This window comes from Streptomyces sp. NPDC092369 (assembly GCF_044755245.1).
GTDB lineage: Bacteria > Actinomycetota > Actinomycetes > Streptomycetales > Streptomycetaceae > Streptomyces.
In genome coordinates, this window is sequence record NZ_JBIVQP010000009.1 from 1 (window position 1) to 53,681 (window position 53,681).

The window sequence follows — 53,681 nt, forward strand, 5'->3', positions numbered from 1 at the left end:
GCCGGTGACCACGGTCAGGGACATCTGGTTGCTCTGCCCGGACTCCACCGTGGTGGCGACATCAACGAGCAGCTCGTCAGGCTTCGACATGGCGAAGATTGTATTTGCTGACTCCCGGCCGCTCGCCGGTGACGCTTCCGGTGTCGCTGTCAGGTCGGGGGTGCGCGTGCGCGGCGCCTGTGGGCTGCGGTCATGCACGGACATCTCGATGCTGTCGGGGTGTGCGGTCACGGGCTTGGGTGCGGGTGCCGCCGCCGTGACGCAGGGCGTTGGTGGCGAGTTCCGAGACGAACAGGACCACTGTGTCGGCATCCTCGGCCGCGATCGGACGTCGGGGACCTCCGAGGCAGTCCCGGGGCGATTAACTCCTTGTCGAACGCGCGAAAATCTGTGTTTGTCAGAGTAGACATCCTTGCGGGGATGGGGTTATGGTTCTCTCGTAACTCAGAGAGACAGCAGGGCCTGGCAGACACGAACTGCCGGGCAGTAGTACATGCAAGTGCAGTTCGCGGTATCCAGCAGTGCGCAGTACCCCACTTGTAAGCAGTTGATCCCAGAGGGAAGAACGGAGGAACCGAGCGCCATCAGGATCGCCCGGGCCGACATTTTGAACCCGGGTACCGCAGGACATCGATAGTGAGGTGGTCTCCGGTCAAGCAACCGCGATCCCCGCACCCCCGGCAGCAAGCCGGTCGGGTCTGCGGAAACAGAGGGTCGGCGCAGTACGAGGGCCGACAGATGGTGTAGGAGTTCCTTCGGGGCCCTGGTGCGATGAGCACCAGGGCCCCTCGACACGTTCCGCAGAGAGGTGCAGATGACAGCAGATGATTCGTTCGGCCGTATCGACGACGAGGACTACCCCGCCTACACGATGGGCCGGGCCGCCGAACTCCTCGGTACCACCCAGGGCTTCCTCCGCGCCATCGGCGAAGCCCGCCTGATCACCCCGCTCCGCTCCGAGGGCGGCCACCGCCGCTACTCCCGCTACCAGCTGCGCATCGCCGCCCGCGCGCGGGAACTCGTCGACCACGGCACCTCCGTGGAGGCTGCCTGCCGCATCATCGTCCTCGAAGACCAGCTCGAAGAAGCCCAGCGCATCAACGCCGAATACCGCCGCGCCGCAGAATCGGCGAACCCGACGACCACCGCCGGCGGCTGAGTGGGTCGAACAGCTTTGGTGAGGTCCAGGGTGAGGTGGGCGTACGTCACGCCCGCCGCGCGCAGATCGCGGTAACCCACCCAGACCGCCCGCGGACCTTCCTGGCCTGCTACGGCCGGGTGTGGTGACCGCTGCCGGCCCCGGCGAAGCGGCCACCATTGCGCCCGGATGACTGTCGGTTCCAGGACGCTGGGCAAGGGAAGCGCACCTGGGACCACACCCTCGTCACCCGTACCCATGCCGGGTCGGTGGTGCTGAGCGACACCTCCGTCGAGAAGGTCGTGGTCTGCGAGGCAGACCGGCTCGATATCAGCACCCGTACTCCCTGAAGCGGCTTGACCGCCGGCGGGCCACGTGGATCACCGCACATCTGGACGTGGCCCGCTACAACGTTGCCGTGCGTCAGGCCGCTTGCGTGAGTTCGGCGCGGCCGAACAACAGTGCATATCCGGCGGGGAGTTGGGCCAGGATACGGCTGAGCAGTTCCTCGTCGACGAGCTGGGCCACGACGTGCAGGACGGTACCGGTGTCCCAGCGGGCGGTGGCCATCGTCCCGCCGGTGCGGGATGTCAGGTCCTTGACGAAGCACCAGCCGGTGAGGGGATCGGTGGTGGGGGGCTCGGAGGTGAAAGCGGCGGCGGCCTCGTACGGCAGCCTGGCCGCGAGCTCCACGCGCTCATCGCCCATGAGCTGGCGACCGAGGGCGGCCAGCACGGCGCGCACGGACTGTTCCGCACGTGCGCGGGTGGGGTAGGCGCCTTCGTAGCGCACTCTTTCCAGCATCTGCTCGAACGTCATGCCCACGGGGGTCCGGCACAGTTCCTGTGGGGGAATCATGGGTAACGCCGTTGCCTTTCTTGTCTGTTGTCGTCGCGAGGCGATGGCTGTGGGGCTCGCCGGCCACCGCCGCTGTCGGTCGGGGCCCGGGGGAAGCTGCCGTTCCCAGTGGGCTAGCCGGGGCGGGGCCGAACCATCAGCAGGTCGTAGCCCGCCGGGAGTTGCAGCAGGATGCGACCGGTGAGCCCTTCGCCCGCGGTGTGCGTGGCCGCCCTGAGCGCGGCGCTCACGTCCCAGGCCGCTGTCTGCTCGGTGGCTTCCTCGATGCTCTCGTACTCACCGCGTTCCTTGGCCAGGTCCGGGAACGCCTCCCACCGGATGCTCATTGCTGTTCTCTCGCATGTGCATTGAGGGGGAGCGGAGGACGGGGACGACCGGAGAGGAGGCGTTCCCCGTCCTCCGTGCCGCTGTGAGGGGACTCAGCCCCTGATCTCCTTGTGTGCGGAACCGCCACCGATGGCGATCTTGCGGGGCTTGGCGCGCTCGGCGATCGGGATACGCAGGGTCAGGACACCCGCGTCGTAGTCAGCCTTGATGTGCTCGGTGTCCAGGGTGTCGGCCAGCACGAGCTGGCGGGAGAAGACGCCCAGCGGCCGCTCGGAGAGCTCCATCTGCACGTCGTCCGCCTTGGTGACGGGCCGGCGCTCTGCCTTGACGGTCAGCATGTTCCGCTCGACGTCGATGTCGATCGCGTCTGCGGAGACGCCGGGCAGGTCGAGGGCGATCACGTAGTCCTCGCCCTCCCGGTACGCGTCCATGGGCATCGTCGACGGACGCGACCAGGTTCCGGTCGTGTTCAGGAGCTGCTGGGTGAGCCGGTCGAGCTCACGGAAGGGGTCGGTGCGCATCAACATCGTGAAATCTCCTCCAAGGTTCAGGTCAGCGCGTCGCTGCCAATGCGGTTCACCTGCCATCGTTGTAACATGTCATCGAAGTGATGACAAGTAGAACGTCGTCGCCGCGACGACACCGATGTTGGAGGCCAACGGACATGGACGATCAGCCCACCCCCACGTCCTTTCTCGCCGCCGCGGCGGCTTTGAACGCGATCAACGAGACCCTGCGCACCGCCCGGACGTCACAGGACGGCGAGAACACCGAGCGCGTCCACGCAAGCTCGGAAGAGGCGTGCGCCGCCCTCCTGCTGCTTCGCCAAGTGCGCAGTCAGCTCGCCGAATGGGAACCGGGTCTGATCGAAGAGGCACGGGATGCGGGCGCCAGCTGGGCCGACCTCGCTCACCCCCTCGGCGTCTCCAGCCGCCAGGCCGCCGAACGCCGGTACCTGCGCGTTCACCCCGGAAACCCGGGCTCCACGGGCGAGCAGCGGGTACGGGCCACCCGCGACCGCCGCGCCGCGGACCGCACCGTCGCTGCCTGGGCCCGCGCCAATGCCGCGGACCTGCGCCAGCTCGCCGGCCAGATCACAGCCCTCGCCGATCTTCCGGCCGCGGCCCGCACCCCGCTCGCCGAGCTCACCGCCGCCCTCGCCGACAACGACGCCGCCGCCCTCGTCGGTCCCCTGGCGCTCACGCACTCATATTTGGCGCCCGGCCACCCCGATCTCGCGGCGCGCGTCGACGACGTCACCCGGCACACCGACCAACTCCGCGACCGCAGCGGCAGCCAACGCCAGGGCCGGGCCTGATTTCCCGCTTGGTGAATGTCTTGACCATCGCTGACAAGAGATCCGGACTCGCCGCAGCGAGGTGGTCGCAACCACGAGCCGGAGGACTCCTGACGCAAGCCAGCCGCGCTGCCCTGACCTGGTAAGACGGGTTGACGGGGTGACATTGCGAGGATGTGGGGCAGAAGTGGTGGCAGCCGATAGGAGGTTGTCGTGGAGGGTGGAGATCTGGAACTGGGCGAGGTGCTGGCCGCCGCCGAAGCGGCTCCGCCCGGTGAATCTGTCGATGTGGTGGCACGAGACCTGCAGAAGCGGCTCGGTGCGGAGCATGTGTCCTTCCTGTTCGTCGATCTCATCGGGCAGCGGCTGGTCCGCCTCGCCGCGACCGGCGGTGAGGTCGAGAATTCCGGTGAGTCGCTCGACCTGCGGGGCAGCGTGTACGACGGCGTTCTGCGGAGCCAGCGCCAGCAGGTGGAGGCAGACGGCCAGGACGGGCGACGTGTCATCACGCCGGTCACCAACCGCGGCGACTGCATCGGCGTCCTTGAAGTGACCTTGCAGTGCGTGGATGACACCGTGCTGCGACAGGTTCGAGAAGCGGCGCACGCGCTGGCCTACATCATCGTCACGGATCGCCGTTTCACCGACCTGTACCACTTGGGCCGGCGCACCACCCACACCAGCCTGGCCGCGGAGATCCAGCACCAGTTGCTTCCCTCGGCGCCCTGCTGCGAGGCGGAGCAGTTCACCCTCGCCGCCGGTCTGGTGCCGGCCGACGACATCGGGGGCGACACCTACGACTACTCCCTTGACCATGACACCCTGCACCTGTCCATCACCGACGCCATGGGCCACGACACGAACTCAGCTCTGCTGGCCACTCTGTTGGTGAGCGCACTGCGCAGATCGCGCCGCAGCGGCTGTGACGCCCTCAAGCAGGCCCACCACGCCCACCAGGCCCTGCTGAGCCACAGTCGGGGCCTGGCCACCGGTCAGTTGCTGTGCGTCGACCTCGACACCGGCCGCTGCGACCTGGTCAACGCCGGCCATCCCCGGCCGCTGCTGCTGCGTGACGACGCCGTCGAAGAGGTGGAACTCGCCGCCAACCTGCCCTTCGGTGTGGCCGCACCCGCCCCCTACCGCCTCCAGGAACTGCACCTGCGTCCCGGAGACCGCCTCGTCCTGCTCACCGACGGAATGCAGGAGCGCCGTGCCGCCGCCGTCGACCTGGCCTCACTCATCCATGACACCCGCGCGCTGCACCCGCGAGAAGCCGTCCGGAGCCTGACGGCCGCGGTGCTCGCCGCCTGCCAGGGCAACCTCAAGGACGATGCCACGGTTTTGATACTGGACTGGCACGGTGATCGCCGCAGACCGTGACCGGGGATATGAGGGGGACTCAGCCGCAAAGGGAGGTCGGGAAGACCCCCCCACGCAGGAGTGCTCTTCACGTCGTGCGGAGGGGTGTCTCGCTGTTGCACTGCGGCCGACGGCGCAGGTGTCCTGGACGGCCGCAGGGTTCGTAGGGGTTTGCGTGCACCTCGGCGGGCAACTCGACCACCAGGACATCGCGCCGTAGGTCTCTGTCCCGCTTCGAGGAGTCAGGGCGCCGCGGCACAGAAGGAAGATGACGACCGTGACCACACAACTCCCGCGCACCACGCCGAAACCGTCGATCCGCGTCGCCGAGACGGGCTGGTCGAAGGCCCGTCACTGCCGAGGGAAAGGCGTGCGTACCTGCGTCGCCGCCGTCGAGGACGAGAGCACGCCGGCGGTGGCGCAGTCGGGTACCGAGGTGAACATCATCAGGAGCACGGACTGACCGTCCGGATGACTTCATGTCTTCTCCCTGGGTACCCAATGCGATCCGGACCCGCGCCGGTCCGCCGGAGCGGCGCGGACAACCCCCCATCGAAGGAGGAGCGAATGAGCACGAGCACCGTCAAGGAAGCCGTGGACGTCGAGGTTCCTGTCCACACGGCCTACAACCAGTGGACCCAGTTCGAGCACTTCCCCCACTTCATGGAAGGCGTCGAGGAAGTGAGGCAGCTCGACGACCGGCACAACCACTGGATCACCAAGATCGGCGGCGTGCGGCGCGAGTTCGACACCGAGATCGTCGACCAGCTGCCGGACGAGCGGATCACCTGGCGCTCCGTGGACGGTGACACGCGGCAGCGAGGCTCGGTACGTTTCGAGCCCCTGGACGCAGCACACACCCGGGTGGAGCTCACCATGGAGGTCGAGCCGACCGGCGTCGCCGAGAAGAGCGCGGACGCTCTGGGCGTGATCGACCGGCGGGTCAAGGGGGACCTGCGGCGATTCAAGGACTACATCGAGGATCGCGGTGGCGAGACCGGCGGATGGCGCGGGCGTATCCGGCCCGAGGACCCCGGCACGACCCACTGACGCTCTGGCGCTCTGGCGCGCGCAATGGCGAGCGGACCGTGAAGTTCCCTGTGAGTCATGAACTCGTCCGATCAAGGAGCGGTATTCGTGAGTGCGGATATGTGGGGCTACCAGCCGGCGGTCGGTTACACCGCGGCCACCAGCCTGATCGGCTATCAGGTCGAGGCGACGGACGGCCCCATCGGCAAGGTGGACAAGCACTCCGACGACGTCGGGGCGTCTCACTTCGTGGTCGACACGGCGGGGTGGAGCTCCGGCAGGCGCCTCCTGATCCCCGCCGGCCTTGTCATCGGCATCGACGCGGCGGAGGAGAGGATCCACGTCGACCGGACGAGGGAGGAGCTCAAGAACGCTCCCGAGTTCGACAAGGACAAGCACACCGGTGAGGCGGGCTATCACGAGCAGCTGGGTAGCTACTACCAGGGCCACCGTGCGTGAGACCTGAGCCGGGGTGTGCGGCGAGGTGTGGGTCGGAGCCTCCGCTCCGACCCACACCCATATCTACCTGTCGCCCGAGCAACGTCGAGCCCGCTCAGCCGTGGGCGGCTTCCCGGAGGGTCTGTGAGGCCTTCTTGTCGAGGGCGACGCGGACCAAGGCCGCGGCCAGGACGGCCGGTTCGGCGCCGTCCGCCAGGCGGAGCAGGGCGGCGGGTTCGGTGGGCAGCTCCAGGGCGCGGGCGCCTTGGAGGGCTTTGGCGTCGAGGTAGGGCGCCGTCCGGGGCCAGACGGCCTGCGCCTCGCGCAGGAAGATGTCAGCGCCGGCCGGTCCCACTCCGGGGAATTCCTGGAGCGAGCGCCGTATCGTGGCCGTGTCGCCGTCGGCCTGATCCCGCATTTTCCGCAGGTCGCCTCCGTAGCGATCGGTGGCCAGCTTCGCGCCGTCGCCGAGTTGGGTGGCCGTGCGTTCGTCGTAGCGGCGGTAGCCGCCCCGGCCGAGTGCGTCGACCCGCTGCTGCCAGGTGGCCTCGGCCATCCGGCGCGGATCACGCATCCCGGCGGCGCTCAGCTCTTTGGCCGTGGCGACCGCGATGTCGGCGCGGATACGGGCACTGAGCAGGCAGGCGAGAACGAGCAGTCGGTACAACGGCTGAGGGGTGTCTTTGAGGCGGATGCCCGCCTCGGCGGCGTAGGTGCGGCCGTGGGTTTCCAACAGCGCCCGCATCAGCTCGCGTTGGCTGGCCGAGGCCATTCGATCTCCCCTCCGAAGACTGCGTAGGACATTTCACGTACCCGTATGGATCTCCATAAAGAGGATCGAAAGGCAGCCGCGCGTCACCGGTGCGGAAAGTGTCACCGCCTACGTTCCGTTCGTGATCGTGGAGAGTTCCCTGTCGAGCGCCCGATCGATTCCTTGGGCGTCGAGGCCGGCCCTCCTGCGGACCATCTGCACGAACGCCGCGACGCAGTCTGCGGACAGCCACACTCGTGCGATGGACCGGGCGACGAGACTCACCTCGATGCCCTCGATCAGGCCCGGTGCGGGTCGCACGGTGATGTCTCCGTCGCCGGCGGGGGACATCATGCCCCTCGCGAGCAGCTCCCAGGCGAAGGCCCAGGCGACACGCATTCTGTCGGGTCCCAGCAGTACCAGACGCGCAGCGAGGCAGTCGTCGGGCCGGTATACCAACTGCGCGGCGACGATGGCTCCTTCGGTGTCCGCGACCACCACGCATGCGGTCGTGTCGACCTTCAGTTGCGGGCAGTCCGGGCGCTGAGTCACGTCAGGGCCCCGGTCCGCCCCGAGCTGTGCTGGGTCGTGCGGACCCTCAACGTCCGCGATGGCGAGCGGCTGGGCGTCATGGATCCCGAGCGCGGTGCACGGATTGGAGACAGGGCGTCTTCCACGGTGCGGGTGCCGGTCAGGGCACACAGGGTGGAGGAGGCGTTCTGCGCGGTGGCGGCGGGGGCCGGGTCCCCGTCGGTCGTGAGTGCCGGGTGGTGGTCCAGTGCCCGTTGCGGCACTGCCGGGTCCGGATCGAGGCGGGATGGGGAGGGCACGATGACACTCCTCGAAGGGGGAAGAAGGGTGCCTGCCGGCCCAAGCACTTGACTCCGCTCCCGTGTGCCCCGCCCGTACGAGCCGAAACGGACCGGACCGCGGCGGAATGGGTTGCTCGCGCGTCACCGGAGCCTCCGCTTCGGCCTCCGTAGGCGGTCGGCGCGAGGGAGGGCGGTTCTTCGGAGGCCGGGCGAGGCGTCGCTGTTCAGAACCGGACGTCGTCCGCGGTCACGATGCGCGCTCCCATGTTGCGTTCCATCATCTGCAGGGCGGCTTCTGCCAGGTCCGCGTGGATGTGGGCCACCGCGTCTCGGGCCACCGTCACTCGTAGATGTCGGATGTGGGCGTCGAGCGCCGAGTACAACACGCACTGCTCGGTGACCTGGCCGCACAGCACAAGGTGGTCGACGCCCTGCTCGGCCAGCAGATAGCTGAGTGGGGTCTCGTAGAAGGCGGAGTGCCGTGCCTTGACGACGAAGAACGACTCGTCGTCGGGTGCGACGGGCTCTACGAGGTCGGCGTGCGGTCCCCGCAGGGCGGTCTCCACGAGTTCGCCGTGGTGGGACCGCCACTGCCCGAAGTTGTCGTTGACGTAGATGACGGGCACGTCGAGCCGACGTGCTCGGTGCAGCAGCCCGGTCACCGCGGGCAGGGATGCCTTCACCGACGGGGTCAGCAGGACGGCGTCGTCATGGTCGTACGTGTTGATCATGTCGATGACGATGAGTGCGGTCTTTGCCATGCCTTCCACCCTGCACCCGCGGGGACTTCCCCGCGTCCTGGTCAGCGGCCGAGAGCCTTTTGCAGTTGGCTCTTGTTCATGGAGGATCGGCCCTGGATATTGCGCTTCTTCGCCTCGGCGTAGAGCTGGTCCCTCGTGGGGCCCTCGGCGCCGCTGTGCGAGCGCTGTCCGCCGCGTTGGGAGGCGGACTTCGGGTCGCGTGTGGAGGTCTTGCTGGAGGTCTTCGCCTCGCCGGCGCGGGCGCGTTCCTTGTTCACCGTGCGGGATGCGATCTCCTTCGCCCGGCGCGTGGACTCGCCTCGCTTCTCGGCGCTCTCCTTCACGTGTTCGTACTGTCGTTCCCTCTTCTTGTTCGATCCTGCCGGCATCGTATTGCTCCTCTCTGCTCCGTAATGGATCCACGGGTTCCCCTCCCGTGGGGTGGCGTAAACGTGCTCGTAAGGAGCTCGTCAGTCTCCGAGGTGGGGCAGCACCTTGGTGCGGTAGAAGTCGAAGAAGCCTTGCTGGTCCGGTCCGATCTGGTTGACGTAGACGGTGTCGAAGCCGGCGTCGATGTACTCCTTGACCGCCTCCACGTGCGCGTCCGGATCGTCGCCGCAGGCGAGATTCGCTTCGATGCGGTCGGGGCCGACGAGTTCCGAGGCCTGCTCGAAGTGGCTTGGGGTGGGCAGGAGTTGGGCGAGTTCGCCGGGGAGCTGTTCGTTGGCCCAGAGGCGGTGTGCCGTACGGACGGCTTCGTCCTTGTCGGTTGCCCAGCAGACCTTGAGTCCGGCGGCGACAGGCTTGGTGCCGCCGCCGCTGCGTCGGAAGCGTTCGATGGCGGTGGCGTCCGGTGCCATGGTGATGAATCCGTCCCCGATGCGGCCGGCGACTTCGGCGGCGTGCGGGCCGAAGGCGGAGACGTCGATGGGTACCGGCTCGTCGGGGACCGTGTAGAGGCGGGCGTTCTCCACGGTGTAGTGCTTGCCCCGGTGACTGATCTGCTCCCCGGTGAACAGCTGGCGCATCACGTGGACGGCTTCCTCCAGCATGTCCAGGCGTACGTCTGCCTCGGGCCAGGCGTCGCCGAGGATGTGCTCGTTGAGCGCCTCGCCGCTGCCGATGCCGAGCCGGAAGCGGCCGTTCAGCTGTACGGCGCTGGTGGCTGCCGCCTGGGCGACGACGGCGGGGTGCATACGGATGAGGGGGCAGGTCACGGCCGTCTGTACGGGCAGGGAGACGGCTTGTGAGAGGGCGCCGATCACGGACCAGACGAAGGGGCTCTGGCCCTGGTTGTCGTTCCAGGGGTGGTAGTGGTCCGAGATCCACAGCGATGTGAATCCGGCCTGTTCCGCCATCCTGGCCTGCTCCACCAAGTCGGCGGGACCGTGTTCCTCACAGGACAGGAAGTATCCGAAGTCCGTCATGGCGCTCTCCTCGGGGCAGTGGACCGTCAGCCCTCCGAGTGGCCGTGGAGCGCAGTGGGAAACGTCCGCTGCTCAGGCGTCCTCGTCGCTGAGGAGCCGGGTGCATCACGATCTCCAGAAAAGCTGACGAGGCAACCGTCGGCATCGAGGGCACCGCCTCGTATCCGGGCGCCGGGGCAGGCGACGCCCGGAGCGATCCTCAGGCTCCGGGAGCAGTTCGAACATGAAGGGCAGACGCATGGGTACTCCGTCTCTTCCCTCTTGAGGAGGACGGTCGTGACTTTCAATCTGCTCGAGCATCGCGGTATCCCGCCGGACCGGAAGGTCGGCAACTGGCGTGAGTTGGAGACCGCTTGATCGATCCCGATCACACCTGGCCCCCAGCCGCGGAGCGAGGTGGACAAAGGCGTCCGGCCTGCCGCCGGACTTCCGTGCAGATCCTCCTCAAGGCCCGGACACGGACCTTTCAGCGGGGCGGTTCCGGGTGCGGAGAGAACCCCCTGGTCTGTCCCGGCCAGACCCTGCCGCATGCGGCGGCAGGCACATCCACATCGATCGATTTTGGAGGAGCCTTGAGTGACTTCGATCAACCGCAGGCGCGCGACACGAGCCGCGCGGCGGAGGTAGCGAGTACCGCGCAGGACAAAGCGGCTGAGGGTGCCGGACTGGTCGGCGGGAAGACGGCCGAGGTGGCCCACACGGCCAAGGATCAGGCCGCGAACACTGTCCATGAGGCCACGGCCCAGGCGCGCAACGTGATCGGGGAGCTGCGCGAGCAGCTGCAGGGTCAGTCCCGCGCGCAGGCCCGGCAGTTGGCCGGCAACGTGCGCCGACTGGCCGACGAACTGCACGAGATGAGCGAGAACGGCAAGCCGGACTCGACAGCTGCCGCCGTGGTGCGGCAGGTGGCGGACAGCGGCCGGCAGGTGGCGTCCCATCTGGAGAGCCGCGGCCCCGAAGGCGTCGTCGAGGACCTGCGCGACTTCGCCCGCCGCAAGCCCGGCCTGTTCCTGGCGGGTGCGGCGGTCGCCGGTTTCGCCGCGGCACGTCTCGGCAAGGGGATGTCCGCCGCCGGATCGTCGGGTGGCCACGACTCGGACGTCGGTGCGACCGGCCGCCCCCAGGCCACGGGGACGTTGCCGCAGATCGAACCGGAGGTCCCGGTTGCTCCCGCGGTCCCGGCGTACCAGCCTGCCGCGGTACCGGATCAAGGGCACATCGCGCGGCCCGAGGGGAACTGAGCGATGGCACTGTCCCCCTCGGAACAGCAGCAGCCCTCGGCAGGTTCCGACGCCGGCGCGCCGGCGGCCGAGCCGTCGCTGGGCGATCTCATCAGTGACATCAGCAACGACCTGTCGCAACTGGTACGCAGTGAGATCGATCTGGCGAAAGCCGAGCTCAAGCAGGAGTCGATGAAGGCCGGGAAGGCGGGCGGCATGCTCGCCGGGGCCGGATACGCGGTTCACCTCGTCATCCTGCTCGCCAGCCTGACCGTGGTCTTCGCGCTCGACAACGTCATGGACCTCGCGTGGGCGGCGCTGATCGTCACCGCGGTCTGGGCGGTCGCGGCCGCGATCTTGTACGTCAACGGCCGAAAGCGCCTGCGCGCGGTCAATCTGAAGCCGGATCAAACGGTGGAAACACTGAAGGAGGATGCCCGATGGGCACGGAACCCGACGAGCTGAGGCGCGACGTCGACCACACACGGGCGCATCTGGCCCGCAACGTAGACCTGCTCGCGGACCGCGTGGTGCCCGGCCGAGTGGCCCGCCGCAAGATCGACGCGACCCAGAGCCGGCTGAGCGGATTGAAGGAGCGCGTCATGGGAACAGCGCACGGCAGCGGCAGCACGGTGAGCGACACCGCGCACGGTGTCGCCGACCACGCGGGGCAGGCCGTCGGACGGGTCGGTGATGCCGTGTCCGACACGGCATCCACCATCGGCGACGCCGCCCAGCAGGCGCCCGCGCGGATCAAGCAGCAGACCCAGGGCAGCCCCCTGGCCGCCGGTGTCATCGCCTTCGGCGCGGGCATGCTGGCCGCCGCGCTCCTTCCCACCACGAAGGCGGAGGAGCACGTCGCCGGTCAACTGCGCGAGCATGCCGACGACATCGTCGAGCCGGCCAAGCAAACCGCGTTGGAGGCGGCCAAGGACGTGCGGGAGGAACTGCGCGAGCCGGCGGCCCAGGCCGTGCAGGCGGTGAAGGACACCGCCACGGAATCCGCCCGCACCACCGGTGAGCACGCACGGCAGGCGGGAGCCGAGACCGCGGAAGGGCTGCGCTCGACGGCACAGGACGGTGCCGACGAGGTCCGCGACTCCGGGCAGCGCACCACCTGACGCGACCCACCCGAACGACCCCGCCCAACCAACGATGATGAGGAGGCGAACATGAGCGGACTGGGAGACCTCGCCGGCAAGGCGAAGAAGGCCGCGGAAGAGCACTCGGACAAGGTCGACGACGCGGCCGACAAGGGCCAGGACCTCGCGGCGGACCACACCGACCACCAGCACGACGAGCAGATCGACCGCGGCGTCGATGCCGTGCAGAAGTCCTACGGCGGTGACGCCGACGATCCCGAGAGGGGTGCGTGAGCATCTGCGACACGAGGGGGTCCGGAACCGTTGGCGGTTCCGGACCCCCTGTGCTTTGTGGCCTTGGCTTCCCGGCGGGTGGGCAGTTGTCGCAGGTGTGTGCCCTTCGTTCTACGACCGGTCGCTCTCGTGTCCTTCGGCGTCCACGACGTCCCGCTTGCCGTCGTGTTCACGCTGGTCCAGTTCCGCGATCCGTGGGTGGTGCAGGTCGAAGGCGGGGGACTCGGAGCGGATACGCGGCAGGGTGGCGAAGTTGTGGCGCGGAGGCGGGCAGGAAGTTGCCCATTCCAGGGAACGTCCGTAGCCCCATGGGTCGTCGACCTCGATCTTCTCGCCGTACTTGGCGGTCTTCCACACGTTGTAGAGGAACGGCAGCGTGGACAGGCCCAGCAGAAAGGCGCCGATGGAGGAGATGGTGTTGAGGGCGGTGAAGCCGTCGACGGCCAGGTAGTCGGCGTAACGGCGGGGCATGCCCTCGGCGCCCAGCCAGTGCTGGACCAGGAACGTGGTGTGGAAGCCGATGAACAGCGTCCAGAAGTGGATCTTCTCGAGCCTGTGGTCGAGCATCGTGCCTGTCATCTTCGGCCACCAGAAGCTGAACCCGCCGAACATGGCGAAGACGATCGTGCCGAAGAGGACGTAGTGGAAGTGGGCGACCACGAAGTAGCTGTCGGTGACATGGAAGTCCATCGGCGGCGAGGCGAGGATCACGCCGGTCAGGCCGCCGAAGAGGAACGTGACCAGGAAGCCCGCCGCCCACAGCATCGGTGGCTCGAAGGAGATCGATCCCTTCCACATCGTGCCGATCCAGTTGAAGAATTTCACGCCCGTCGGTACGGCGATCATGAAGCTCATGAAGGAGAAGAACGGCAGCAGCACCGCCCCGGTGGCGAACATGTGGTGCGCCCATACGGTCACCGACAGACCGGTGATGGCGATCGTGGCGCCGATCAGCCCGACATATCCGAAGATCGGTTTGCGTGAGAACACCGGGATGATCTCGCTGATCACTCCGAAGAACGGCAGGGCCAGAATGTAGACCTCGGGATGGCCGAAGAACCAGAACAGGTGTTGCCACAGCAGCGGTCCGCCGTACTGGGCATCGAAGACGCGGGAGCCGAAACGCCTGTCCGCCTCCAAGGCGAGCAGGGCTGCCGCCAGGACGGGAAAGGCCAGCAGCACCAGTACCGAGGTGAGCAGCACGTTCCAGGTGAAGATCGGCATGCGGAACATGGTCATGCCGGGGGCGCGCATGCAGATGATGGTGGTGATGAAGTTGACCGCGCCCAGAATCGTGCCGAACCCGGCCAGCGCCAGCCCCATGATCCACAGGTCCGCGCCGATGTAGCCGCTGCGGATGGGGCCGCTGAGCGGGGTGTAGGCGGTCCAGCCGAAGTCGGCGGCGCCTTGCGGGGTGAGGAAGCTGCCCAGCACGATCAGACCGCCGAACAGGAACAGCCAGTACGAGAACATGTTCAGTCGGGGGAAGGCGACGTCGGGGGAGCCGATCTGCAGCGGCATGACCGCGTTGGCGAAGCCGGCGAACGTCGGGGTGGCGAACAGCAGCAGCATGAGCGTTCCGTGCATGGTGAACGCCTGGTTGTACTGCTCGGTGGACAGGAACTGCAGCCCCGGCCGGGCCAGTTCCGCCCGCATGACCATCGCCAGCGCGCCGCCGATCAGAAAGAAGCAGAACGAGGTGATGAGGTAGAGATGACCGATCTTCTTGTGGTCGGTCGTGGTCAGCCAGGAAACGATCACCTGCCCCTTGCCCCGGCGTTCCACCGCGGGGATCGGAGCAACCGGTTCTGTGTGTGTCGCCATCGGGTTCCTCGATCGGCAGGAGTCGGTGCGCGGAACGGGACGAGGCGAAGATGACGAAAGCCGCGCGTCCGCCCTCTTCTCCCGTCTTCGGGATGAGCAGCGTGTAACCAACCGAGCAGATGTCAATCCTCCCCGGTTGGGCGGAAAGGCGGCGGGTACTCGACGCCGACCTCGCACACCAGGCTCCTCGAGGAGGCCCGGATGACCTTCAATCCCCTGCAACAGCAAGGCATTCCGCTGGACCGACAGATCCGCAACTGGCGCGAGCTCGATGTCGAGCCGATCGACCCGGACCACTGTGACCCGTACACGCGCTGCCGGATCATCACGATGAACGGCATCGAGGTCGAAGCCATTCTCTTCAGCCACCAGTTCGCCCGCCATTGCCCGGACCCGGAGGTCAAACGGCAACTGGCGGAAGTCCGCTACATCGAGGCGCAGCAGCAGAAGGCCGTCAACTGGCTGCTGCCCGGGCTGGCTTCGGTCCTGGAGACGACGATCGCCTACGAGCAGGTGGCCGTCGACCTCACCGGCTGGATCGCCAGGTCCGAACCCGACCCGTACCTCAAGCAGGCCTACCAGTTCGGCGTCCTGGAGGACTTCGACCACCTGTACCGCTACGCCAACCTCTACGAGATGATCGAGCACCGCAAAGCGGACGCGATCGTCGAAGGCCTGACCGAGGTGATGCCGGGACGGCCGACGAAGTTCCACCACCGCCACCCCGCCGACAACGTCCGCGAGCCCTACGACCGTACGACGGTCGACCCGCTCTCCCGGCTGCACGCGCTGACGGTCATGTCGACGGAGCAGCAGACCATGAACTTCTACATGAACGTCGGCCCGCAGTACATGGAGCCGATCGCCCGCCAGCTCTATCAGGAGATCGCCCTCATCGAGGAGGAGCACGTCACTCACTACGAGTCGCTCGTCGACCCGGGTGAGAGCTGGTGGGAGCAACTGGTCCACCACGAGTACAACGAGTGCTACCTCTACCACTCCTTCATGGAGCAGGAGTCCGACCCGAAGGTGAAGGCGATCTGGGAGCTGCATCTGAACATGGAGCTCGAACACCTGCGGATCGCCTGCGATCTGATGCGCACGCACGACGGTCGTGAGCCGCAGGAGGTCCTCGCTCCGGAGTTGCCGAACGTGCTCACCTTCGAGCCCAACAAGACCTATCTGCGTGAACTCCTGGACACCCAGATGGATTTGACCACGCTCGGCACGGGCTACGTGCAGGACGCACACGAACGGTTCGAACGGATGCAGGAGCAGATCCACGGCGGTGAGGAGCCGCCCAGCGAGCGGGTGATGGTCCAGCACCGGGAGCTGTTCGGCCGCGAGTACCGCTCGCAGACCGAGGGGGAACACCCCGATGCCGCCTCCCGCGAGAGGAACTGACATGGCCGGGATAGCGGCGAGCGACGCCGATGTCGTGGCCCTGCTGATGCGGCAGCACGGCGACATCCGCAACCTCTTCGACGAGGTCGAGCAGACCACCGGCGACGAACGCCGGGACGCTTTCCGGCGACTGGTGCGGCTGCTCGCCGTGCACGAGACCGCCGAGGAAGAGGTCGTGCACCCCTTCACCCGGACGTCCGTGACCGGCGGCGAAGAGGTGGTCAAGGACCGACTCGCGGAGGAGAGGGCGGCCAAGGAGACCCTTGCCCGGCTGGACGGTGCGGACACCGACGACCCCAAGTTCCTCGCCGAACTCACCGCTCTGCGCGGGGAGGTGATGGCGCACGCTCGGGCGGAGGAGCGGTATGAGTTCATCCACATTCGCCGCTGCGCCGATGCCGCGTGCCTGTCCTCCTTGGCTGCCGGCATCAAGGCGGCCGAGGCGATGGCGCCCACCCACCCCCACCCGGGCACCGAGTCCGCGGCGAAGAACATCGCGCTCGGGCCGGTCGCCGCGCTGATCGACCGCACCCGGGACGCCGTGCGCAAGGCCATGGGCAAGGACGGGTGAAAGGGCGTTCCCTGCTCGCCGGGCTGCTCGCCGGAGTCGGGATCGCAGCGTTCGTGGACGAGACCGTCTTCCACCAGTTGCTGCACTGGCATCACTTCTACGACAGATCCACTCGGGATGCGGGTCTGGTGTCCGACGGTCTCTTCCATGCCGGCGGCTGGCTCGCCATGGTGGCGGCCCTCTTCCTGTACGCCGATCTCAGGCGCCGGGAGGGCCTGCTGGCGACGGCCTGGTGGTCGGGGATCTGCCTGGGAATCGGCGGGTTCCAGCTGTACGACGGCACGATCCAGCACAAGGTGTTACGGCTCCACCAGATCCGTTACGACGTTGATCCGGCGCCCTACGACTGGACGTGGGACGTGATCGCCGGACTGTTCCTGGTGGCCGGCCTGCTGCTGTGGCGCCGGTCGCGACGTGCTGCGACAAGCCGCGAGCAAGGGCTTGTCGCCGGGCGCGCGGACGACGGCCGCGGCGAGGGGGAGCGGAGGCCGTGATGCGCGAGAACCGCCCATGACCGGTGCCCTGGCAGTCGTGGTGCTCATGGGCGGTGTGCTCTACACCGGCGCGGCCAGGCAACTGCGGAGGCGGGGCGACGCCTGGCCGCGCAGTCGGGACGGGGTCCTGTGGCTCGGCGGGCTCCTGCTGATGAGTTCGGTCGCTCTGCCGTGGGAGGTGTGGCTCAGGCCCTTCACCGGGCACATGGCCTCACATGTGGTGGCGGGCATGGCCGCACCGGTGCTCGTGGTGCTGGCCAGGCCCCTCACTCTGGCCTTACGCGTCCTGCCGGTACCCGCCCGCCGGTTCCTGGTGAGCACGACGCGATCGGCGCCGGCGGCCGTACTCTTCCACCCCGCGGTCGCCGCGGCTGTCGACCTCGGCGGATTGTGGGCGCTCTACCGCGCCCCCTTGCCCGCGCAAGCACTCCACAGCCCGTTGCTGTCCGTCCACCTCTTTGTGTCCGGGACGCTGTTCACCTTCACGCTCTTGGCACTCGATCCCCTACGCCACCGGGTCGGTCTCGCGCTGCGCGGGGGAACACTGCTGGTGGTATCGGCGGCGCATGCCGTGCTCGCGAAGAGTCTGTGGGTGTCGGGACCGCCGGGCACTGCGTACGCGTCGGCCGATCTGCACCTCGCGTCCCAGGTGATGTACTACGGCGGAGACCTGGTGGAGATCGCGCTGGCTGTCGTGCTGGCCGGCCAGTGGTACCGGGCGCAAGGGCGGGCGCTCGTCCGTGAAAGGGCGGCCGTCCAGGGGCTCCCCAGGGGGCCCTGAGTTCGGTCCGCGCCGCCTGCGAGGACGGGATGACAGTCGATGGCCTTGTCGAGGCCGACATCCTGGCCTCGTGGTCGATCTCCTCATGCACCGCGACAATACGGACGCCGTCCACCAGGCGGAGCTCGACAGACAGCCTCTGCGGCCGACCTGCTTGCTTGATGACGGTCACCGCTTCTGCGGCTGCGCTTACGCTGTCCCGGGGCGGGGCGTGCGCAGATGACTCTGCCCACCTCCCCAGCCGGGTGCACTCGTCGGTTGTAACCAACACATACCATTGCCATTGTCTGTCCGGAGGCTGGGTACTCGCGTGCCCATGGACGCGAAATGAGGAGGACGTCGGGAGTGGGATCCGAGGTCGACGGTGACGACTGTCCTGAGAGGGATGCGCACCTGATGCGCGCCGGCTATGCCTTGGACGGAGAAGACGGCTGCATCGCCGACGCCCGCCATCACGCTGTCGCTTTCCTCGACCGGGCGCACGCCGACCATCAACTGCCCGTGCCCGCACGTGCCAGAGACCTCACCCAGCTTGTGGTGAGCGAGCTGGTCACCAACGTCCTCAAGTACGCCCCGGGCCCCGTCCTGATGGAACTGCGCATCGACGCCCACGCCGTGGACATCGTCGTATGGGACAGCGACCCCACCGTTCCCACGGCCCGGGCCACCGATCCCGGCCGGATCGGCCAGCACGGCCTGGAGATCGTCAAGGCCGTGACCGAATCGCTCTTCATCGAGCAGGAGCCGGTCGGTAAGCGCATCACGGCCCGCCTCGCCCTGTCCGACCCGCCTTCTGTACGAGGCGGCCGGAGTTGATGGGGCGGGATCAGGAGCACGCACGCCTGTGGTGTGTCCCTTCCGTAGCCAGCACACCCGGCGGCGTTTCACCGGGTGCGCCGATTGCGCCCGCGCGAACGCACCTCCCGGATCACCTCCGCGAAACGGTCAACAGGGCGTCCCTGAGAACCCATTGGTTCCAGGTGGGTTGAGCATTCGCCGTCCTCGTGCGCGGTCAGCGGCCCAGATAGGCGGTCAGGGCCTGCTCCTGGCCGGGGTATACGGCGAACAGAGCATGATCTCCGGTGGTGAGTGCCAGCAAGCGGCCCACTTGCGGAGGGGGTCCCGCCAGCGCGAGCCAGCCGTCGGCCTCCGTCGTCCGCCGTCGGATCCGCAGCAGCGCGTTGAAGCCGGAGGAGTCGCAGAACGCCACACCCGACATGTCGAGCACCAGGTCGGGATGGGTCTCCAGCAGTTGTACGACCTCGGTGTGCAGACCGCCGGCGGTTCCCGCGTCCAGTTCCCCCGAGATGCTCATCACCGCGAGCCGGCCTTCTTCCCGCACGGTGACGCGCAGATTGTCGCTCATCGTCGCTTCCCTTCAGTTGCTGCCGCTGTCGGCGTTGTGGTGGTGGTGCCGATGCGGCGAGGCGGGGACAGGATGCCGAACGTCTCTTCGCCCGGGCGGCACCGCTGTCCCGTGATCAAGGCCGAAGGGCGTCAGCAGACGGGTGAGTTCGGACGCCCGTGGACGTCGGCGCGGATGGCCGGGCGGCCCTTACGCCAGGCGTCGAGCAGGTAGGTGCCCAGTCGGGTTTCCAGGAAGACGGTGGCGTCCGCGCCGAACGCGACATCCGGCTCCAAATGCGGCTCGTCGGCAAGGAGTCCACCGATGACCTCGCGGCGTACGACCTGTTCGTGCACGGCATCTGCCTCGACGTGCTCGTCGTAGAACCGCTCGGCTGCGGGGCCGGCCCCGGTGCGGCGCATCGCTGCCGCGAGGCGGCGGGAGCCGGGGGAGGAGGTGACCTCGACGCACGCGAAGTGGCCCACCAGCGCGCCGCGCAGGGAACGGCGCAGCCCGAAGAGCGTCATGACATTGACGGTCGCCAGCAGGGGGGCCGGGGCCGCGGGGAGGTAATGGCCGTAGTCGGTGCGGAGGTCCAGGTCCGTCATGAGGTCGGCGAAGAGCTGGGCGTGGATGTTCTGGGCGCGGCCGGCGCCGAACTCGTCGTACTCGATGGCGACCATGCCTGCCTTGGCTCGGCCGCGCAGCCTGGGGATCACCCAGGCGTGCGGGTCGGCCTCCTTGAGGTGGTACAGCGAGCGCAGAGCCACGTACTCGCGCAACTGCCCGATGTCGCCGTGGTGTTGGAGGTGGTGAGCGACGCTGTCGCTGTGGTCGGTCGACTCCACCAGCAGGTCGCCGAACGCTTCGTCGACGTCGCGGTCCGTGGGTACGTCGGCGCGCAGAGCGGTCAGGAAGCGGTCCTCCAGCGCTTGGCGCAGGGGCATCAACGCGGGGTCCCATTCACGGTCGTCGGCGACGCCGGCGAAGCCTCGGTAGTGCAGTTCGTAGAGGAGATAGAGGGCGAGTTGCAGGTCCTCGCCGTAGGGGTCAGCACGCTGGGCGCCCTCGGGGTCCGGTGCGGGCTGCCTCGGGTCGGTGAGTGCGGCCAGCAGGCCTGCCGACAGCGGTCCTCGGGGCCCGGGCAGCGTCGGGGTCGTGATGGGGACACCGGGAGTGTCGGTCGCGGTCGCCGTCATGGCTTCTTCCTCGGGTCAGGGCGAGGGTCGTGGTGCTGGGACCCGGGCTCCGGTCGGTCATCGGCCCGGCTCCGGTCGTGCCCGTCGGGGCGGTCGTGAGTCTGCCGACCGGTTCCGGCGTCGGCGCGTTCGGTCTGGTCGCCGTCGGTGGCCTGCGGGCGCTTGTGGCGGCGGTGGCTGGTGTCGCACCAGGGATAGATACGGCTGCGGCGGCAGGTGCAGACGGCGACGAGGAAGCGGTCGGAGGTCACCACGGTGCCGTCGTCGGTGACCAGCTCGACCGGCCCTTCGATCAGGACGGGCCCGTCGCGGTCGACGCTGACGCGTCGGGGTCGTTCAGCTTCGTTCGGCACGGACGACCACCAGCTCCTCCATGTCCTCGTCGGCCCGCACGATTCCCTGTGCGCGGAGCCAGGGCAGCCGCTCGGTCAGCACGGGCCCGAACGGCACCCGCGTCCGCTGGGCCACCTCGCACCGCATACCGGCCTCGCGCAGTCTGCCAAGCGTTACCGCGGCGTCGCACAGGCCGGAGTGGACCATGAGCAGCACGCCGCGCGGCCGCAGGAGCCGCGGAGCGTGGGCGCAGATCCGGTCGACGACGTGGCGACCGTCCGGGCCCGCGTCCCACGCCCTGCTCGCGCCGCGCAGCGGCAGCCGGGCGCTCGGAGCGGGAACGTAGGGCGGATTGCTCACGACCAGGTCGAAGGTCCGTCCGAACCACGGCATCGACAGGTCGCCACGGCGCACCTCCACCCGCTGTCCCGCACGGGCCGCGTTGAGCCTGGCGGTCACTGTCGCGCGCCAGGATATGTCGGTGGCCGCCACTCGCGCGCCCGCCCGGGCCGCCTGCACGGCCAGTGCGCCGCTGCCCGTGCACACGTCGAGGACGTCGGTGTCCGCCGTGATGTTCTCCGCGTGCAGGGCGCGGGCGAGGAGACGCGTGTCGGCCTGGGGCGCGTACACCCCGGGCAGTGTCCATAGATCCCCGAGTCTGTCGAACTCAAAGGGGCGTGCGGCAGTGGTCGTCATCGAGTACCTCCGGGGCAGCGCGGGTCAGCGGTGTCGTATGCATCGCCAGGCGCTGGACCGGTTCCTTTCACACTTGGCGCACCTGGAGCCCGCCGCCACCGGGCGACGGTCGCAGCACTGAGTACCCCTCGCGCACCACCACAACCACGCTGCTCGTCTCGCGCCGCGGTGACGTCCCTGGCCAGGCCGCCGGAGAGGAGGGTGCCGAGGGAGCCGTACGCCCAGAGCACGGGTGGCTCGAAGAACAGCGAACCGTGCCACATGGCGCTGATCAGTCCGCCGCATCCGCGTAGACTGGAGCTACGTGCCGTTAGGACCCAGCGGCTGCTGTCCGACCGACCCCATGTTCCGGGGCGGTCGTGTACAAGCCTGCGCGCGGTGCGCGAGAACGCGATTTCTCGGCCGGAGTCGGCAGGTGCCGGACTTCGATCAGAGAGGACATCGTGCTCCCAGACAGCGGTGCGTCGCCACAGCACCTCAGCGTCCACACGGCCGACCATGACGGCGTCAGCGTCGTGACTCCGGTCGGAGAGATCGACAGCGACAGTTGCGGGGCTCTGCGCGCGGTCCTCCAGAACTGTGTGGAGGGCACCGGACGTATCGCGATCGACTTCTCCGGGGTCTCCTTCATGGACTCCAGCGGCATAAACGTCCTGCTGAGCGCGGCGATGTCACTCAGGGACCGGCCCGGCGCGTGGCTACGGGTCGTGGCCCCCTCCCAGCCGGTTCTGCGGGTCCTGCAGCTCGTCGGGGTCGAGGCCGTTCTCCCGGTTCGCGATTCCCTCGCCGATGCCCTCGCCGACTGAGGATGCCGGGCGGCCCGGGCGGATCGGAGGAATACCGACGCCACCGTCCGCCTCGCTGCTCGCACACCCGCTCCTGCGGGGTGACTCCAGCGGGTGAGGAGAGATTCAGTGACGGTCTTGACGATCTCCAAGCCGCGACACCGACCCGGTCGGGATCGGTGTCGCGGGCTTACGCGAGGCACAAGGAGTGTCAGGTCAGGGTGCTGTCGTCGACTCAGCCAGCTTCTGGAATTCGCCCAGGTCATAGTTGGCGAGTGTGGAATCCAGATTGGTGAGCGCGCCGAGGTGTTCGATGAACCCCTTCGGGTCGTACTCGATCTGCAGGGTGACTCGGCTGGTTGTGTCGCTGAGGTGGTGGAACGTGACCACTCCGGCGTGATCGACGCCGTCGACGGTGTGCCAGGCGATCCGGTCCTCGGGGATTACTTCTGTGAGTTCCGCGACGAAGTTCTTCTCGGCGCCGGGGAGTTTCAGTTGCCAGGCGAAACGTTGTTCGTCCAGCCTGTCGACTCGACGCACGTGGCTCAGAAAGGTGGGCCACCTGGTGACGTCGCTCCAGAGTTCCCATGCGACGGACACAGGGGCCTGGATATCGACAGTCTCGACTAGAGAGGCGGACACTTGACGACTCCTTACATCGGGGGCTTCATCCGGAAGGGCAGTGAATGCCTGCTACCCGCGTTGCGACTGCGCATGCGCCGTTGTTGTGCGTCGGCGGCGTGAGCCGGGAACCCCGGGCGTTTGGGCCCTCGGCCCACATCTGGTGATCAGCAGATCTACCGCTGTTGTCTGCTCGCCTTTATTCGGGTCGCGATGACAACGAAGGCGGTATAGACGACGGCAAGAGCTATGCAGATTCCATCCTTTTGTGTTGCGCCGTAGGTTGCTTTACCGAATCCGCTCACGGTTGCCGCCTTTGGCGGTTCGGCATCTCTAACGGGATGTCAGCTGACCGCTTTACCCACGGTGTAACTCCAGCCTCCCGGCGGCGGCGACGTCGGTTTCCCGATGCGGGACGGTCGGTCGCGTGAGCGTGAGGGCGTGCAGCGAGGTCACACGGTTCTCCTCGGTTTCGGAGCTGTCGACCAGGAGCCCGTCGCGTACCCGAAGACCGGACACCGACGCGGGGAGCTGTCCCCGTCCCGTCCCGGTGTTTGCCCCAGCTGGATGCGGGCACCCGGGCAGGCAGTGCTTCAGACAGCAGGCACGTCCGCGCGAGCGACGCCGTCGATTCCGGTGCACTCGTCCACGCGGCGGCCGCGCTTTCCATGGTGACCGTCCACCCCAGCCTTAGGGGAGTTGTGACGCATCATGCCTGCTCAAGCGAGTTCGAAGCATCATCCCCACCACGACGCCCCCGACACCGCCGAGTCGTTCCGCGAACTGGCCCTGTTGGCGCCCGGCCCGCGGCATGACGCTGTGCGCGACCAGATCGTGGTGGCGTGGCTGCCCATGGCCGACCGGCTCGCGGGCCGGTTCAGGAACCGCGGCGAAAGCACTGAGGATCTGCGCCAGGTCGCGGCCCTCGGCCTGGTCAAGGCCGTCGACAGGTACGACCCCGCCCTTGGAAACGCCTTCGAGAGCTATGCCGTACCGACCATCACGGGCGAGATCAAGAGGCACTTCCGGGACTACATGTGGACCGTGCACGTGCCGCGCCGCGTCCAGGAGTTGCGCAACCGGGTGCGGGCGGCCATGCAGGATCTGTCCCAGACCATCCCGGGACGTCGTCCCACCACGGCGGAGATCGCCACGGAGGCCGGCGTGAGCGAGGAGGACGTCCTGGTGGGTCTGGAGGCGCTGGAGACATTCACCGCCCTCTCGCTGGACGCCGAACTGTCCGACCACGCGGACGGATACTGCCTCGGTGACACGCTTGGAGAACCGGACGCGGCGCTCGACACCGTCGTCGACCGCGAGGCCGTCAAACCCGGTCTCCGGGCATTGCCGGAGCGGGACCAGACCATCATCTACCTGCGGTTCTTCGGTGGGATGTCGCAGTCGGCGATCGCCGAGCAGCTCGGCATCTCGCAGATGCACGTCTCGCGTCTGATCACCCTCTGCTGCCACCGGCTGCGAGAGCAGGCGATGTGTGAACGGGCCATACGGGACTAGGTGGTTCGGGGCGCAGCCTGTGAATCCGCCGTGCGGCGGTTCGAGGTGCCCCCGGAGTCGCCCGGCGGGGCGATGGACCCCCTGCCGTTGCTGCGGATGTTGGACAAGCAGCTTCCAGGCCAAGGAGCACGGCATGATCAAGACTGTGCTGCGAGCCAGGGCCGTGGAGTCTCTCGGGGACGCTGACGGCTCCCGTCCTGTGAGCCAGGGGGAGCCGTCCAGTGGGCGAGTCGTATGCCTTGAGCGCGGTCAGGCGTGGCGGTGCGAGCGCCGGTTGCCGGTGACCACGCGGTAGAGGAGGAGCAGGATGAGCGAACCCACGATCGCGGCGATCCAGGTGGAGAGGTCGAAGAAGCCGTCGATGGAGTCGACGCCGAAGATCACCTTGCCGAGCCAGCCACCGAGCAGGCCTCCGACGATGCCGATGAGCATGGTGACGATGATGCCGCCGGGGTCCTTGCCCGGCATCAGGAGCTTGGCGATGGCACCGGCGAGTAGGCCGATGATGATCCAGGCGATGATGCCCATGGTGTGCCTCCGTCTTCTGGGAAATGCGGTGTCAGCTCAGCGTGTGCGCCGATCGGGCTCGAACAAACGTCTCAACTGAGGCGCCTTCACGTGGTCGTGGACCGGGCCTGGTTCGCCCGCCGGTCAGACCTTGCGCCAGCGTGCGTTGGCCCAGGAGAAGATCCCGAAGGCGATGAGACCGACGGCGATCAGGGCCAGCAGCCAGGGGCCCGCAGGGGTGTCGGCGAAAGTGCGCAGGGTGTTGTCCATGCCCTTGGCCTTGCCGGGCTTGTGCTGGACGGCGGCGGCGATGGCGAAGCCGCCCGCCGTGGCGAAGACGATGCCGCGAGCCGTACCGCCGAACACGCCGAGGAAGGCGACGACTTGGCGCGTCTTCTTGGACATCTCCGCCATCTTGAGGTGTTTCTCGAACTTGCGCATCAGGGCCCGGACGGCGATCCATATCCCGGCGGCGGCCACCGCGGCGCCCGCGACACCGACGATCCACTGGCCGCCGGGCCAGTCCAGCGCCTTCGCGGTGACGTCCTGAGAATTCTTGTCGGAACTGCCGCTGCCGCTGCTCTTGTCGCCGGCTGCGTAGGACAGCACGGAGTAGGCGACGAATCCGTAGAAGACGGAACGGCCCGCGGCCATGGCCCTCTTGCCGGGCTTGTCACCGTCGGGACCTGCCTGTCCGAAGACGGCCTCGGACAGCCGCCACAGGGACATCCCGGCCAGAGCGATGCCGAGAAGCCACAACAGCACGGTGCCGAAGGGCTTTTGGGCGATCTCGGCGACAGCTCCGCCCCGGTCGGCCTGCTCGCCTTCGCCGGAGAAGGCGATCCGCAGGGAGAGGACGCCGATCAGTGCGTAGAGGACTCCGCGGGCGATGAAGCCCGCCCGGGCCGCTGCCGCGACCGCTTTGCTGTTCGCCGCCCGTCGGGCCTGTTCGTGTCCGCGGGCTGTTGCCGATCCAGTAGCCATGTCTTCCCGGATGCCCCCGAAGGGCGCGACCATCCCAAGTCGTACTCCCCGAGCGGCACAGATGTCAGAGGTTGCTCGGCGTGCGGCAGGTCGGCACAGGGTCCCACGTCGTCCTGGGCCGTCAGTGCTGTCCTTTGCGGTCGCGGTGGGTCAGCAGACTCTGGAGGTGGGCGAGGGTGCCGGTGCGATGGGGGTGCAGGGCGGCGCGGGCGGCGTTTGCCCCCGGAGCTCCGTGGACGCCTCCGCCCGGATGCGCGGAGGCGGAGGCGAGGTAGAGGCCGGGCACGGGTGTCTCGGGCCGGCCGGTGCCGGGGGTGGGGCGGAAGACCAACTGCTGGTGCAGAGCTGTGGTGCCGCCATTGATGGCGCCGCCTCGAAGGTTGGCGTCCATGCTCTCCAGCGTGGGTGGGGCGAGGATGCGCCGGGCCCTGATGAGGCCGCGGAAGCCGGGAGCGTAGCGTTCGACCTGCGCTTCGACGCGGTCCGCCATGGTCTCCTGTTCCCGGGCGTCCCAGGAGCCGGTCAGCTTGTCGTCGCCGGCGTCGCCCCGCACCTGGTGCGGTACGTGGGTGTAGGCCCAGGCGGACTCGGTGCCCCGGGGCGAGCGGCTGGCGTCGGCGGTGGTCATCTGGCCGAAGAGGACGAAGGGTTCGTCGGGCACGCGGCCCGTGGCGATCTGCGCGGCGAAGCGGGTCAGGGCGTCAACGCCCTCGGCGAGGTGGACGGTCCCGGCCTGTGCCGCCTCCGGGCAGGTCCAGGGCACCGGACCGTTCAGTGCCCAGTCGACCTTGAACGTGGCGAAGTCCCAGTGGAAGCGTTTCAGGTCGGCGAGCAGCCGCCCGGGAAGGTGTTCCTCCGCGACCAGCGAGCCGTAGAGCGCGGGCGCGGATACGTCGGCCAGAACCGCCTTGTGAGCCACTACCGCGTCGCCGTTCGCGGTACGGACCCCGACGGCGCGGCCGCCTCGGACGACTACCTCGGTGACCCGTTCCCCGCAGCGGACTCTTCCGCCGAGCCGTGTCAGGCGGCGGACGAGAGCGGAGGTGAGTGCTCCGGCACCGCCGACGGGGACGGGGAAGCCGTAAGTCTGGCCGAGCATGGACATGAGCCAGCCGAAGCCACCGCTGCCCGCCGCCTCCGGCGCGAGGTCGGCGTGCAGCGCGTTGCCCGCGAGCAGGAGCCTGCCGCCTTCGCCGCGGAACTCCTCCTCGCCCATGCGCCGGACCGGCAGCAGCATCGTCCTGGCCAGTCGCAGCCCACCCGCTGTCCGCAGCCGCAGCGCCAGCCGGGCCCCGGCACGGACCGGCGGGAAGGGTGTGAACAGGGCGTCGAGGATTCCGGGCCGCAGCGACTCCCAGACGTCCCGCAGCTCCTTCCAGGCGGCTCCGTCGCCGGGCGCGAACGCCTCCAGGCTCGCGGCCGTCTCCTCCAGGTCTCGGCTGAGGACCGCGCAGCGGCCGTCTCGCAACGGGTGGGCGAGTACTTTCGGAGCGTGGCTCCAGCTCAGGCCCTCCCGCTCCAGATGCAGGCCGGCCAGCACCGGGGAAGCGGCAGCGAGCGGATAGAAGGCGCTGAAGAGGTCGTTGGCGAACTCGGGGTCGACCCCGTGGTCGTGCCGGACCGCACCGCCGGGCTCGTCCTGGGCTTCCAGGACTTCCACCATCCAGCCGGCGTCGGCCAGGAGGTTGGCGGCGACCAGCCCGTTGGGGCCGGCCCCGATCACTACTGCGTCCGGCATGACACGCTCCCGGCTCGTTGGGTGGCGCCGCACTGGGGGGCGCGGCCTTCTCCAGCGCCTTTTGAGCGCTCGGTGCGGCTCAGGCCGTGTGCGGTCGAGGTCGCCGTGGATCGGGGGTGATCCCGGACGGACCTTCGTCCTGCTCGCACAGCCGGGCCAGCCGGGCCAGCATCGCGCGGCTGCGTATCTGCTGCGCCGCGTCCAGCAACGGGTTGTGCAGGACGCCACCGGCGCCGCGCAGCGGATGTTCGTCGAGGATGATCAGTGTGTGCTCGCCCCACGACCGCAGTTCCATCGCGATCCTCGCGGTCCCCAACGGTCCGCTGTCCGCCTCCAGTTCGAGGATGGTGGGCGGTTCGCTGCGGCGTACGACGGTCTGGTTGTGCAGGGTGATCGGCCCGATCCTGATTTCGTAGCGGAGAGCCGCCCCCACCTCGGGCCACAGGCCCTCGTCCAGTTCGGCCTGTGAGGTACCGACGACCCAGTCCCCGTACCGTTCTGCGTCGGCGAGGATCTTCCAGACCACCTCGGGAGACCTCCTGATCAAACGGTGCCGTACGGCCATGGGTTCCTCCGCCGTTCGAAGAGTCGTGTCCCCCGCGAGTCCCCCCACTGAGCGCCGGTACACACCCCTTCGCGGGGCAGCAGCCATCTCGGTGCCGCTCACCGGGGCGCGCCACGCCCCGATGACTGTTTGCCCAGTACATGTGTCAGCTGTCGTGCCGAGGGGCACCCGGGGGCGGCAGTCGACGACAGACCGGCTGCCCGATGGCTGATCGTTTCCGCGTCGTGCCCCCTCCGAAAGGTCGGAACCCAGTGAGCGAGAAGAAGAACCCCGTGGCGGCCGCCGCCGACAAGGTCGTCGAAAAGGTCCAGGAAGCTGTTCGTTCCGGTAACGAGATCCCGGGTGCGCCGACCTCCGTGCCGCCCTCGGTCGACGAGCCGACGGAGCCGGTCGGCCCGCTGCCGCCCAAGCCCGACCAGCGGGGACCGGACACCTATAGTCCGACCGGGCAGGAGACCGGGACTTCGCAGAAGAAGGTCGCGCAGGGCGGTGACCGCCTCACCACCGCGCAGGGGGCGCGTCTGTACGACACCGATCATTCGCTGAAGGCCGGCCCTCGCGGGCCGGTGCTGCTCCAGGACCACCACCTGCGGGAGAAGATCACCCACTTCGATCACGAACGCATCCCCGAGCGCGTGGTGCACGCCCGTGGCGCCGCCGCTCACGGCGTGTTCCGGGGCTACGGTGCCGCCGCCGGGATCACGAAGGCGGCCTTCCTCGCCGAGGGCACCGAGACGCCGGTGTTCGTCCGCTTCTCCACCGTGCTGGGATCGCGCGGATCGGCCGACACCGTACGCGACACCCGGGGTTTCGCGACGAAGTTCTACACCGACGAGGGCGTCTTCGACCTGGTCGGCAACAACATCCCGGTGTTCTTCATCCAGGACGCCATCAAGTTCCCTGATGTCATTCACGCCGGCAAGCCGCATCCGGACCGGGAGATCCCGCAGGCACAGAGCGCCCACGACACGTTCTGGGACTTCGTCACGCTGCACACGGAGGCAACCCACCACACGCTGTGGAACATGTCCGACCGGGGTATCCCGCGCTCCTACCGGATGATGGAGGGCTTCGGCGTCCACACCTTCCGGCTGGTCAACGCCGAAGGTGCCACGACACTGGTGAAGTTCCACTGGAAGCCGAAGCTGGGGGTGCACTCGCTGGTCTGGGAGGAGGCGCAGATCACGGCGGGCGTGGACCCCGATTTCCATCGCCGTGACCTTGCTGACGCGATCGAGGCCGGGGCGTTCCCCGAGTGGGAACTGGGTGTGCAGACCTTCCCGGACACCGAGGACCAGATGTTCGAGGGCATCGACCTGCTGGACCCCACGAAGATCGTTCCCGAGGAGCTGGCCCCGGTGCGCCCGATCGGCCTGATGACCCTCAACGCCAACCCCTCGAACTACTTCGCCGAGACCGAGCAGGTCGCCTTCCACGTCGGCCACCTGGTACCCGGCATCGACGTCACCAACGACCCGTTGCTGCAAGGGCGCCTCTTCTCCTACCTCGACACCCAGATCAGCCGACTGGGCGGACCCAACTTCGGGCAGCTACCGATCAACCGTACGCACGCGCCCGTCAACGACATGTTGCGCGACGGCATGCACCAGACCGCGGTGCACCGGGGCGTGGCACCTTACCGGCCCAACTCCCTCGACGGCGGCTGCCCGTTCCTCGCCGGCGAGGACACCGGGGCCTACATCGAGGTTCCCGTCGAGGTGCCCGCCGCCCGCAAGGTGCGTGAGGCCGCGGTGTCGTTCGACGACCACTTCAGTCAGGCCCGGCTGTTCTGGCTCAGCATGTCCGCCACCGAGCGCGAACACATCGTCGCCGCCTACACCTTCGAGCTCGGCAAGTGCTGGGAGACGGCGATCAAGGAACGGGCACTGAAGGTGCTCGCCAACATCGACCCGGACCTCTGCAGCCAGGTCGCGGCCGGTCTGGGCCTTCCGGTCCCCGAGCCGAGCCTCCCGCCGGCAGTGGTGGAACCGAGTCCCGCCCTCTCCCAGTTGGGAGGGGACTGGCCGGTCGCGGGGCGGATCATCGGCATCGTCACCAGCGGCGCGGACGACCTCGACGGCGTACGGGAGGTGCGGCAGGCGATCCTCGACGCAGGCATGGTTCCGCTGGTCATCGCACCCGTCGGCGGCACACTGGACCCCGACGGCGACCCGGTCACCGTGCAGCGGACCTTCGCCACCGCCCGGTCCACCGAGTTCGACGCGATCGTGCTGGCCGGAGCGCCGACTCCGGCCGGTGACGCCTACGGGGCTCGCGACGCCAAGGCCGACGACGATGCCGCGCTGGCCACCGCTCTCGACCCGCGCCTGCTGTTGATGCTCACCGAGGCCTACCGCCACGGAAAGGCCATCGGGGCCTGGGGCGAAGGAGCCGGCGCTTTGGAGACAGCCGGGTTCCCCGAGGGCCCCGCCGGTGTGGTTTTCGGTACGGACGCGTCCGCCGCGTTGCAGGCGGTGACCCGTCTTCTCGGGGGACACCGCGCCTGGGGCCGCTTCACCCCTGTTCTGTGAGGGGTGTGGGCGGCCAGGCGGTGATCATCGAGTAGCTGCGGGGGTAGGGATCTCCTCCCGGTGGTGCGGCGGTTTCCGCCGCACCACCGCTTTGGGCGCAACGGGAGGAGACCGCGTGGAGCCGGCAGTTCTCGTCGTGGTGAACGCGTACTGACGAGCGGGTCGCGTGGATGGCGGGTCTGGGGACGGTAACGGGGTTCGCCACCTACGCCTCTGTCGGGTTTACGGACACACGCCAGGAGGATGAACCGAGTGGGAAGAGAGAGCCTCATGCGGCGGCGCCGTCGAATTGATGGGGGAGCAGGAAGGTGAGCGGTGGCTTGCCGCCGCTGAGGGACCGATACCTTGCGGCAGGCTTCATCGTCGTCATGTACCTGCTGCTGGGGGCCTTCTTGGCTGCCCTCCTTGTTACGGCGCTCTCGCGTAACGGCGTGTGGGCAGGTGCGGCAGCGCTCGTGGGCGGGGCCCTCGGAGCTGTTGTCGGCGTCTGGCGCCTTCGGCGTACCCCCGACAACGAGCGTGCTGACGCCGACACCGACTAGCGCCGAGGGTGTGCGATTGACGCTGCTTGTCCGTGCGTACCGACCCGACCGTCTGACAGGTCGAGCAGGGCCGCATACCGGTCGCATCCTCCCCTCCCACTGTTGGTGGTCACCTCGCTGGTCCTGATGGCTGGCTCAGGGCATTCACGCTTATCCGGGGTCAGTCGGGGAAACCGGCATTGCCGGCACCGCGCGGACGGCAGGACGCGGTGCGTGAGTCGAGTTCTGGGGAGGCCGAGATGTTCGAGGGATTTTCGACGGCACAGGTCGATGTCGATGAGGCTTCCGTCTTCGTTCGCTTCGGCGGGAACGGTCCGCCAGTGGTACTGCTGCACGGTCATCCCCGGACATCGGCGACCTGGCATCGGGTCGCGCCGTTGCTCGTCGAAGCCGGTCACACCGTGGTCTGTCCCGACCTGAGGGGATACGGACACTCCAAGGGGCCGCGCTTCACGGCGGATCACGCGGGGTACTCCAAGCGGGCGGTCGCCGGGGATGTGGTGGCCGTGATGCGCCACCTCGGACATCGCCGGTTCGCGCTGGTCGGACATGACCGCGGCGGTGCCGTGGCGCTGCGCCTCGTACTCGACCACCCCGAACTCGTCTCCCGGGTGGCCTTCGTGGACTGCCTGCCGATCACCGAGCATCTGACGCGGATCACCGCCGAGTTCGCGACTCAGTGGTGGCACTGGTTCTTCTTCGCGCAGCCGGACATCCCCGAGCGAGTGATCACCGCCGATCCCGACAGCTGGTACCACGGTGACCCCAAGGTGATGGGCCAGGAGAATTACGACGAGTGGCGGAAGGCCACGCGCGATCCCGACGTGGTGCGGGCGATGCTTGAGGACTATCGCGCCGGCCTCACCATCGACCGCGAGCACGAGGAAGCGGACCGGGCCGCCGGTTCGCGCATCGCCTGCCCGACCCTTGCCCTCTGGTCGCTCCAGGACGACTTGGAGGACCTGTACGGAGATCCCCGCGCGGTCTGGAGCAGATGGGCCGACAGCGTCCACGGCCACGGAATCGACTCCGGACATCACGTGGCCGAACAGGCACCCGAGGCACTGGCCTCCGCGCTGACCGACTTCCTCGCGCAAGGCAGATGACGTAGGGGCCCGGGCAGGGGCAGCGCCACTTCTCGACCGGAAGAGCCGTGGTCGGGCTGTCCGTGTGCGAGGACGGCAGCCACCCCTGACCGACCAAGCGGCTTCCCCGGCTCGCGGTCTGAACCGGAGAAGCCTTGGCCAGGCCAGCCCCATGGGAACACTGGGCCCAGCCTCCTCATCAAGTCCCCAGCCCGATCCGACCCACACCTCGGGTCATGAGATCTTCCTGGCCGAGGCTGAGGTACCCAGAGCAGATGGGTGATCATGCGTGCCGTAGGACTCTTACGGAGCGTGCCGCCGCTCAGCGGTTCAGTGCAGGGCGATCAGCGCGACCGCCAGTGCCGCGGACACCAGGCCCAGCACCTGGCGACGGTTCAGGTGCTCGCCCAGGAGCAGCAGGGCGAGGACGACGGGGACGGCGGGGTAGAGGGAGGCGAGCAGAGTGGCCACGGCCATCAGCTGGTGCGTGGTCGCTTCCAGGTACAGCAAGATCGCCGCCGTGCCCACCATTCCCGCCGCCACCGCTGTCGCCCAGGCACGGGGCGGCATGATCCAGCGGGCGCCGTACGACGCCAGCACGCCGGAGATGACCACGACCGACACCACCCTGCTCACCACGACCGGCCACAGACCGCTGCCAGCGTCCACCTGAGCCATGGCCAGGAACTGCAGACCGAATCCCAGACTCGCCATCAGCGCGCTCGGTACCCCCGCGGACATCGTCCGCTCCCGCTCGCCGGCCGTGGTCTTCTCCGTGTCCTGCGAGACCAGCCACAGCGCCGGCAGTACGGCGGCCATACCCGCCCACGACGGCAGGGCGGGTCGCTCCCCGAGCAGAGTCACACCGACCAGCACCGGCAGAGCCACGGCACCTACGTCGCTCACGGGAACGACCACGCTCATCGCACCTTGCGACATGGCGCGGTAAAGGAAGGCGACCCCCACGCCCGTTCCGACTCCCGACAACGCTCCCCACGCGTAGTCCGCGAACGAGGCGGCATCGCCCGGCAGAGCCGGAGCCAGGACCAGTGCGAGCGCGGTGCCGCCCAGTTGGGCATGGAGAGCGACGGTCAGTCCGTCGACCCTCCGGGACAGCAGCCCGTTGACGAAGTGAGTGACGCCGAAGCACACCGCGGACAACAGGGCGAGGGACTCACCCATCGCAAAGGCCTCTCACCACGGGTGACGGTTCCGCCGAACCGGGTTGGCACAGCGCGTAGCGGAACCTCGTCACCGGCGTCGTCAGTGCGCGGAGCGCGAGGCACCGCCGAATAGCCGGGCGAGCGCCCTGAACGGCAGCGTCACGACAGTGGCGATCGCGCCGCCGATGCTGCGCAGCACGTCTGCGATGGCACGGAACATGAAGACCTCCAGGAGGTACGTCTTGAGTGGGTGTGGGTTTCGGATACCCAGGGACGCATCAGGCACGCCGCGGTGGGCGAGGTGATCCTGGGGGGCTCCAGGGTCCGGCGGTGCGGCTCCTCGTCCTTGGGGTGTCCGCCGGCGACGGCGCGTTGGCGGCCCCGATCGCCGTGGCCCGCTCAGCCGTTCAGGATGCCCGGCAGGGCCAGCGCCGCCAGCAGCGTCGTGCCCACCAGCATCCAGGCCACGTAGTCGCCGATGTGCCCGGACTGCAGGCGGCGTAGCGGAGCTGTCCATGACGGTTCGCCGAACGGCCTCGGACCGGCCACGGCGAGGGCGGCCAGGCCCAGGGCCAGTACGGTCGAGGTGAGAGCGAGAAGGACGCCGGCGAGGGTCCAGTGCGGTGGGGGAGTGGCCTCGCCGGACACGGCATGTCCTGCCGCGGCGGCGAAACCGGGTACCGCGCCCACGGCCAGGGACGCGACGAGCAGCGCCGCGGGGACCACGGTCATGGTGTCCGGCACCTGGCTCAGCCGCTGCCGGGTCTCCGGTTCCTCGCCGATGCCGGTGGTCTCGTACGACGACTTTTCGTCATCGGGCCTGGGGCCGAGGCCGAAGAACACCCGCGCGGCGACCCGGAGCACCGCGCCCGCGGTCACCGCCGACACGGCGACGAACAGGACGGTCAACGGGCCGCCGACCGCCTCCTCCAGCACGGCCTTCCCGAGACCGATGCCGAAGGGCGGCAGGCCGGCGAGGCTCAACGCGCCGACGACATACAGCACGGAGACCGTACGGAGCTCGCGGGCGCGTCCGTGCAGGGCGTGTTCGTCCACCGAGCCATAACGGTCGAGAAGCACGCCCGTGCAGGCGAACAGGGCCGCCTTCACCCCGGCGTGGCCCAGGATGTACAGCGCGACACCGTCGTCGGCCTCGGGCTTGAGGACGCCGATGCCGATGAGGAACAGGCCCATGTGGGCGACCGTGGAGTACGCCAACAGCCGTTTGATGTGCCGCTGGTACCAGCACATGACGGCGCCGAGCGCGCCGGTCAGCACACCCAGCACCACAAGGGCCCGTTCGACGTCCGACGCCGGGATTCCGCCCGGGCCGGAGAAGACCGTCCGGTGGATCCGCCAGACGCCGTAGGCGCCGAGTTCGACCATGACTCCGGACAGCAGCATGCACACGGGGGTCGGCGCGACGGCGTGCGCGTCCGGCAGCCAGAAGTGGAACGGCACGGCCGCGGCCTTCACCAACAGGCCGGTCAGGATCAGTGCGAAGGCCGCGAGGGTGAGCGCGTCGGGGCCGCCGTGCCGGTCGAGGCCCGCGCCGATCTTCACCATGGTGAGTTCACCGGTGCGCGCGTACAGCAGGCTGATGCCCATCAACACGGCATACGCCCCAAGGGAATTGAGCACGCCGAAGGACAACGCACCCTGCACGGCTTTCGGTTCTTCGACGCGATGGCCGGTCAGCGCGTACGCCACGACGCTCATCAACTCGAAGAACACGAAGGCGTCGAAGAGGTCCCCCGCGATCGCGAAGCCGCACATGCCGCCCTGGAAGAGCAGCATCAAGGCGGGGAAGGAGCCCGCGTGCCGGTGGGGCGGTTCGTCGAAGTAGTGCCAGGAGTACGCCAATGCCGCCACGGTCAGCAGGGACGCGAGCGCGGCCATGCCCAGTCCTGGACCGTCTCCGACGAGGACGATTCCGACGCCCTCGCCCCCCTTCGGGGTCCAGCCGCCGACCCAATCGGTCAGAGGAGGTGAGGAGTTGAGGAGCAGGACGACCGCGAGGACCGCCGTGCCCGCCGCGAAGACACAGCTCACCGTCTCGGCGGCGACGCGGGAGAGGTGGCGTCCGCCGGCGACGAGGAGGGTGGCTCCGAGGAGGGGGACGGCGACGAGTACGGGGAGCAGGTGGTGCATCAGCCGCGCAGCTCCGAGAGTTCGTCGGGGTCGATGGTGCCGTGGAGTTTGGAGATCTGCAGGACGAGCGCGAGCAGCACGGCGGTCACCGTGGCTCCCACGACGACGTCGGTGAGGGCGAGGGCCTGGACCACCGGGTCAACGACCGGGTGGGAGCCGGGCTTCAGGTCGGAGAAGACGGGTGCGGTGGCGCCGTCGCGGTAGCCCACAGCGAGCAGCAGGATGTAGGTGGCGGACTGGCAGACGGCGAGGCAGCCCACGGCGTGGATGAGGTTTCTGCTGGTCACCAGTCCGTAGCAGCCGGCGAGGAACACCCAGGCGGCGACGAGGTACGGGAACACCGTCATCACTTCTCGCCGCCCTTCTCGATCTCCACGGCCTGGTCCAGGAAGTGGGCGAGCAGGACGACGACCGCGCAGGCGACCTCCATGCCGATGGCGGCGTTCAGGAGGGGGACGGTGCCGCCTGAGGAAAGGGTGTTGAAGGTGCCGTAGGGAAGGAAGTTCGCGAGGAAGGCGGTGCCCGCGACGAGTCCGGCGAGGCCCAGTACGAGGTAGGCGGAGGCGGCGAGGGCGTCGGCGATCTCGTAGGAGTCGACCGGGCGGATGCGTTCCAGGGCGCGGTAGTCGGCGCCCAGGTAGAGCAGGTGGAGGGCGGTCGCCACGACGACCCCGCCCTGGAAGCCGCCGCCCGGGCTGAGTTGGCCGTGCGCGATGACGTACAGGCCGGTGACGACGGCGACGGGCAGGACGAGGAGCGCGTACCGGCGGACGGGGAGCGCGACCCGCTCGGGTTCGGGTGCGGCGCGGTGCTCGTCGCGGGTCTGGCGCAGTAGGACGACCGTGCCCAGGACGGACGCGAACAGGATGCTCATCTCGCCGAGGGTGTCGAAGGCGCGCTGGTCGAAGTTGACGGAGGCGATCGTGTTGGCGGTGTGCCGGGCGAGGGATGCGCGCACCACCCGCTCTCCGTACGGGTGTTGGTCGCCGCCGAAGCCCGGCAGGTCGAGGCAGGCGGCGACGAGGAGGAGCGCGAGGCCGGTGGCGCCGACGGCCGCGACGAGCAGCCGTGTCCGGCGGGTCATCGGTCCGTCTCCTTCTTTCGCCGTGGTCGGCGGACCTTGCGCACGGACAGCATGATCAGCAGGGGAGTGAGGGCGGAGCCCACGGCCAGTTGGGAGAGCGCCACGTCGGGGGCCTGGAGCACGGTGAACAGGACGGCCAGGACCGTTCCGAGGACGGCCAGGACGAGTGCCTGTCGTGACGGGTCACGGGTGGCGACGGCGGCTGTCGCGGAGGCGGCGACCAGCAGCAGTGCCACGACGATCAGTGGGTCATCCACGCCGGCTCCCCGCGAAGCCGCCGGACAGGGCACGGGAGGCGGTGAGGTTCCCGCCGATCAACAGGGCGCCGACGATCAGGAGTTTCGCCAGTGCGCGACCGGGGCCGGTGGCCACGCACACGGCGATCACGGCAGCGGCGCCGAACGCCGCGACCGCGTAGGTGAGTCCCCACGTCTGGGGTGGATCGTCCGCGAGGTCCTCCGCGAGGAGGCGGGCGAAGACGAGGGTGCCGACCGGACCCAACAGGGCCAGCAGCAGGGCCACATCGACGTACGACGGCCGGTCGTAGCCCTGGGCCAGGAGCAGCAGGGCGGGGCAGGCCAGCGAGGTGGACAGGTTCTGCGCCACGACCGCCCGCCGAAATGGTCCCGTTGCGACGCCCCAGACCGTGGCGCCGACTCCCGCCGCGAGCGCGGTCGTCGCGGTGACGGTCCAGCCGTTCACCAGCCGTTCACCGCCCGCCGCGCACCCCAGGCGGCGCACGCGCCGATCAACGCGGCGGACGCGCCCACGACGAGTTCGAGTGTGTTCACGGCGCTGATGAAGACCAGCCACAACAGGGCGAGAACGGCCCACCAGGCCAGCACCTCGCCCACGCCGAGGAGCGTCCTGCGTCGACTCACACGGCACCTCCATCGGGAGACCAATTCACCCTGTTTGTCTGACAGTTTCCGTTATGCCATCCAAGCATCGCCGACCGTCCGCCACGAGGCGGCGCGCGACGACCCGGCAACCGAAGTGCCCTGACAAGGCGAAGGGAAACCAGTCACGCGGAGGGGCTCAACCCGCGGCGCGCTTCCTCGGCGCTGGGGCGGACGATCGCCACAGGTATGACGTTCTCCGTAGGGGTTTTCGTACTCGGAGTGACAACCGGCGTGGGTCGGCCGGTGTCCGTCGGCGGCAGCAGCAGTTCCTCGAATCTGTCCAGGGCGAGCACCAGGCCGAGCATGAAGGGCGGGATGAGCACCGCGAGCACTGCCATGGCATGTCCTTCTTCGGAAAGCCGCGCGAGGGCGAGATGCGGGTTTCCCCGGAACGAGCGGAGAAACCTCCATACCGGTCGTCCGTGTCGGTGTCGGGGCTTCGGGTACGCGGTGGGCACGACGGAACATCCGGACGCGGGTCCGGGACGTCGGTACATCCGGGGCGCAGGGGGACCTGCGTCGACGAACAGGTACGCGTCTGCGACAACGGGCGCAACACGCTGATCACCACTCGCAGGCCCGATGGCCTCAAGGCGTTCTGCGAAGCGCTCCTCACCTGGTTCACCAAGGCCAGGAACGAAGGCTGATTCACGCGGCCGGGCGTTAGCGGCCTCGATCACCGGGCACCCGGCCACACGGCACCCGGCGGTTCTCCGCGTCGGGGCCCTCACTGAGGGGAGTCGATGGTGGTCGAGGCACCTGGATCGGAGACGACGCTGGACACGCGGGCCCTGGAGAAGGCGCTGCGCGGGCGGGTCGACGGCGAGGTGCGGTCCGTCGCGGGCAGCGGGGGTGCCTACGCGACGGACGGCTCGAACTACCGGCAGGTCCCGATCGGGGTCGTGGCCCCGCGGGGCGACACCGGCCGACGCGCCCTGCACCTGGCCGAGGCCCTGGCCTTCGCCCTGGGCGGCCGGTATCTGCCCGCCGAACACCCAGAGAAGCTCGCCGACCGGCCCGAGGGCTCGGCCGTGACGGCCGCCTGCCGGCAGCGGGCGCGGCAGCCGGTGCCCTCGGTGCCGCGGCGGCCGCGGCCCTTCGGCTCCGCATCCGGCAATCAGCGCGATGAGAGGAACCCCCGTGTCCATCAAGGTGTCCGACTACGTACTCCAGCGGCTCCGCGAATGGGACGTCGACCACGTCTTCGCCTACGCCGGCGACGGCATCAACGGCCTCCTCGCCGCCTGGGGCCGCTCTGACAACAAGCCGAAGTTCGTGCAGTCGCGGCACGAGGAGATGTCCGCCTTCGAGGCCGTCGGCTATGCCAAGTTCTCCGGCAAGGTCGGTGTCTGCGCGGCGACGTCGGGCCCCGGGGCGATCCATCTCCTCAACGGTCTCTACGACGCCAAGCTCGACCACGTCCCGGTCGTCGCGATCGTCGGGCAGACCAACCGCAGTGCCATGGGCGGCAGTTACCAGCAGGAGGTCGACCTGCTGAGTCTCTACAAGGACGTGGCCTCCGAGTACTGCGAGATGGTGACCGTCCCCGAGCAGCTGCCCAACGTCCTCGACCGTGCCATGCGCACCGCGTACGCCAAGCGGACGGTGACCGCGGTCATCATCCCCGCCGACGTACAGGAGTTGACCTACTCGAAGCCCACCCATGCCTTCAAGATGGTGCCGTCCAGCCTCGGTCTGACACACTCCGCGCCGGTCCCTCCTGCGGCTGAACTCGCGCGCGCCGTCGAGGTGTTGGACGAGGGGGAGAAGGTCGCGATCCTGATCGGGCAGGGTGCGCGGGGTGCCCGGGCCGAGGTGGAGGAGATCGCCGAGGCGCTCAGCGCGGGGGTGGCGAAGGCGCTGCTGGGCAAGGACGCGTTGCCGGACGACCTGCCGTACGTCACCGGCTCGATCGGCCTGCTCGGCACCCGTGCCTCCTACGAGATGATGCGGGACTGCGACACCCTGCTCGTGATCGGCTCCAGTTTCCCCTACACCCAGTTCCTGCCGGAGTTCGGGCAGAGCAGGGCCGTGCAGATCGACATCGACCCGTTCATGATCGGGCTGCGCTATCCCTTCGAGGTCAACCTCGTCGGGGACGCGAAGGAGACGCTTCGGGCGCTGCTGCCGCAGCTGAAGCGGAAGAAGCACGGCTCGTGGCGCAAGAAGACCGAGATGGCCACGGCCCGTTGGTGGGACGTCATGGAGCGCCGGGCCGCCGTGGACGCGGACCCGATCAACCCGGAGTACGTCGTGCACACGCTCGACGCGCTCCTGCCCGACGACGTCATCCTGGCTGCCGACTCAGGCTCCGCCGCCAACTGGTACGCACGCCACCTGCGGATGCGCGGGAACATGCGCGGCTCCCTGTCCGGCACCCTCGCCACCATGGGACCCGGTGTGCCGTATGTCATCGGCGCCAAGTTCGCCCACCCCGACCGTCCCGCTCTGGCGATCGTCGGGGACGGGGCCATGCAGATGAACGGCATGGCCGAACTCATCACCGCCGCCAAGTACTGGCCCGAGTGGGAGGACCCGCGGCTGATCGTCGCAGTCCTCAACAACCAGGACCTCAACCAGGTGACGTGGGAGATGCGCGCCTTGGGCGGCGCCCCGCAGTTCCTGCCCTCCCAGGCTCTCCCGGATGTGCCGTACGCCGACTTCGCCCGCTCGATCGGCCTGGGCGGGGTGCGGGTGGAGAAGCCGGGGGAGGTGGAGGACGCCTGGCAGCGGGCTCTCACCGCCGACCGGCCCTTCGTCATCGACTTCCGGACCGACCCGGCCGTACCGCCGATCCCGCCGCACGCCACGCTCGAACAGATCGAGGCCGCCGCCTCCGCCGTCCTCAAGGGCGACAGCGACCGAGCCGGCGTGATCCGGCAGGGCCTGAAGGCGAAGGTCCAGGACCTGCTCCCCGGCGGCAAGCAGCGCCAGGACAAGCCGGAGGAGTGAGGGCCCCGCACACAGGAGTACCGGACCGGATGGGCGGAACAGGAAGAGAGGCCTTGGGGACAGGAAGGGAGTCATGACGAACACGCCGAGGACGTCGAACGTGCGGGGACCCGTCGAGCAGGAGGTGTATCCGCCCCAGGCACTGCACGACTACGCCTTCCTCGCCGACGGCGAACGCGGGGCGCTGGTCGGCCCGCGCGGGGAGATCGCCTGGCTGTGCGCACCCCGCTGGCACAGCGGCGCGGTCTTCTCCACCCTCATCGGTGGAACCGGCCTCTACGCGGTGACACCGAGAGGCCGCTTCGTGCCCGGCGGACACTACGAAGAGGGCTCACTGATCTGGCGCAGTCGCTGGGTCACCGAGGACGAGATCGTGGAGTGCCGCGAAGCCCTCGGGTTTCCGGCAGAACGAGGTCGACTCGTCCTGCTGCGGCGCCTGCGGGCGACGGAGGGACCGGCGAGGGTCCGGGTGGTACTGCATCCCGTCGCCGAGTACGGCACCCGACCCGTGCGCGAGGCGCGACGCGACGACGACGGTGTGTGGACCGCACAGGTGGGCGACCTGCACCTGCGCTGGAGCGGTGGCGGGAATGCCTCGCTCTGCGAAGCCGACTCCACGGGTGGGCAGTTCACCCTCGATCTCGACCTGGACGCCGGACAACGGCACGACCTCGTGCTCGAACTCAGTGAGTTCCCGCTGTGGGACGCCCCGCTGCCGATTCCGTCCACGGAGTGGTCCCGGACCGAACGCGCCTGGTCGGACGCCGTACCCGCTCTGGACAACACCGTCGCCGCCCGGGACGCACGGCAGGCGTACGCCGTACTGCGCGGCATGACCAGCGCCGACGGAGGCATGGTCGCCGCGGCCACGACGAGCCTCCCGGAGCGCTCCGAGGCAGGCCGCAACTACGACTACCGCTACGCATGGATCCGCGACCAATGCATCGCGGGCCAGGCAATGGCAGCGGCCGGTCAACACCCCTTGCTGGACGAGGCCGTTGGCTTCGTCAGCGCCAGGCTGCACGAGGACGGGCCGAAGCTGAAACCGGCGTACACAGTCGACGGCGGGCCCGTGCCCGACCAGCGCACGCTCGACCTGCCGGGCTATCCGGGCGGCTTCGACCGGATCGGGAACCACGTCAACCGGCAGTTCCAACTCGACGCGTTCGGCGAGGCGTTGCTGCTGTTCGCCGCCGCCGCGCGCCACGACCGACTCGACCGAAACGGACAACAGGCCGCCGAGATCGCCGTGGCCGCCATCATGGCCCACTGGAACGAACCGGACGCCGGGATCTGGGAGTTGGACGAACGGGCCTGGACGCACAGCCGGCTGATCTGCGCGGCGGGGCTGCGGCGGATCGCCGATATGGCGCCGGATGCCACCCGCACGAGCGAGTGGACCGAGCTGGCCGACACGATCCTCGCGCACACCACGGCGCACGCACTGCACCCCGACGGACACTGGCAACGCGCCCAGGACGACACCGGGTTGGACGCGGCCCTGCTGCTGCCCCCGGTACGCGGACTGCTCCCGGCCGACGACCCGCGCACCCGCGCCACCCTCCGCGCCTACACGCAGAACCTCACCCGCGACCACTACGCCTACCGCTTCCGGCACGATCAACGACCTCTGGAGGAGGCGGAGGGCGCCTTCCTGCTCTGCGGTTTCGTGACGGCACTGGCCGAACACCAGCAGGGGCGCGAGGTGGAGGCCCACCGGTGGTTCGAACGCAACCGGGACGCGTGCGGGGCAGCGGGCCTGTACTGCGAGGAGTACGACATCGCCCAACGGCAGTTGCGCGGCAACCTGCCCCAGGCTTTCGTCCACGCCCTCCTGCTCGACACCGCGGCCACCCTCGCCCATGACCCACCCGCCTGACCTTGCCGCATCACGCCCGAAGTTCGGCCCGGGCGGCTGAAGTACGGCCTCCCCTCACGACTTCCGAGACGAACAGGACGAACATGAACCAGCAGACCGTCGTCATCACCGGGGCCAGCGCCGGCATCGGCCGGGCCACCGCACGACTCTTCGCCGAGCGGGGCGCCAACGTCGTTCTCCTCGCACGAGGCAAGGCGGGCCTGGACGCCACGGCCGCCGACGTCGAGGAACGGGGCGGCCGTGCCCTCGCCGTGCCCACCGACATGGCCGACCCCGCCCAGGTCGAGGCCGCCGCCGTGGCCGCCGAGGAGGCCTTCGGGCCGATCGACGTCTGGGTCAACAACGCCTTCACCTCGGTGTTCGCGCCGTTCATCGAGATCGAGCCCGACGAGTACAAGCGGGTCACCGAAGTGAGCTACCTCGGCTTCGTGAACGGCACCCGGACCGCGCTCCAGCGCATGCTCCCGCGAGACGCCGGCACGATCGTGCAGGTCGGCTCGGCCCTCGGCGACCGCTCCATCCCCTTGCAGTCCGCCTACTGCGGCGCCAAGCACGCCGTCAACGGCTTCACATCGAGCGTGCGTACCGAGCTCATGCACCAGCACAGCCACGTGAACATCACCGTGGTGCAGATGCCGGCCGTCAACACCCCGCAGTTCTCATGGGTGTTGTCCCGACTGCCCAAGGACCCCCAGCCCGTACCGCCCATCTACCAGCCGGAGGTGGCCGCGCGGGCCGTGGTGAACGCGGCGGACCATCCGCACCGCAAGCAGTACTACGTGGGCGCGTCCACCGCCGCGACGATCCTCGCCAACAAACTGGCACCCGCCCTGCTGGACCGCTACCTCGCGCGCACGGGCTACGCGTCGCAGCAGACCGAGCACAGCGACCCCGGTACCCGCCCGACCAATCTCTGGCACCCCGTGGACGGGGCCCCGGAGCACGACCACGGCGCACACGGCACCTTCGACGACACGGCCCACCCCCGCTCGGCCGAGACGGCCATCGCGCGACACCCCGGGCGCGCGCTGGCCGTAGCCGGAGCGGCGGCGGTGGGCCTGGGCGCGGTGATGCGGCGCAGGCGGGCGCGGTAGCGGGGGCGGCGGCGCCGCTCAGTTCGCCGGGTGGCCCGGGGTGATGCCAAGGGTGTCGTCGAGTGTCAGCAGCCGGGTGCGGGGGCCCGCGAGATTGTCCGCCGCCTCCGGTGCGAGCAGGAAACCGACGTGGTCACCGCCGTCGATCCGGTTCTCCACGCCGCCGACGAACCAGGCAGGGGCCTCGTCGAGGATCAGTGACCCACCCGGCCCCCGGTGCCATGGAACGTCCGCGAACTTGTCGGTGCGGTCGCCGGTCTCGCCACCGAAGAGCTGGGCCAGCCGGTCCTGGTCGCGGCGGAGGAGATGGACCGCGAGACGTTCGGCGCGCTCGGCGACGCGGTACGTCCGGTTCTCCTTGGACAGCCAGATCATGAACCGGGCGGGCTGAATCGAGCACTGCGAGGCGAATCCGACCAGGCAGCCGGCCCTCTCCCCGTCGGCCTCGGCGGTCACGACGTACATCGGATAGTCGAGCAGGTCGGTGAAGGGATCGAGATCGGTCACGGTGTTCGGCTCCCGCCTGAAGGGGTCGGATGTCGGCCAAGCGTTCAACGGTTCCGTGCTCCGGTCTGCGCACGACGCGCCGGGCGGTCGCGGACGCGATACGAACCGCATGCCTGGGTACCCGGGACACCCGCAGCCATCCGTTTCCCGTGCCCGGTCGTCTGAAATGACACGAGATGGGTACGCGGACTCGGAAGCCGAGACCTGGGTACGGGCAACCGCGCCCCGTGCCGCCGCCCCGCCCCAAGGAGAGTGAGTTTGATGGCCACCGTGTCCCTCACCGACGCGTCCAAGGAGGACGCCGCCACCGTGTTCGGTGTTCTGCGGATCGCGTTCCCCACCGACCGGCCGGCCGACGACGTTCCCCAGGAACAGCCGGGCGAGCAGTCCGCTGTGTGGAGCGCGGAGTTCGAGCCGACGCAGGAGTGGATCCCCACCACCGGTCCCATGCAACTGGAGGGCACGGTCACCGCCACCCTGCAGGGCAGCTATGTCGCCGTGGACCAGCTCCGCGAGGCTTTGGATGTCGCCTTCGCCGTCCAGGAGCGGGGCACGGCCTCGGGGGACCAGGAGAAGGAGGTCGACCTGCGGCTCGGCACGAAGCAGCGCTGAGGCGGACACCGGAACCCGCGCACGCGGCCCACGAGGAGATGAGCGCTATGGTGCAGATCGGCTACACGATGATGACGGAGCAGGCAGGGCCGCGGGAGCTGGTGGGCCATGTGGTCGGCGCCGAGCGCGCCGGCTTCGACTTCTCGGTCACGTCCGACCATTACTTTCCCTGGCTGGAGTCCCAGGGCCACGCCTCCTACGCGTGGAGCGTGCTCGGTGCCGCCGCGCAGGCCACCGAACGCATTCCCCTGATGACGTACGTGACCTGCCCCACGACCCGCTACCACCCGGCGGTCGTCGCCCAGAAGGCGGCCACCGTGCAACTCCTGTCCGAGGGCCGGTTCCGTCTGGGACTCGGCTCCGGGGAGAACCTCAACGAGCATGTGGTGGGTGGTGGTTGGCCTGCCGCGCACGTCCGTCTTCAGAAGCTGGAAGAGGCCGTGGAGATCATCCGTTCCCTCTTCACTGGGGAGAACGTCAACCACCACGGTGTCCACTTCGATGTGGAGAACGCCAGGTTGTGGGATCTGCCGGAGGTGTCCCCGCCGATCGGGGTCGCCGTCTCGGGTGAGCGTTCGTGCGAACTCGCGGGCCGTCTGGCGGACTTGGTGATCGCCACCGAGCCCCGGCCGGAACTGATCTCCTCCTTCGACCGGCACGGCGGCACGGGCAAGCCCAGGGTCGGCCAGCTGCCGATCTGCTACGACACCGACCGTGACGCGGCGATCGCCCGCGCCCACGACCAGTTCCGCTGGTTCGGCGGCGGCTGGCCGGTCAACTCCGAACTGCCCGGAACCGCCGCGTTCGCGGGCGCCACCCAGTTCGTACGCCCCGAGGACGTGGCCGAGTCCATCCCCTGCGGCGACGACGTGCAGGCGGTCGTGGAAGCCGTACGCCCTTATGTGGAGGCGGGGTTCACCGAGGTCGCACTCGTCCAGATCGGCGGCGACCACCAGGAGCCCTATCTGGAATGGGCCGAACACAAGCTGCTCCCCGCCCTCCGAGAACTGTGAGCGTGTGATGAGCTCAAAGCGCGCGGCGATCTTCGACGTCGACGGAACGCTCGTCGACACCAACCACCTGCACGTCGTGACCTGGTGGGAGGCCTTCCGGCAGGCGGGCCACCGGGTTCCCATGCGGGAGATCCACCGGGCGGTGGGTCTCGGCGGCGGGGATCTGATCGAGCACCTGCTCGGTGACGGCCGTGATCCCGACGGGGACGAGCAACTCGAAGCGGCCCATCACGCCCTCTACGCCACGTACTTCGACCGGCTCCCGAGGTTGGAGGCGGCAGGGGACCTGTTGCGCGCGCTGGCCGGGCGGGGCTGGGAGATCGTCCTAGCGACCTCGGCGAGCGGCGCGGAACTCTCCGCGCTGCGCCGTGCCATCGACGCGGACGAGGTCATCGGCGGGGAGGCCAGCGCGGACGACGTCGCCGATGGCAAGCCCGCCCCCGACCCCGTCCGGCAGGCCAGGGATCTCGCCGGAGTCCCCAGCGAACGGGCCGTGTTCGTCGGCGACACCGTCTGGGACATGAAGGCCGCCGTACGGGACGGAGTGACTCCCGTGGCGGTGCTCTCCGGCGGGATCCCCCGCGCGGATCTGGAGAGCGCCGGTGCTCAGGCTGTGTACCGGGACGCCGCCGAGCTCCTCGAACACCTGGACACCAGCGTCTTCGCCGACCGCGAGTCCTCAGGATAGGTCGACGTCCCGAGCGGCTGACCGCGGGCGGCGATCAGGCCCTTGGCCGGCAGGTGACCCTGCTGGTGCGAGCGGGCGGCTTCGCATCTGAACGGGCTGTCCGCCGGGGTCTACAGGGCGTCCCTGGGAACCGACTCGTTCCAGATGCGTGAGGCGACGCGTTGGAACCCTTCGTAGGCGTCCAGCGTTGCTCGGGCGGGGTCACCTGGATCGTCGTGAGGGGGCCGTGCCCTCCGGTGCCTCGAAGGGGGCTGAGGTGTCGGGCTCGTCGGCGGGCCGGACCGGCAGGACGAGACGGCACGGCCGTTCGTGGACGGTCGGGAGCGTGGACCGTGGCGGCGGCCAGGCCAATGGCCGGTACAAGGGCGTTGGGGCACGGGCGGGCGTGGGTGGGATCAGCGGCTGAAGACGAGTTCGGCCTGGTCGCGTTTGGTGGTGTGCAGCTCCCAGTAGGCGGGGGAGATCTCCTCGGGCTCGGCCGTCGGGAATCCGGGGACGACCGACATGCCGATGGACACGTCGATGCCGACGTGGGCGGCCTGAACACCGGTGCCGTCCAGTTCCTTGTGCAGGTTGACCACCCAGTTGCGCAGAGCCGCCGCTGCGGCGTTGACGTTGGCGACCGCGGGGACGGGGTCGATCGACCCGGCACCGGTGGTGTAGAGCAGGGTGCCCGCCCCGGCCTCGCGCATGGCGGGCAGTACCGCCTTCGTGGCGGCTATCGCCCCGTACAGCTGGAACTCCAACTCGTGCTGCACATGCGAGGGGTCGGTCGCGCTCGGGGCGGTCAGGACGGTCGAATCGAAGCCGCCGACGGGGGAGTATTCCAGGACATCGATGCCGCCGAAGTGCGCGGCGGAGTCCTTGAGCGCCTGGGCGAGCGCGGCCCGGTCGAGGGCATCGGCGGGGAACGCGGCGGCGTTGATGCCGGCAGTGGCCAGTTCAGCGGCCAGGCCCTCCAGCTTGGCGCGGTTGCGGGCGATCAGTGCGACGTCGTAGCCCTGGGTGCCGAACGTGCGGGCGATGGCGAGGCCGAGCTGGGGACCGGCGCCGACGATAGCGATGGTGGGCATGGGGAAGCCTTTCGTGATGAAGATGGATAGGGCTTTCCGTTTTTGATCCGGAAAGCCCTATCCGGTTCGGGATCGAGCGTAGCACGACAATCGGATAGGGCTTTCCGGATTGCTAGTCTGGTCGGCATGAACCTCCGAGACCAGCACGTCGGCGGCATCGGCGACACGCCCCACTCCGCAGCCGCGCCCAAGCGCAGCGACGCCGAGCGCAACCGGGCACGGATCATCGTCGCCGCACGCGCGGTGTTCGGTCGCGACGGACTGAACGCGTCCATGGCCTCGGTCGCACGGGAGACGGGGGTGGGGGTAGCCACTCTCTTCCGTCACTTCCCCACCAAGGAGAACCTGGTCGTCGCGGTCTTCGCGGACCGTATGAAGGCGTACGCGCAGGCCACCACCGACGCCCTGGCCGACCCGGACCCGTGGAACGGCTTCACCGGCTACATCGAGGCCGTCTGCGGCATGCAGGCCGCCGACCGGGGCTTCGCCGACATACTGACCATGAGCTTCCCTGACGCCCAGGCCCTGGAATCACTCCGCGACCAGGCGTACCAGGGCTTCGTCGAACTCATCGGTCGCGCCAAGGAAGGCGGCCGACTTCGCGAGGACTTCACCAGCCGCGACCTCGTCCTCCTGCTGATGGCCAACGCCGGCGTGCTCAGCGCCACCGGCGACGCCGCCCCGGACGCCTGGCGCCGCTTCGTGGCCTGGATGATCCAGTCCTTCCAGGCCCCTGCCCGCGGTCCGCTGCCGGACCCGCCGGAGGATGCCGCGCTGTACGAGGCCATGCGCCGCGCCAGCCACAACGTCAACTCCCCCGAGACCGGGAAGCGGCGCTGAGCGAGGACGGTGAGCCACGTCCCGCTCCGCTGTCGACACGGGACAAGATCTATCCGGATCGGACTCGGCGGGCCGGGGCCGAACGGTCAGCTGACCCCGCCGGTTCCCGCTGTCCCGTCGATCGGGTCGGCGTCCGCGCGTTGGGGCACGACCGTGTACTTGGGGTCCTGCGCCGAGGCGACTCCGGCGGCGAAGACGCCGAAGCGGGTGCAGGCCGAGCCTGCGAGGAGGGCCAGGCCTGCGAGCACCGCTGCCGGGCGGCTGCGGTGGCCGAGGAGCAGACCCGTCGTGGCGCCCGTGGCGGTGAGCAGACGGGCGGTGCGCAACAGGGTGCCGGCCCGACCCTGCCGGTAGGTCTCGGCGACCATGCCCAGGCGCCGCTCGGCCGCACGGTTCGCGGCTTCCTCGGCACCGGCGGCGAGCACCGCGGCACAGCGGGCCGGTGCCGACTCGTGAACCGGGCCGAGAACCAAGGCCATGCCGGAGGCCGCCGCGGTGGCGGAGGCGGCGAACAGGTAGGGGAGTTCGCGGTGGGCGCCGTGCCAGGCGGGTACGGCGGTGTCCGCCGCCAGGACCGCCGTGTAGGAGGCGACCGCCGGGCCCAGCAGGGCCGCCGCCGCGGTGGCCGCCGCACCGGCCCGGGGCATCCGCCCGGTGGCAGCGGTGACGGCGGCCGCGGCTGCGGCGGGTCCGTAGCCGGCGAGGAGCCAGGAGCCCACGCTCATGGGAGAGGTCGGCTTGAGCACGCGCAGCATGTTGGGGAACCGGCTCGGCACCCCGAGGTCGTGCACGAGCGCGGCGGCGGAGAGCGAGACCGCGGCGAGGGAGGACATCTTCATCGCTGTGGCGGTCGTGGTACGCCCTGTGAGCTGGGCGCCCGCCGCGAGTACGGAGCCGGCGCCGGCGAGCCCGCCCAGGAAAAAGTACCCGGCGATGTCCTGCGCACTCCAGGACGGCGCCTTGATGATGGGGCGTCCGTAGTACGACTCGAACTCGGCGCGGGGGACCATGAGTTGCTCCCCGCGACGCCCACGGCGATCACGACGCCCACCGTGGCCGCGCTGCTCGTTCCGCTCCGTCGCCGTCAACGTGATCCCTTCCTTCCTCGGAGGGCGGGCAGTGCGAAGGAGAGCGCGAAGCCCCCGACCAGGGAGAGGGCCGCCGCGCCGGCGTGCTTCCACATGGTGGGGAGGTCCCGGGTGGTGACCACCGGGTTCGGGGGAAGTCCGTAGACCTCGGGTTTGTCGAGGAGCAGGAAGAACGCGCCGTCGCCGCCGACCCCGTCGTCGGGGTCGTGGCCGTACAACCGTGCACCCTCCACACCCGCCTCCTGCAGCTGGTCCACCCGCAGCGCGGCCCGTTCGCGCAGTTCGTCCAGCGGCCCGAACTGGATGGACTCCGTCGGGCAGGCCTTGGCGCACGCGGGTTCCTGTCCGGCGCCGAGCCGGTCGTAGCACATGGTGCACTTGAACGCCCGTCCGTCCTCGGGGCGTTGCTCGATGACGCCGTACGGGCAGGCGGGTACGCAGTAGCCGCAGCCGTTGCAGATGTCCTCCTGCACGACGACCGTGCCGAACTCGGTGCGGAAGAGGGAGCCGGTGGGGCAGACGTCGAGGCAGGCTGCGTGGGTGCAGTGCTTGCACACGTCGGACGACATCAGCCAGCGCATCTCCCCGGGCTCGGTGGGCTCGGCGGGAGGCTCGGACTCCGCATCCACCAGGTGGAGTTGCGTGCGTCCTTCCGGCGCCGGAATCTGCGGTTTCTGCTGCTCGATGAAGGCGACGTGGCGCCAGGTGGAGGCGCCGAGTCCCTGGGTGTTGTCGTAGCTCATGCCGGTGAGGGAGAGGCCGTCCTCCGGGATGGCGTTCCATTCCTTGCAGGCGACCTCGCAGGCCTTGCAGCCGATGCAGACGGAGGTGTCGGTGAAGAAGCCGACCCGGGGCGGGGGTTCGGGGTGGCCGGCGTCGCGTGCGGGGTCGGGTTCCGGGCCGCTCAGCAGATGACGGTCTGTCATTTCCTGGTCTCCGTCCCGGTGGTGGCGGTGATGCCCGCGCGGCTGCGGTATTCGGCGACCAGCTTCGGCAGGTCGGGGCCGCGTGGTCGGCGCCCGGGACGGATGTCGGCGGTCAGCGCCTTGTCCTCCTGGATGTGGGCGTTGGGATCGAGGGCGATGGCGACGAGTTCGTTGGCCGCGTCGCCGGTGGCCACGCCGTTGGGGCCCCAGTGGAAGGGCAGTCCGATCTGGTGGATCGTCCTGCCGTGCACGGTCAGGGGCGTGATCCGGGACGTGACCATGACGCGGGCCTCGATGGCGTTGCGGGCGGTGACGATGGTGGCCCAGCCCATGTGTTCGAGGCCGCGTTCGGCGGCCAGTTGCGGGGAGACCTCGCAGAAGAACTCCGGCTGGAGTTCGGAGAGATAGGGCGACCAGCGGCTCATGCCGCCGGCCGTGAAGTGCTCGGTGAGGCGGTGCGTGGTGATGACGTACGGGAAGACCTTGGCTCCCTTGTCGTCGCCGCTGGGGTGGTAGCGGTTGCCCTCGCGGGGCAGCAACTGGCGTACGGGGGAGCGAGGTGTGGAGGGGTGCAGGGCGTTGGTGAAGGGGGAGTCCTGCGGCTCGTAGTGGGTGGGGAGCGGGCCGTCCTCCAAGCCCGCGGGTGCGAACAGCCAGCCCTTGCCGTCGGCCTGCATGATGAACGGGTCGTCGCCGCGCAGGGCGTCGGGGCCGGTCGCGTCCTCGTCCGGTACGAAATTGGGGGCGCGGTCGGGCACGAAGTCCGGGACGTCGTGCCCGGTCCACTTCCCCTCGGCCTCGTCCCACCACACGTACGCCTTGCGCTCGCTCCAGGGCGTGCCGTCCGGGGCGGCAGACGCCCGGTTGTACAAGATGCGGCGGTTGGCGGGCCACGCCCAGGCCCATTCGGCGGCCACCCAGTCCTGTTCGCTTCCGGGCCTGCGGCGGGCGGCCTGGTTGACGCCGTCCGCGTACACGCCGCAGTAGATCCAGCAGCCGCACCGTGTCGAGCCGTCGTCCTTGAGCTCGGTGTACGCCGAGAGAGGTGCCCCGTCGGGTCCGTGGCCGTTGATCTCGGCGAGCACGGCGGCGGCGACGGGTTCGGCCAGCGGGCCGTCGACCGGATAGTCCCAGGTGAGGTCCTGTACGGGCCGGTCCATCGGGTCGGTTGAGGAGGCCAGCCGTTCCTTGATACGGCGGCCCAGGTGGTACATGAACCACAGGTCGCTGCGGGCGTCGCCCTCGGGCTCGACGGCCGCGTGGTGCCACTGCAGCCAGCGGTTGGTGTTGGTGAAGGAGCCGTTCTTCTCGGTGTGTGCGGCGGCCGGGAAGAAGAACACCTCGGTGCCGATGTCCTCGGTGCGCAGCTCGCCGGTCTCGATCTCCGGGCCGTCCTGCCACCAGGTCGCCGACTCGATGAGGGAGAAGTCGCGTACGACCAGCCACTCCAGGTTCGCCATGCCGAGCCGCTGGAGCCGTGTGTTGGCGGATCCCACCGCCGGGTTCTCGCCCATCAGGAAGTAGCCCTTGCACGCGCCGTCCAGCTGGGCCATCACGGTGTCGTAGGTGGAGTGGGAGCCGGTCAGGCGCGGCAGGTGGTCGAAGCAGAAGTCGTTGGCGGCGGTGGCCGCGTCGCCGTAGTACGCCTTGAGGAGGCTCACGAAGTAGGCCCGCATGTTGCCCCAGAAGCCCTTGTCGGTACGGCTGGCCTCGATGAACGCGTCCAGGTTCTCGTGCGCGTGGGCATGCGGCATCGGGAGGTAGCCCGGCAGCAGGTTGAAGAGGGTGGGGATGTCGCTGGAGCCCTGGATGGAGGCGTGGCCGCGCAGCGCCTGGATGCCGCCGCCGGGGCGGCCGATGTTGCCGAGCAGCAACTGGAGCACGCTTGCGGCCCGGATGTACTGGGCGCCGACCGAGTGCTGGGTCCACCCGACCGCGTACGCGAACGCGCTGGTGCGCTCGCGGCCCGAGTTGGCCGTCAGCGCCTCGCACACCTGGAGGAACTTCGCGCGGGGCACACCGCACACCTCCTCGACCAACTCCGGTGTGTAGCGGGCGTAGTGGCGCTTGAGGATCTGGTAGACGCAGCGCGGGTGCCGGAGTGTCTCGTCGCGGGGCGGCCACCCCGTGGTCTGCGCGCCGCCCGAGCCGTGCGCCTCCGGGCCGCCGGAGCCGTCGACGCGCTCCTCGTACTGCTCGTCGACCTCGCCGGTGGGCTGCTGCACCTCGACGTCCTGGTACTGCCAGCTCGACTGGTCGTAGTGGTGCTTGTCCTCGTCCAGACCGGAGAAGACGCCGTCGAGGTCCTCGGTGTCGCGGAAGTCCTCGCTCACCAGGGTGGCGGCGTTGGTGTAGGCGAGGACGTACTCGCGGAAGTCCTTCTCCTCGGTCAGGACGTGGTTGATGATCGCGCCCAGGAACGCGATGTCGCTTCCGGCCCGGATCGGGACGTGCAGGTCGGCCAGCGCGCTGGTACGGGTGAAGCGCGGGTCCACGTGGATGATCCGGGCGCCGCGTGCCTTGGCTTCCATCACCCACTGGAATCCCACGGGGTGCGCCTCGGCGAAGTTGGAGCCCTGGATGACGATGCAGTCGGAGTGCTGGAGGTCCTGCATGAAGGTGGTGGCGCCGCCCCGCCCGAAGGAGGTACCGAGCCCGGCGACCGTGGAGCTGTGGCAGACCCGGGCCTGGTTCTCCACCTGGACGATCCCGAGGCCGGTCAGCAGCTTCTTGATGAGGTAGTTCTCTTCGTTGTCGAGGGTCGCGCCGCCGAGACTGGCGATGCCGAGGGTGCGCGCGGTGCGCAGTCCCTCCGACTCCCACTCCCAGGTCCGGCGCCGCGTCTCGATCACCCGGTCGGCCACCATGTCCATGGCGGTGTCCAGGTCGAGGGGCTCCCAGTCGGTGGCGTACGGCCGCCGGTACAGCACCTCATGACGGCGGGCCGAGCCCGTGGTGAGCTGGAGCGTGGCTGATCCCTTGGGGCACAGGCGGCCCCGGCTGATGGGCGAGTCCGGGTCGCCCTCGATCTGGACGACCTTGTCGTCCTTGACGTAGACCTGCTGGCCGCAGCCCACCGCGCAGTAGGGGCAGACGGACTTCACCACCCGGTCGGCGGTGTCCGTGCGCGGCCGTAGCTTTCCGGTGTGCGCCGACATGGCGGCCCGGCCCCGACCCAGGGGATCGGTTCCGGTGAGCTGGCGGAAGGCGGGCCACTCACTGATCCATGTCCGCACACCCATGGTGTGTCCTTTCAGCTGCCCTGCCTGGTCGCCGGACCCGGGTACCCGCATCCGGCATCGGCAAGCAGAACCGGTGAGGGCGCAAGCGCCGACCGGCGGCGTCACTCCTTGTGGGGGCGGTCCTCGTCGCTCCACGCGCGGGTGTCACGGGGCGGGAGGTAGGGCTCCTCGTCCT

The 53,681-nt window shown here is 69.2% G+C and carries 59 protein-coding genes and 3 pseudogenes (1 of these 62 running past the window's edge); 27 read left to right on the forward strand and 35 right to left on the reverse strand.

The genetic code is table 11. The annotated features are described in order from the left end of the window. Positions 1-150 precede the first annotated feature (150 nt). Positions 151-328 (reverse strand): annotated as a pseudogene (locus ACIQI8_RS40765) (ATP-binding protein); the annotation flags it as partial. A gap of 486 nt (positions 329-814) precedes the next feature. Here ACIQI8_RS40765 and ACIQI8_RS40770 point away from each other — a divergent pair. Beyond that, on the forward strand, positions 815-1,159 hold the full coding sequence (locus ACIQI8_RS40770) for a MerR family transcriptional regulator (protein ID WP_402362823.1): 345 nt from the start codon (positions 815-817) through the stop codon (positions 1,157-1,159). A 402-nt stretch (positions 1,160-1,561) separates the two neighbouring features. Here the strand turns inward: ACIQI8_RS40770 and ACIQI8_RS40775 are convergent, their stop codons facing one another. The 3 genes and pseudogenes from ACIQI8_RS40775 to ACIQI8_RS40785 all read right to left on the reverse strand — a co-directional run bounded on the left by ACIQI8_RS40775 (position 1,562) and on the right by ACIQI8_RS40785 (position 2,850). After that, the gene (locus ACIQI8_RS40775; protein ID WP_402362826.1) at positions 1,562-1,957 is read right to left on the reverse strand and encodes a DUF2267 domain-containing protein; all 396 of its coding nucleotides are present in this window, start codon (positions 1,955-1,957) and stop codon (positions 1,562-1,564) included. 152 nt (positions 1,958-2,109) lie between these two features. Continuing rightward, positions 2,110-2,262, reverse strand: a pseudogene (locus ACIQI8_RS40780) (DUF2267 domain-containing protein); the annotation flags it as partial. A 153-nt stretch (positions 2,263-2,415) separates the two neighbouring features. After that, positions 2,416-2,850 (reverse strand): Hsp20/alpha crystallin family protein, encoded by a 435-nt coding sequence (locus ACIQI8_RS40785; protein WP_402362829.1) that lies wholly within the window; start codon positions 2,848-2,850, stop codon positions 2,416-2,418. Positions 2,851-2,987: 137 nt separating this feature from the next. On the opposite strand from ACIQI8_RS40785, the gene ACIQI8_RS40790 reads away from it, so the two are divergent. From ACIQI8_RS40790 to ACIQI8_RS40810, 5 genes are all read left to right on the forward strand, one after another. Further along, entirely contained in the window at positions 2,988-3,641 is a 654-nt protein-coding gene (locus ACIQI8_RS40790; protein WP_402362832.1) for a type III effector protein, read from the forward strand. A gap of 192 nt (positions 3,642-3,833) precedes the next feature. Further along, on the forward strand, positions 3,834-5,000 hold the full coding sequence (locus ACIQI8_RS40795) for a PP2C family protein-serine/threonine phosphatase (protein ID WP_402362835.1): 1,167 nt from the start codon (positions 3,834-3,836) through the stop codon (positions 4,998-5,000). Positions 5,001-5,256: 256 nt separating this feature from the next. Continuing rightward, a complete protein-coding gene (locus ACIQI8_RS40800; protein WP_402362838.1) occupies positions 5,257-5,442 on the forward strand; it encodes a hypothetical protein in 186 nt (61 codons plus the stop codon). Positions 5,443-5,546: 104 nt separating this feature from the next. Continuing rightward, complete coding sequence (locus ACIQI8_RS40805) at positions 5,547-6,029, forward strand: SRPBCC family protein (RefSeq protein WP_402362841.1); 483 nt, start codon at positions 5,547-5,549, stop codon at positions 6,027-6,029. Between the two features lie 87 nt (positions 6,030-6,116). After that, positions 6,117-6,467, forward strand: coding sequence for a PRC-barrel domain containing protein (locus ACIQI8_RS40810; RefSeq protein ID WP_402362843.1), 351 nt, complete (start codon positions 6,117-6,119; stop codon positions 6,465-6,467). Between the two features lie 94 nt (positions 6,468-6,561). Here the strand turns inward: ACIQI8_RS40810 and ACIQI8_RS40815 are convergent, their stop codons facing one another. From ACIQI8_RS40815 to ACIQI8_RS40840, 6 genes are all read right to left on the reverse strand, one after another. Then, positions 6,562-7,218 carry an endonuclease gene (locus tag ACIQI8_RS40815; RefSeq protein WP_402362846.1) on the reverse strand — a complete coding sequence of 219 codons (657 nt, stop codon included), beginning with the start codon at positions 7,216-7,218 and terminating at the stop codon, positions 6,562-6,564. Between the two features lie 108 nt (positions 7,219-7,326). Then, positions 7,327-7,749, reverse strand: coding sequence for an SsgA family sporulation/cell division regulator (locus ACIQI8_RS40820; protein ID WP_402362850.1), 423 nt, complete (start codon positions 7,747-7,749; stop codon positions 7,327-7,329). Further along, complete coding sequence (locus tag ACIQI8_RS40825; RefSeq protein ID WP_402362853.1) at positions 7,746-8,075, reverse strand: DUF5133 domain-containing protein; 330 nt, start codon at positions 8,073-8,075, stop codon at positions 7,746-7,748. Before ACIQI8_RS40825 ends, ACIQI8_RS40820 begins: the two co-directional genes overlap by 4 nt. A 158-nt stretch (positions 8,076-8,233) precedes the next feature. Next, the gene (locus ACIQI8_RS40830; RefSeq protein ID WP_402362856.1) at positions 8,234-8,770 is read right to left on the reverse strand and encodes a cysteine hydrolase family protein; all 537 of its coding nucleotides are present in this window, start codon (positions 8,768-8,770) and stop codon (positions 8,234-8,236) included. Positions 8,771-8,811: 41 nt separating this feature from the next. Further along, positions 8,812-9,138, reverse strand: coding sequence for a plasmid stabilization protein (locus tag ACIQI8_RS40835; RefSeq protein ID WP_402362859.1), 327 nt, complete (start codon positions 9,136-9,138; stop codon positions 8,812-8,814). An 81-nt stretch (positions 9,139-9,219) separates the two neighbouring features. Next, positions 9,220-10,176 (reverse strand): LLM class F420-dependent oxidoreductase, encoded by a 957-nt coding sequence (locus ACIQI8_RS40840; RefSeq protein WP_402362862.1) that lies wholly within the window; start codon positions 10,174-10,176, stop codon positions 9,220-9,222. A gap of 572 nt (positions 10,177-10,748) precedes the next feature. Here ACIQI8_RS40840 and ACIQI8_RS40845 point away from each other — a divergent pair. The 4 genes from ACIQI8_RS40845 to ACIQI8_RS40860 are packed head-to-tail and all read left to right on the forward strand — an operon-like array spanning position 10,749 to position 12,772. Further along, entirely contained in the window at positions 10,749-11,417 is a 669-nt protein-coding gene (locus ACIQI8_RS40845) for a hypothetical protein (RefSeq protein WP_402362866.1), read from the forward strand. 3 nt (positions 11,418-11,420) lie between these two features. Then, positions 11,421-11,861, forward strand: coding sequence for a phage holin family protein (locus tag ACIQI8_RS40850; protein ID WP_402362868.1), 441 nt, complete (start codon positions 11,421-11,423; stop codon positions 11,859-11,861). Further along, complete coding sequence (locus ACIQI8_RS40855) at positions 11,837-12,517, forward strand: DUF3618 domain-containing protein (RefSeq protein ID WP_402362870.1); 681 nt, start codon at positions 11,837-11,839, stop codon at positions 12,515-12,517. The genes ACIQI8_RS40850 and ACIQI8_RS40855 overlap by 25 nt, the downstream gene beginning before the upstream one ends. A 51-nt stretch (positions 12,518-12,568) precedes the next feature. Next, complete coding sequence (locus tag ACIQI8_RS40860; protein WP_402362873.1) at positions 12,569-12,772, forward strand: antitoxin; 204 nt, start codon at positions 12,569-12,571, stop codon at positions 12,770-12,772. Positions 12,773-12,883: 111 nt separating this feature from the next. Here the strand turns inward: ACIQI8_RS40860 and ctaD are convergent, their stop codons facing one another. Further along, positions 12,884-14,596: a cytochrome c oxidase subunit I gene (gene ctaD, locus ACIQI8_RS40865; protein ID WP_402362875.1), complete on the reverse strand. Its 1,713-nt coding sequence runs from the start codon at positions 14,594-14,596 to the stop codon at positions 12,884-12,886. Positions 14,597-14,797: 201 nt separating this feature from the next. Here ctaD and ACIQI8_RS40870 point away from each other — a divergent pair, with 201 nt between their 5' ends. The 5 genes from ACIQI8_RS40870 to ACIQI8_RS40890 all read left to right on the forward strand — a co-directional run bounded on the left by ACIQI8_RS40870 (position 14,798) and on the right by ACIQI8_RS40890 (position 18,662). Further along, positions 14,798-16,000 carry a hypothetical protein gene (locus tag ACIQI8_RS40870; RefSeq protein ID WP_402362878.1) on the forward strand — a complete coding sequence of 401 codons (1,203 nt, stop codon included), beginning with the start codon at positions 14,798-14,800 and terminating at the stop codon, positions 15,998-16,000. A gap of 1 nt (position 16,001) precedes the next feature. After that, positions 16,002-16,571 carry a hemerythrin domain-containing protein gene (locus tag ACIQI8_RS40875; RefSeq protein WP_402362881.1) on the forward strand — a complete coding sequence of 190 codons (570 nt, stop codon included), beginning with the start codon at positions 16,002-16,004 and terminating at the stop codon, positions 16,569-16,571. Then, positions 16,568-17,065 carry a DUF2243 domain-containing protein gene (locus tag ACIQI8_RS40880; protein WP_402362884.1) on the forward strand — a complete coding sequence of 166 codons (498 nt, stop codon included), beginning with the start codon at positions 16,568-16,570 and terminating at the stop codon, positions 17,063-17,065. Before ACIQI8_RS40875 ends, ACIQI8_RS40880 begins: the two co-directional genes overlap by 4 nt. A gap of 16 nt (positions 17,066-17,081) precedes the next feature. Beyond that, the gene (locus ACIQI8_RS40885) at positions 17,082-17,846 is read left to right on the forward strand and encodes a cytochrome c oxidase assembly protein (protein WP_402362887.1); all 765 of its coding nucleotides are present in this window, start codon (positions 17,082-17,084) and stop codon (positions 17,844-17,846) included. Positions 17,847-18,242: 396 nt separating this feature from the next. Next, positions 18,243-18,662, forward strand: a complete 420-nt coding sequence (locus ACIQI8_RS40890) for an ATP-binding protein (protein WP_402362890.1) — start codon at positions 18,243-18,245, stop codon at positions 18,660-18,662. Between the two features lie 196 nt (positions 18,663-18,858). Here ACIQI8_RS40890 and ACIQI8_RS40895 read toward each other — a convergent pair whose 3' ends face one another. The 4 genes from ACIQI8_RS40895 to ACIQI8_RS40910 all read right to left on the reverse strand — a co-directional run bounded on the left by ACIQI8_RS40895 (position 18,859) and on the right by ACIQI8_RS40910 (position 21,419). After that, complete coding sequence (locus tag ACIQI8_RS40895) at positions 18,859-19,212, reverse strand: STAS domain-containing protein (RefSeq protein ID WP_402362893.1); 354 nt, start codon at positions 19,210-19,212, stop codon at positions 18,859-18,861. 131 nt (positions 19,213-19,343) lie between these two features. After that, positions 19,344-20,390, reverse strand: a complete 1,047-nt coding sequence (locus ACIQI8_RS40900; protein WP_402362896.1) for an iron-containing redox enzyme family protein — start codon at positions 20,388-20,390, stop codon at positions 19,344-19,346. Beyond that, a complete protein-coding gene (locus ACIQI8_RS40905; protein WP_402362899.1) occupies positions 20,387-20,743 on the reverse strand; it encodes a CDGSH iron-sulfur domain-containing protein in 357 nt (118 codons plus the stop codon). Before ACIQI8_RS40905 ends, ACIQI8_RS40900 begins: the two co-directional genes overlap by 4 nt. Continuing rightward, the gene (locus tag ACIQI8_RS40910) at positions 20,727-21,419 is read right to left on the reverse strand and encodes a HemK2/MTQ2 family protein methyltransferase (protein ID WP_402362901.1); all 693 of its coding nucleotides are present in this window, start codon (positions 21,417-21,419) and stop codon (positions 20,727-20,729) included. Before ACIQI8_RS40910 ends, ACIQI8_RS40905 begins: the two co-directional genes overlap by 17 nt. Before the next feature lie 443 nt (positions 21,420-21,862). Between ACIQI8_RS40910 and ACIQI8_RS40915 the strand changes: the two genes are divergently transcribed. Beyond that, complete coding sequence (locus tag ACIQI8_RS40915; RefSeq protein WP_402362904.1) at positions 21,863-22,225, forward strand: STAS domain-containing protein; 363 nt, start codon at positions 21,863-21,865, stop codon at positions 22,223-22,225. 195 nt (positions 22,226-22,420) lie between these two features. On the opposite strand, the gene ACIQI8_RS40920 is transcribed toward ACIQI8_RS40915, so the two are convergent. Then, complete coding sequence (locus tag ACIQI8_RS40920; protein ID WP_402362907.1) at positions 22,421-22,846, reverse strand: SRPBCC family protein; 426 nt, start codon at positions 22,844-22,846, stop codon at positions 22,421-22,423. Between the two features lie 690 nt (positions 22,847-23,536). On the opposite strand from ACIQI8_RS40920, the gene ACIQI8_RS40925 reads away from it, so the two are divergent. After that, entirely contained in the window at positions 23,537-24,340 is an 804-nt protein-coding gene (locus tag ACIQI8_RS40925; RefSeq protein WP_402362909.1) for an RNA polymerase sigma factor SigF, read from the forward strand. Between the two features lie 249 nt (positions 24,341-24,589). Here ACIQI8_RS40925 and ACIQI8_RS40930 read toward each other — a convergent pair whose 3' ends face one another. The 4 genes from ACIQI8_RS40930 to ACIQI8_RS40945 all read right to left on the reverse strand — a co-directional run bounded on the left by ACIQI8_RS40930 (position 24,590) and on the right by ACIQI8_RS40945 (position 28,134). Continuing rightward, positions 24,590-24,868: a GlsB/YeaQ/YmgE family stress response membrane protein gene (locus ACIQI8_RS40930; protein ID WP_402362912.1), complete on the reverse strand. Its 279-nt coding sequence runs from the start codon at positions 24,866-24,868 to the stop codon at positions 24,590-24,592. A gap of 123 nt (positions 24,869-24,991) precedes the next feature. Beyond that, positions 24,992-25,831, reverse strand: a complete 840-nt coding sequence (locus ACIQI8_RS40935) for a DUF1206 domain-containing protein (protein WP_402362914.1) — start codon at positions 25,829-25,831, stop codon at positions 24,992-24,994. Between the two features lie 121 nt (positions 25,832-25,952). After that, positions 25,953-27,569: a phytoene desaturase family protein gene (locus tag ACIQI8_RS40940; protein WP_402362917.1), complete on the reverse strand. Its 1,617-nt coding sequence runs from the start codon at positions 27,567-27,569 to the stop codon at positions 25,953-25,955. Positions 27,570-27,648: 79 nt separating this feature from the next. Continuing rightward, on the reverse strand, positions 27,649-28,134 hold the full coding sequence (locus tag ACIQI8_RS40945; protein ID WP_402362920.1) for an SRPBCC family protein: 486 nt from the start codon (positions 28,132-28,134) through the stop codon (positions 27,649-27,651). A gap of 251 nt (positions 28,135-28,385) precedes the next feature. Here ACIQI8_RS40945 and ACIQI8_RS40950 point away from each other — a divergent pair, with 251 nt between their 5' ends. Next, complete coding sequence (locus ACIQI8_RS40950; RefSeq protein WP_402362923.1) at positions 28,386-30,665, forward strand: catalase; 2,280 nt, start codon at positions 28,386-28,388, stop codon at positions 30,663-30,665. A gap of 781 nt (positions 30,666-31,446) precedes the next feature. Next, the gene (locus ACIQI8_RS40955) at positions 31,447-32,313 is read left to right on the forward strand and encodes an alpha/beta fold hydrolase (RefSeq protein WP_402362924.1); all 867 of its coding nucleotides are present in this window, start codon (positions 31,447-31,449) and stop codon (positions 32,311-32,313) included. 309 nt (positions 32,314-32,622) lie between these two features. On the opposite strand, the gene ACIQI8_RS40960 is transcribed toward ACIQI8_RS40955, so the two are convergent. From ACIQI8_RS40960 to ACIQI8_RS41000, 9 genes are all read right to left on the reverse strand, one after another. Then, complete coding sequence (locus tag ACIQI8_RS40960; RefSeq protein WP_402362927.1) at positions 32,623-33,474, reverse strand: EamA family transporter; 852 nt, start codon at positions 33,472-33,474, stop codon at positions 32,623-32,625. Positions 33,475-33,555: 81 nt separating this feature from the next. After that, the gene (locus tag ACIQI8_RS40965) at positions 33,556-33,675 is read right to left on the reverse strand and encodes an LPFR motif small protein (RefSeq protein WP_356060683.1); all 120 of its coding nucleotides are present in this window, start codon (positions 33,673-33,675) and stop codon (positions 33,556-33,558) included. 179 nt (positions 33,676-33,854) lie between these two features. After that, on the reverse strand, positions 33,855-35,606 hold the full coding sequence (locus tag ACIQI8_RS40970; protein WP_402362930.1) for a complex I subunit 5 family protein: 1,752 nt from the start codon (positions 35,604-35,606) through the stop codon (positions 33,855-33,857). Then, entirely contained in the window at positions 35,606-35,953 is a 348-nt protein-coding gene (locus ACIQI8_RS40975) for a sodium:proton antiporter (protein ID WP_402362933.1), read from the reverse strand. Before ACIQI8_RS40975 ends, ACIQI8_RS40970 begins: the two co-directional genes overlap by 1 nt. Further along, a complete protein-coding gene (locus tag ACIQI8_RS40980) occupies positions 35,953-36,690 on the reverse strand; it encodes an MnhB domain-containing protein (protein ID WP_402362936.1) in 738 nt (245 codons plus the stop codon). Before ACIQI8_RS40980 ends, ACIQI8_RS40975 begins: the two co-directional genes overlap by 1 nt. Then, positions 36,687-36,947: a Na(+)/H(+) antiporter subunit B gene (locus ACIQI8_RS40985; RefSeq protein ID WP_402362938.1), complete on the reverse strand. Its 261-nt coding sequence runs from the start codon at positions 36,945-36,947 to the stop codon at positions 36,687-36,689. Before ACIQI8_RS40985 ends, ACIQI8_RS40980 begins: the two co-directional genes overlap by 4 nt. Continuing rightward, positions 36,940-37,392, reverse strand: a complete 453-nt coding sequence (locus ACIQI8_RS40990; protein WP_402363422.1) for a monovalent cation/H+ antiporter complex subunit F — start codon at positions 37,390-37,392, stop codon at positions 36,940-36,942. The genes ACIQI8_RS40985 and ACIQI8_RS40990 overlap by 8 nt, the downstream gene beginning before the upstream one ends. After that, positions 37,389-37,571, reverse strand: a complete 183-nt coding sequence (locus ACIQI8_RS40995) for a hypothetical protein (RefSeq protein ID WP_402362942.1) — start codon at positions 37,569-37,571, stop codon at positions 37,389-37,391. The genes ACIQI8_RS40990 and ACIQI8_RS40995 overlap by 4 nt, the downstream gene beginning before the upstream one ends. A gap of 143 nt (positions 37,572-37,714) precedes the next feature. Beyond that, complete coding sequence (locus tag ACIQI8_RS41000; protein WP_402362944.1) at positions 37,715-37,930, reverse strand: hypothetical protein; 216 nt, start codon at positions 37,928-37,930, stop codon at positions 37,715-37,717. Positions 37,931-38,101: 171 nt separating this feature from the next. Between ACIQI8_RS41000 and ACIQI8_RS41005 the strand changes: the two are divergent. The 4 genes and pseudogenes from ACIQI8_RS41005 to ACIQI8_RS41020 all read left to right on the forward strand — a co-directional run. Further along, a pseudogene (locus ACIQI8_RS41005) lies at positions 38,102-38,239 on the forward strand (protease); the annotation flags it as partial. A 478-nt stretch (positions 38,240-38,717) separates the two neighbouring features. Beyond that, positions 38,718-40,544, forward strand: coding sequence for a thiamine pyrophosphate-requiring protein (locus ACIQI8_RS41010; RefSeq protein ID WP_402362946.1), 1,827 nt, complete (start codon positions 38,718-38,720; stop codon positions 40,542-40,544). A gap of 73 nt (positions 40,545-40,617) precedes the next feature. Beyond that, positions 40,618-42,423 carry a glycoside hydrolase family 15 protein gene (locus ACIQI8_RS41015; protein ID WP_402362949.1) on the forward strand — a complete coding sequence of 602 codons (1,806 nt, stop codon included), beginning with the start codon at positions 40,618-40,620 and terminating at the stop codon, positions 42,421-42,423. An 83-nt stretch (positions 42,424-42,506) separates the two neighbouring features. Beyond that, positions 42,507-43,517 carry an SDR family oxidoreductase gene (locus ACIQI8_RS41020; protein ID WP_402362952.1) on the forward strand — a complete coding sequence of 337 codons (1,011 nt, stop codon included), beginning with the start codon at positions 42,507-42,509 and terminating at the stop codon, positions 43,515-43,517. 18 nt (positions 43,518-43,535) lie between these two features. Here ACIQI8_RS41020 and ACIQI8_RS41025 read toward each other — a convergent pair whose 3' ends face one another. Then, the gene (locus tag ACIQI8_RS41025) at positions 43,536-44,024 is read right to left on the reverse strand and encodes a flavin reductase family protein (protein WP_402362955.1); all 489 of its coding nucleotides are present in this window, start codon (positions 44,022-44,024) and stop codon (positions 43,536-43,538) included. A 261-nt stretch (positions 44,025-44,285) separates the two neighbouring features. On the opposite strand from ACIQI8_RS41025, the gene ACIQI8_RS41030 reads away from it, so the two are divergent. The 3 genes from ACIQI8_RS41030 to ACIQI8_RS41040 are packed head-to-tail and all read left to right on the forward strand — an operon-like array spanning position 44,286 to position 46,337. Then, positions 44,286-44,636, forward strand: coding sequence for a hypothetical protein (locus ACIQI8_RS41030; protein WP_402362958.1), 351 nt, complete (start codon positions 44,286-44,288; stop codon positions 44,634-44,636). A 47-nt stretch (positions 44,637-44,683) separates the two neighbouring features. After that, positions 44,684-45,649, forward strand: a complete 966-nt coding sequence (locus ACIQI8_RS41035) for an LLM class F420-dependent oxidoreductase (RefSeq protein ID WP_402363425.1) — start codon at positions 44,684-44,686, stop codon at positions 45,647-45,649. A 7-nt stretch (positions 45,650-45,656) separates the two neighbouring features. Next, complete coding sequence (locus ACIQI8_RS41040) at positions 45,657-46,337, forward strand: HAD family hydrolase (protein ID WP_402362961.1); 681 nt, start codon at positions 45,657-45,659, stop codon at positions 46,335-46,337. Positions 46,338-46,732: 395 nt separating this feature from the next. Here the strand turns inward: ACIQI8_RS41040 and ACIQI8_RS41045 are convergent, their stop codons facing one another. After that, positions 46,733-47,410, reverse strand: coding sequence for an SDR family NAD(P)-dependent oxidoreductase (locus tag ACIQI8_RS41045; protein WP_402362964.1), 678 nt, complete (start codon positions 47,408-47,410; stop codon positions 46,733-46,735). Between the two features lie 126 nt (positions 47,411-47,536). Here ACIQI8_RS41045 and ACIQI8_RS41050 point away from each other — a divergent pair, with 126 nt between their 5' ends. Next, entirely contained in the window at positions 47,537-48,250 is a 714-nt protein-coding gene (locus ACIQI8_RS41050) for a TetR/AcrR family transcriptional regulator (protein WP_402362967.1), read from the forward strand. Between the two features lie 86 nt (positions 48,251-48,336). On the opposite strand, the gene nrfD is transcribed toward ACIQI8_RS41050, so the two are convergent. The 4 genes from nrfD to ACIQI8_RS41070 form a co-directional block, all read right to left on the reverse strand. Then, a complete protein-coding gene (gene nrfD, locus ACIQI8_RS41055; RefSeq protein ID WP_402362970.1) occupies positions 48,337-49,260 on the reverse strand; it encodes an NrfD/PsrC family molybdoenzyme membrane anchor subunit in 924 nt (307 codons plus the stop codon). Positions 49,261-49,334: 74 nt separating this feature from the next. Next, entirely contained in the window at positions 49,335-50,264 is a 930-nt protein-coding gene (locus ACIQI8_RS41060; protein WP_402362973.1) for a 4Fe-4S dicluster domain-containing protein, read from the reverse strand. Then, on the reverse strand, positions 50,261-53,506 hold the full coding sequence (gene fdh, locus ACIQI8_RS41065) for a formate dehydrogenase (RefSeq protein WP_402362976.1): 3,246 nt from the start codon (positions 53,504-53,506) through the stop codon (positions 50,261-50,263). Before fdh ends, ACIQI8_RS41060 begins: the two co-directional genes overlap by 4 nt. A gap of 101 nt (positions 53,507-53,607) precedes the next feature. Beyond that, positions 53,608-53,681, reverse strand: the 3' portion of a protein-coding gene (locus ACIQI8_RS41070; RefSeq protein ID WP_402362979.1) for a YihY/virulence factor BrkB family protein. The gene runs 913 nt beyond the window's last position; only the last 74 of its 987 coding nucleotides appear in the window; its start codon lies off the right edge, out of view — the gene reads right to left on this strand; its stop codon occupies positions 53,608-53,610.

What these genes read in the sequence shown, in the direction of transcription:
- ACIQI8_RS40770 (WP_402362823.1), top strand. Translation starts at nt 815, where the DNA reads ATGACAGCAGATGATTCGTTCGGCCGTATCGACGACGAGGACTACCCC.
- ACIQI8_RS40775 (WP_402362826.1), bottom strand. Translation starts at nt 1,957, where the DNA reads ATGACGTTCGAGCAGATGCTGGAAAGAGTGCGCTACGAAGGCGCCTAC.
- ACIQI8_RS40785 (WP_402362829.1), bottom strand. Translation starts at nt 2,850, where the DNA reads ATGTTGATGCGCACCGACCCCTTCCGTGAGCTCGACCGGCTCACCCAG.
- ACIQI8_RS40790 (WP_402362832.1), top strand. Translation starts at nt 2,988, where the DNA reads ATGGACGATCAGCCCACCCCCACGTCCTTTCTCGCCGCCGCGGCGGCT.
- ACIQI8_RS40805 (WP_402362841.1), top strand. Translation starts at nt 5,547, where the DNA reads ATGAGCACGAGCACCGTCAAGGAAGCCGTGGACGTCGAGGTTCCTGTC.
- ACIQI8_RS40815 (WP_402362846.1), bottom strand. Translation starts at nt 7,218, where the DNA reads ATGGCCTCGGCCAGCCAACGCGAGCTGATGCGGGCGCTGTTGGAAACC.
- ACIQI8_RS40830 (WP_402362856.1), bottom strand. Translation starts at nt 8,770, where the DNA reads ATGGCAAAGACCGCACTCATCGTCATCGACATGATCAACACGTACGAC.
- ACIQI8_RS40835 (WP_402362859.1), bottom strand. Translation starts at nt 9,138, where the DNA reads ATGCCGGCAGGATCGAACAAGAAGAGGGAACGACAGTACGAACACGTG.
- ACIQI8_RS40840 (WP_402362862.1), bottom strand. Translation starts at nt 10,176, where the DNA reads ATGACGGACTTCGGATACTTCCTGTCCTGTGAGGAACACGGTCCCGCC.
- ACIQI8_RS40850 (WP_402362868.1), top strand. Translation starts at nt 11,421, where the DNA reads ATGGCACTGTCCCCCTCGGAACAGCAGCAGCCCTCGGCAGGTTCCGAC.
- ACIQI8_RS40855 (WP_402362870.1), top strand. Translation starts at nt 11,837, where the DNA reads ATGGGCACGGAACCCGACGAGCTGAGGCGCGACGTCGACCACACACGG.
- ACIQI8_RS40860 (WP_402362873.1), top strand. Translation starts at nt 12,569, where the DNA reads ATGAGCGGACTGGGAGACCTCGCCGGCAAGGCGAAGAAGGCCGCGGAA.
- ctaD (WP_402362875.1), bottom strand. Translation starts at nt 14,596, where the DNA reads ATGGCGACACACACAGAACCGGTTGCTCCGATCCCCGCGGTGGAACGC.
- ACIQI8_RS40870 (WP_402362878.1), top strand. Translation starts at nt 14,798, where the DNA reads ATGACCTTCAATCCCCTGCAACAGCAAGGCATTCCGCTGGACCGACAG.
- ACIQI8_RS40875 (WP_402362881.1), top strand. Translation starts at nt 16,002, where the DNA reads ATGGCCGGGATAGCGGCGAGCGACGCCGATGTCGTGGCCCTGCTGATG.
- ACIQI8_RS40885 (WP_402362887.1), top strand. Translation starts at nt 17,082, where the DNA reads ATGACCGGTGCCCTGGCAGTCGTGGTGCTCATGGGCGGTGTGCTCTAC.
- ACIQI8_RS40890 (WP_402362890.1), top strand. Translation starts at nt 18,243, where the DNA reads ATGCGCGCCGGCTATGCCTTGGACGGAGAAGACGGCTGCATCGCCGAC.
- ACIQI8_RS40895 (WP_402362893.1), bottom strand. Translation starts at nt 19,212, where the DNA reads ATGAGCGACAATCTGCGCGTCACCGTGCGGGAAGAAGGCCGGCTCGCG.
- ACIQI8_RS40900 (WP_402362896.1), bottom strand. Translation starts at nt 20,390, where the DNA reads ATGACGGCGACCGCGACCGACACTCCCGGTGTCCCCATCACGACCCCG.
- ACIQI8_RS40910 (WP_402362901.1), bottom strand. Translation starts at nt 21,419, where the DNA reads ATGACGACCACTGCCGCACGCCCCTTTGAGTTCGACAGACTCGGGGAT.
- ACIQI8_RS40925 (WP_402362909.1), top strand. Translation starts at nt 23,537, where the DNA reads ATGCCTGCTCAAGCGAGTTCGAAGCATCATCCCCACCACGACGCCCCC.
- ACIQI8_RS40930 (WP_402362912.1), bottom strand. Translation starts at nt 24,868, where the DNA reads ATGGGCATCATCGCCTGGATCATCATCGGCCTACTCGCCGGTGCCATC.
- ACIQI8_RS40935 (WP_402362914.1), bottom strand. Translation starts at nt 25,831, where the DNA reads ATGGCTACTGGATCGGCAACAGCCCGCGGACACGAACAGGCCCGACGG.
- ACIQI8_RS40940 (WP_402362917.1), bottom strand. Translation starts at nt 27,569, where the DNA reads ATGCCGGACGCAGTAGTGATCGGGGCCGGCCCCAACGGGCTGGTCGCC.
- ACIQI8_RS40945 (WP_402362920.1), bottom strand. Translation starts at nt 28,134, where the DNA reads ATGGCCGTACGGCACCGTTTGATCAGGAGGTCTCCCGAGGTGGTCTGG.
- ACIQI8_RS40955 (WP_402362924.1), top strand. Translation starts at nt 31,447, where the DNA reads ATGTTCGAGGGATTTTCGACGGCACAGGTCGATGTCGATGAGGCTTCC.
- ACIQI8_RS40960 (WP_402362927.1), bottom strand. Translation starts at nt 33,474, where the DNA reads ATGGGTGAGTCCCTCGCCCTGTTGTCCGCGGTGTGCTTCGGCGTCACT.
- ACIQI8_RS40965 (WP_356060683.1), bottom strand. Translation starts at nt 33,675, where the DNA reads ATGTTCCGTGCCATCGCAGACGTGCTGCGCAGCATCGGCGGCGCGATC.
- ACIQI8_RS40970 (WP_402362930.1), bottom strand. Translation starts at nt 35,606, where the DNA reads ATGCACCACCTGCTCCCCGTACTCGTCGCCGTCCCCCTCCTCGGAGCC.
- ACIQI8_RS40975 (WP_402362933.1), bottom strand. Translation starts at nt 35,953, where the DNA reads ATGACGGTGTTCCCGTACCTCGTCGCCGCCTGGGTGTTCCTCGCCGGC.
- ACIQI8_RS40980 (WP_402362936.1), bottom strand. Translation starts at nt 36,690, where the DNA reads ATGACCCGCCGGACACGGCTGCTCGTCGCGGCCGTCGGCGCCACCGGC.
- ACIQI8_RS41000 (WP_402362944.1), bottom strand. Translation starts at nt 37,930, where the DNA reads ATGGCAGTGCTCGCGGTGCTCATCCCGCCCTTCATGCTCGGCCTGGTG.
- ACIQI8_RS41010 (WP_402362946.1), top strand. Translation starts at nt 38,718, where the DNA reads ATGAGAGGAACCCCCGTGTCCATCAAGGTGTCCGACTACGTACTCCAG.
- ACIQI8_RS41015 (WP_402362949.1), top strand. Translation starts at nt 40,618, where the DNA reads ATGACGAACACGCCGAGGACGTCGAACGTGCGGGGACCCGTCGAGCAG.
- ACIQI8_RS41020 (WP_402362952.1), top strand. Translation starts at nt 42,507, where the DNA reads ATGAACCAGCAGACCGTCGTCATCACCGGGGCCAGCGCCGGCATCGGC.
- ACIQI8_RS41030 (WP_402362958.1), top strand. Translation starts at nt 44,286, where the DNA reads ATGGCCACCGTGTCCCTCACCGACGCGTCCAAGGAGGACGCCGCCACC.
- ACIQI8_RS41035 (WP_402363425.1), top strand. Translation starts at nt 44,684, where the DNA reads ATGGTGCAGATCGGCTACACGATGATGACGGAGCAGGCAGGGCCGCGG.
- ACIQI8_RS41040 (WP_402362961.1), top strand. Translation starts at nt 45,657, where the DNA reads ATGAGCTCAAAGCGCGCGGCGATCTTCGACGTCGACGGAACGCTCGTC.
- ACIQI8_RS41045 (WP_402362964.1), bottom strand. Translation starts at nt 47,410, where the DNA reads ATGCCCACCATCGCTATCGTCGGCGCCGGTCCCCAGCTCGGCCTCGCC.
- ACIQI8_RS41050 (WP_402362967.1), top strand. Translation starts at nt 47,537, where the DNA reads ATGAACCTCCGAGACCAGCACGTCGGCGGCATCGGCGACACGCCCCAC.
- nrfD (WP_402362970.1), bottom strand. Translation starts at nt 49,260, where the DNA reads ATGGTCCCCCGCGCCGAGTTCGAGTCGTACTACGGACGCCCCATCATC.
- ACIQI8_RS41060 (WP_402362973.1), bottom strand. Translation starts at nt 50,264, where the DNA reads ATGACAGACCGTCATCTGCTGAGCGGCCCGGAACCCGACCCCGCACGC.
- fdh (WP_402362976.1), bottom strand. Translation starts at nt 53,506, where the DNA reads ATGGGTGTGCGGACATGGATCAGTGAGTGGCCCGCCTTCCGCCAGCTC.